Origin of the sequence: Cohnella suwonensis (genome assembly GCF_042655365.1) — a bacterium.
Lineage (GTDB): Bacteria > Bacillota > Bacilli > Paenibacillales > Paenibacillaceae > Cohnella > Cohnella suwonensis.
In genome coordinates, this window is sequence record NZ_JBHSMH010000020.1 from 1 (window position 1) to 55512 (window position 55512).

Consider the following 55512-nt stretch of genomic DNA (forward strand, 5'->3'; position numbering starts at 1 on the left):
CGCCGCTAACCTTCTCCCGAAGGAGAAGATCCGCTCGACTTGCATGTATTAGGCACGCCGCCAGCGTTCGTCCTGAGCCAGGATCAAACTCTCCATAATAAGCGCTTCGACGTTAGCGTCCCGAAGGGTCGCGTCAGTCGAAATCGCAGATATTACAGAGCCTTTTGAGGCTCATTCACTGCTGGTTTGTCTCCGCCGACCCGAAAGTCGACTTCGACGATTGTTTGTTTCTTACGCTCAATGTTCAGTTTTCAAAGAACAATTTGTGATTCGTTTTGTTTCGTTATTTCCTCGTCGTCTGCGTTAACAGCGACTTGAATAATATATCACAGCTTGTTAGTACTTTGCAACAGTTATTTTTTAATTTTTTCCGTTGCCATTTCATTACTTCGCTCGCTGCGGCCCGTTCTTACTGGGGCGAAAGATAATTTACCATAGAACGAATGCCTAAGTCAAGCCTTTTTGCACATCTTTATTAAGAAGCTTTATCCGATGTTTTATCTTTGCATGCGAAGCCCCGTCGCGTACCTGGACAACTCCCGCGGCGGCGCGATTCTGGCGTACATCCGGAAGATGATCTTGTATCGCTTCGAGATCGCTTCCTTCACGGGACCGTCCAAACGGCGGTCCCCCATGTCGAGAAGCATCTCGTCCATTTCTTTGCGCAACAAATAATCGAATTCCTTGCATTCCTTCTCCGTAAACATCATTCCGAGCATAGGATGCGGCTCCTTCCGTGAATAGGCGGCTTTTGTCCTACTGTTATGCTCTTCTTTCGCCGACTTTATGACAGAATCGACCGCACCCGCGAAACTTTAGTTCAATAACCAATTCGTGATCGTGCTCTCGACGCCAGCGCCGATAAGCAGCAACGCGAAAATCGCGATCAACGCGGGAACCGCGCCGGTAGCCGTGCTGACGAAGGGCTGCCAAGGGAGCTTCTTTCCAAACGCCGAGCCGAAGATCCCCTTCAATAGAGTGACGCCGAACCGCATGCCGAACGCGCACGCCAAGAAGACGGCCGTCAATTCGAATAGGCCATGCGGCAATAACCCCTTCAATACGAGTTCCCACGTGCTTTCTCCCGCTCCGGATACTCTTTGGATCAGGAAACCGACGACAAGGCCGTTCGTGACGAGCATGACGATCGGCATGATACCCGCGATCACGCCGAATCCCATCGCCAGCAGAGAAGCCGTGATGTTGTTTAGGAGCACGAGGAAGAACATCGTCCGCTCGGGATGATCGGAACGATTGACGTCTTCCGCGATCGAGGCCAAGCCCTTTATCTGTTCCTTCAAAAATTCCGTCGGCGCGTCGGGCGTCATTCCGATCACGACTCCCGCGAAAAACAGCATCGCCGCAAAAATGAAATAAGGGCGAATTTCCTTCCAAGTCTCTTTTAACCGCTTGCGTGCGAACATCGCCGTTCTCCCTTCGCATAGACATGCCTTATGAATATCTGTATGGGTCAAGCATACATTGGTAGTACAAGCGATTCGATCGTTCGTCCCCCCGCGGCGCGGACGCTATCTTCCATACCCGAAAGGAGTTCAAAGTCCCATGAATCATTTTTTCGTTTTCGACGGACGGCGCATCAAAAAGATCTTTTTCCTTACGGTAGCCGCCATTCTATCCATCGCGGTTATTTGGGTGGAAAAAAACAACCTCAGCGTGTTCGCGCCCCATCCTCCGGCCGCCGTATACAGCGTGCCGACGGAGCGCAAGGTCATCGCCTTGACGTTCGATATTAGTTGGGGCGACAAGCGCGCGGAGCCGATTCTCGACATCCTCAAGACGAAAGGCGTCAAGAACGTGACGTTCTTTCTCTCGTCCCCATGGAGCAAGACCCATCCCGACATCGTCAAGAAAATCACGGACGCGGGTTACGAAGTCGGAAGCCACGGCCACAAGCACGACAACTACAGCCAGTATAGCGACGAAGAAATCCGCAAGCAAATCACGACCGCCGACGGCATTTTAAGGGAAATGACGGGCAAGTCCCCGAACTTGATCCGGATGCCGAACGGAGATTTCGACAAGCGCGTGCTGCGTATCGCCGAAAGCCTGAACTATAAAGTCATCCAATGGGATACCGATTCCCTCGATTGGAAAAACCCGGGCGTAGACATCATCATTAACAAAGTCGTCGGCAAAGCTCACCCCGGAGACATCATCTTGTTGCATGCCAGCGATTCATGCAAGCAAACGCACGAGGCGTTACCGACCATCATCGATCAGCTTCGGGCCAAAGGCTATGAATTCGTCACCGTATCGCAAATGATCAACCAGACGGAAACGAACGGCAAAACGGTCGAGGACCGCTCCGCTTGGAACGAGCTGGCTTCCCCTTATTTTACTTAGTAGCCGCCGCGACCGGCGCCGCTGCGGGCTCCGAAGCGAGTATCCGGTGCAATCTCATGATTTGGTAAGCGTTACAGACGAACAGCGGGATCATTTGGTACATCAGCGACGAGATATTCCCTAACTTAAATACGGGTATAGACTCCAACGTCGTGATCGCGATCAGGAAGAAGATCGTCGGCACCCATGCTCCCGCGCTCGTCTGGCCCGTCTTCATCCAACCGACGAGCAAAGAACCGACCAAGAGGCCTAGAGGCACGGCCCAATACGTTTGTTCCGGGAAGTTCGTGTCGTACGTCCAGTAGCCGATCTCGAATAGAATGAAAGCCGTGATGAAGCCTTGGATGGTCACCCAAGTCATGGGCCGTTTGAAAATGCTTCTGGCGATGTAATTCAACATCATATAGGCAAAGAAGCCCATATGGGAAAACGCTCCGAACGTCATTCCGATCAAAGCCATCATGAGAATATAGGAAAGCCATCCTCCCGCTTCCACGTCTCTAAAATCGGGATTGGCCAACTGTATGCACACGCTTCCGACTACGGTCACGAGAGCGCCGATCAGTATGGTGGCACCGAATAATCTCATCCATTTGCGTAAATTCAAAGCACAGTTACCTCCTCTGCATAATCATCATCATTTTACCATGAACAGACCAAAAAGCCATGTAAAGCCCCTAATATTCACAAGGTTGTCGAAGCATACTACAGCCATCACCCTACTGAAGGAAAGGGAGCTGTGCGGTATGCTTCTTCGTTTGCGCTTGCTCGTACTGCTGTCCGTCATGTCGTTGCTGCTTGCCTCCTGCGGTGCCGAATCCGGCGGAAGCAGCGGCGGCCAGATGAGCTATAAAGAAGTGAAATCGATGGTCATCGACATACTCGGCTCGGAAGAAGCCCAGAAGGCGATGGAGAAAGCTTCCACCGCCCAATACGGCGAAAGCACGCTACAGATGAAAAGCCTGACGCCTTCCGACCAAGCCCAAGTCCGTTTAGTCGTCAAAGACGTGCTGACTTCTCCGGATTACTCGACCGTTCTCGAGAAAATCATGAAAGACCCGAAGTTCGCGGGCGAGTTCGCCAAAGCGGTCAGCAAGGACAACAAGCAGATTCACAAAGATCTCATGAAAGACCCGATGTATCAGAAAGAACTCGTCGATATGTTCAAGTCGCCCGAGATGCTTAAGATCATGACGGATTCGATGAAAACGACGGATGTGCGCAAGCTGATCATGAGTTCGGTAACGGAATCGATGGAAAATCCGCTATTCAAGCTTGAAATCATGAAACTGCTGCAAAGCGTGGTCAAGGAAGAACTTACGCCGAGCACGGAGAAGAAAGACGAGAAAAAAGGCGAGCAAGGCGGCGGTAGCGAGGGCGGCGGAGACAGCGGAGGCGGAGATGGCGGCGGAGATGGCGGCGGTTGATCCCGTCGTCGTAATCGCGACGAAAAAAAGCGGTTGGACGATGATTCGTCCAACCGCTTTTCGTTTATTTGCCGCAACGCTCGATGACCGAGCGGGCGAGGTTCAAATATTCTTGCCCGATTGCCGAGTCCGCCTTGTATACAGACGGGGAGAAATCGGGTTCCGCCGGATGATTGTCCGGCGCGCCGAGAGGGAATTGCGCCAATAGCTCCGTATTCAGCGTCTCCGCAAGGCGTCCGCCCCCTCCTCTGCCGAACACGTACTCCCTATTGCCTGTTTCTTTGCTCTCGAAGTAGGACATATTCTCGACGACGCCCAGAATCTCATGCTCGGTGCGGATCGCCATCGCGCCCGCGCGGGCAGCGACGAACGCGGCCGTCGCGTGAGGCGTCGTGACGATGATCTCCTTGCTCTGCGGGATCATCTGATGGACGTCGAGGGCGACGTCCCCCGTCCCCGGCGGCAGATCGAGCAACAGGAAATCGAGTTCTCCCCAGCTCACTTCGGCGAAGAAGTTTCTCAGCATTTTACCGAGCATCGGTCCGCGCCAGACGATCGGGTTGTTGTCTTCGACGAAGAAGCCCATCGAGATGACTTTGACGCCGAATCTTTCGACGGGAATGATTTTATCCCCCGCTTGCTCGGGCCGCTCTTCGATCCCCATCATATCCGGCACGCTGAAGCCGTAGATGTCGCTGTCGATCAAACCGACGCGCTTGCCTAAGCGCGCCAGCGCCACGGCCAAGTTCACGGTGACGGTCGACTTGCCGACGCCGCCTTTGCCGCTTGCGATCGCGATGAATTCGACGCCGCTGTCCGGATGCAGAATCGTTCCGTTCTCGAGACCGGCTCCATGCCCTTTGATCGGAGCTTTCTTCTCTTGAGCAGCCTGTGCCTGGGCTTGCGGTTGCAGCTTTGCCGCCGTCTCCGCGATTTCCCGTTCCGACATCTGTCGTACGCGCAGATGAGGCGCCGGCGCGTTCGTCTTCGATAAGGCTTCCGCGATCGCGCGATCGACGTCCGCGGACCGTGCCATGCTATCGGGATGAAGAACGACGGACAACGATACCGACGTTTCCCGCACAACGATGTCGCGTACGAGCCCCAGACTCGCGATGCTTGTCTTGAGCGTAGGTTCTTGTATGGATTGCAATGCTTCGATAATGGATTCTCTGGTGACCAAGACGACGACCTCCAATCTCATTCTTACTGACGATAACCTTCACGCCTATTATAGCACAGGCTTTTCCGTTTCACCGTTCATGTAGCGCAAGATCCCCCTGTATATCGCCCCGGCCACCTTGCGTTGATATTGCTCGTCTGCGAGGAGCTCGGCTTCTTCCGGGTGGGAAAGAAAACCGACTTCGACGAGCGCCGTCGGCATCTTCAACGCCTTGAGCAAGTAAATCGTATCGGTCCTCTTGGCGATTCGCTGCGTGTTGCCCAGAACGCCGCGAAGCTCCGACTGGATCATCGTCGCCAGACGCCGGCTGTCCCCGTTGTTCAGCGAATAGAAGGTCTGGGCGCCCGACCAGCGCGGCGAGGGGATGCTGTTCATATGCACGCTGACGGCCAAGCTGGCCTCCAGCTTCGATACGCGGTCCGCTCGCTCCAGTAAATCCTCCGTCTTGCGCTTCGAATAGCCTTTCGTGTTCGGGGAAGCCAGGTCGTAATCCCCTTCCCGGGTCAATTGCACGACCGCTCCGGCTTGCTGCAAGTAATCCCGTAAATAGAGCACGATCGCCAAATTCAAGTCCTTCTCGATCACTCCGTCGCGGCTCTCCGCCCCTCCGTCGGGGCCGCCGTGCCCGGCATCCAGAGCGATGACTTTGCCCGACAACGGCAAGCTCCAGTGCGACCACGTCCGCGAAGACGGAATTTCGCTCAGTAACACCGCTACCGTTAGCAGCATTAAACAACCGACGATCGCAAGTCTGAGCATCGCCCTGCGGGTCATCAATACGATCAGGCGTCCGCGCGGGTACAACGGTCTTCTCCGGTGCCGGCCGTTTCTTTCCTTAAGCCCGTTAAACAATAAAATCCACCTCGTCCCAGGGAAAGCTCCCTACATCCTATGGGACAAGATGGATTTTTATGATTTTTAGATCGCGTACGTTTTGCTGGCTTCGGCCATGCCTTCGATCAAGATTTGCGCCACTTCCGGACGAGAAAATTCCGGAGGCGGGCAGATGCCGTCGCGCAGCAGCGCGCGCACTTTCGTGCCGGAAAGCGTCAGATGGTGCTCTTTGTCGTGCGGGCAAGTTTTGCTGGAGGCCATGTTGCCGCATTTCGTGCAGAAGAAGCTGTGTTCGAAGTACAGCGGCGTAATGCCGAGTTCTTCCGCCGCGAACGACTTCAGTAATTCTTGCGCTTCGTATGTGCCGTAGTAATCGCCGACGCCCGCGTGGTCGCGTCCGACGATGAAGTGCGTGCAACCGTAGTTCTTGCGGACGAGCGCGTGGAAGATCGCCTCGCGGGGACCCGCGTACCGCATCGCGGCCGGGAATACGCCCAAGAACGCGCGGTCTTTCGGATAATAGTTCTCCAGCAGCGCCAGGTAACTCTTCATCCGCACGTTAGCCGGCACGTCGTCCGATTTCGTCTCGCCGACTAGCGGATTCAGGAAGAGACCGTCGACGATTTCCATCGCCGCTTTTTGAATGTATTCGTGCGCCCTGTGAACAGGATTGCGGGTTTGGAACCCGACGACCGACTTCCAGCCTTTCTCCGCGAAAATGCGGCGCGTCTCGGCCGGGTCGAAATAAAACTCGTTGAATTTCTCCGGCACCGGACGGTTCAGCACTCGAACGGATCCGCCCACGTACGTGTTCGGACGGTCGAACAGCTTCACGACGCCCGGGTGCTCGAGATCATCCGTCTTGAACACTTTCACGGCTTCGTGTTTCTTGTTCGCCTGGTAAATGCTTTCCACGTCGATGATGCCGTATACGATGCCGTCGCTCTCTCCGACGAGAGCCGCTTGCTTGCCTACGGACAAAGCCGCCGCCTGGTCGGAAGTGACCGCCAGGGTGACCGGAATGCTCCAAAGCAAGCCGTTCGCGAGACGCATGTTATCGACAACGGAGACATAGTCGTCTTCGTTAAGGAAACCCGTCAGCGGGCTGAATGCGCCGACGCCGATTAAATCCAAGTCCGAGATTGCCCAAGCGTTAACGGGAATGACCGGCAAAGTCGCCGCTTTTGCCAGCAATTCGTCGCGTTCCTTGCCTTCGACGATCCGATTGATCAATTGTCCGCCATGCGGTTGAATTGCGCTCATGAGATGAGTAGCTCCTTTGAATCCATGTGGGGATTGTGGGTTATCTTACTTATGAAGTCCGCATTCCGTCTTCTCGTTGCCGGCCCAACGGCCCGAACGAGGATCTTCGCCCGGCATGACTTTTTTCGTGCAATATTCGCAGCCGATGCTCGGATAATTCTGGTCGTGAAGCGGATTGTAAATGATATCGTTGGCGCGAATGTAGTTCCATACGTCCTCGGACGTCCAGGAAGCGATCGGATTGAACTTTACGAGACCGAACTTCGTGTCGTATTCGACTTTCTTCGCGTTGGCGCGAGTCGGCGCTTGATCGCGGCGAATGCCCGTAATCCAGGCGTCGTATTGGGAAAGAATGCGCGTGAGCGGCTCGACTTTGCGAATGTTGCAGCATGCCGTCGGATCGGCTTTCCACAGCTCGTCGCCATGCTCGGCCGCTTGCTCTTCCGGCGTCAGCTTCGGTTTCACTTGGACGAACTTCAGGTTGTACTTATCCTCCATGCGATCGCGCGTCTCGTAAGTCTCCTTGAAGTGGAAATCCGTGTCCAAGTAAAAAATATCGGTAGACGGGCTGATTTTCTGGATCATGTCCACGAGCACGACGTCTTCCGCGCCGAAGCTACAAGCGAACGTTAGGTTCGGAAACGTCTCGATCGCCCATTTAATAACCGTCTCCGGCGACGCGTTTTCGAACTCTTCCGCTTTTTGGCGGATCAAGTTTTCTTTTTCAATCAGATTCATTCGAATGACCTCCGTTGAAATCCAAGTAATTTAGTATGAATACCACTTATTATACGCTCAACCGTTCGATTGTTCAATCTATACTTATCATAAATCCCACTCATTCCGGGAAACAAAAAATGCCTTTCCCGCCATCGGTTTCGCAATGGGAGAAAGGCATGTTGATGAAATGAATATTAACGCTTGGAGAATTGTGGAGCGCGACGAGCGGCTTTCAAGCCGTATTTCTTACGTTCTTTCATACGCGGATCGCGAGTCAGGAATCCGGCTTTCTTCAGCGCCGGACGAAGCTCCGGATCTGCTTTCAGAAGAGCGCGGGAGATACCGTGACGGATCGCGCCAGCTTGACCGGAAGTACCGCCGCCATGAGCAAGAACGATGATGTCGTATTTGCCGACCGTTTCGGTCAGGTTAAGCGGTTGTTTAACGATCAATTTCAACGTTTCGAGGTCGAAATACTCGTTGATTTCGCGTTTGTTGATAACGATGCGGCCTTCACCCGGCACGAGACGAACCCGCGCAACGGAGTGCTTGCGGCGACCCGTTCCTAAATATTGCACTTGAGCCATTCGAAAGTCCTCCTTTTTTATCCGCGAAGTTCGTAAACTTCAGGTTGTTGGGCTTGATGTGGATGTTCGGTTCCTGCGTACACTTTCAACTTGCCTTGAAGCTGGTGACCGAGCTTGTTTTTCGGCAACATGCCGTAGACAGCCAGTTCGATGATGCGAGCCGGTTTACGGTTGATCATCTCTTGAGCCGTCGTCGTTTTCAGACCGCCCGGATAGTGGGAGTGCGTGTAGTATTTCTTTTGTTGCAATTTTTTGCCGGTCAGAACGATTTTCTCCGCATTGATCACGATGACGAAATCTCCCGTGTCGATGTGAGGGGTGAATTCAGGCTTGTGCTTGCCGCGGATCAAAGCTGCAGCTTCGCTAGCGAGACGACCGAGCGTTTTGCCTTCGGCGTCGATGATATGCCATTTGCGCTCGACTTCAAGCGGCTTGGCCATGTAGGTTGTACGCATGAAAGATCCTCCTTCGGGTTAATTCCCTGCTTTGTATGGGAACGCATGACTTTCTCGTTCAAATCAATTGTCGGTTTGATGGATGGGTACAAGCGATCACTTCGTCGACCGGACTCGATTGAGAACCGAATGCGCGAAGCGCGCCAAAAAATGTGACCTCGCTACGCTGGGGCCGTGGGTAGCCACGCAGAAGGCACAAAATTTATTGTACATGAACCCATAGTGATTTGCAAGTAATTTTCCTTTAATCATCCATATTCATAGGCAGTTCCTCATAATCGACTCCCCAGAGAGAAAGCCCATGCGGGACGGACGTCGGTCCGGCCTTCGCCCGGTCTTTCGCCGCCAGTATATCGCCCATATCGGAAGCGGTTCTCTTTCCTTCGCCGACTTGAATTAACGTACCGGCAATAATGCGAACCATATTGTAGAGGAATCCCGTACCGGTAATGTACAACTGGATAACGCCTCTGCGTTTGGCTTCGCCGTACTTAGCATCCCACTTGGCCCAGTGATCCGAAACCGGATACTGATCGCGTATGTCGGAGCCATCTTCGAGGTCGAGCCTGGCACTTATAACCGTACGGATATGGTTAGGCTTCGTCGAAAGCGGAGACGTAAACGAAGAGAAATCATGCGTACCGATCAGATGGCCGAGTCCTTCGCGCATCGCCTGTAGATCGAGCGGAGTCGGATGATGGAATTCGTATCTCCGACGAAACAAGTCCGGTATACGATTACAGTTGATCGTGTAGCGATACGTTTTGCTTAACGCGCCATGGCGCGCATGGAAACGGTCGCTCCCCTCATAGACGCATTGTACGACGATATCGCTCGGCAGCCTGGAATTCAGAGCCAAAACCCATCGATCGATCGGAATGCGGGACGGCGTACGGAAGTTCGCGACTTGATATCTGGCGTGAACGCCGGCGTCCGTACGGCCTGAACCGACAAGATGGGATCTTTCTCCCGTCAGCTTTTCGATCGCGTCCTCCAGCTTATCCTGAATCGTGTTGCCGCCGGGCTGACTTTGGAAGCCGTAATAGTCCGTCCCGTCGTAACAGACGATCAAAACGAGATTTCTCATATCGGCACCTTCCTCACGTTAGCGGCCGAGGCCACAAAAAAAGGATGATCCGAATGCTTCCATTCGGCCCATCCTTCCCTGGTCGTCGACCTCCCGAGACTAGTCTCGGGATTGTCGACTGCTCGGGTATGCATCCTGCTTTGCACCGTTCTTACGCGCGATCTACGAGCTCGAGATACACCATAGGAGCCGAATCTCCGCGGCGTGGTCCCAGCTTCAGGATGCGAGTATATCCACCCGGACGTTCCGCGTAACGCGGAGCGAGCTCGGAGAACAGCTTCTGGATGGCGTCTTGGCTGCCGTCAAGGCTCTCGCGACGCACGAATGCAGCTACCTGACGACGAGCGTGCAGGTCTCCGCGCTTAGCAAGCGTAATCAACTTCTCGGCGATGGAGCGAACTTCTTTCGCTTTCGCTTCGGTCGTTTGAATGCGCTCGTACAGGAACAGGTCGGTCGTCAGATCGCGGAACAGAGCTTTCCGCGCGCTGGAGTCGCGACTCAGTTTTTGATAAGCCATTTGTTTTTCCTCCCCTCACTCGTGCAATGAAAGGCGTAACGCCCGCGGCGCTACGTTTCATTGTCACTTCTGCTTTAACGATGTTATTCCTCGAAACGCAGGCCCAATCCGAGTTCTTCGAGTTTCTCTTGTACTTCCTCCAAAGACTTGCGGCCCAAGTTGCGGACCTTCATCATGTCTTCTTCGGTTTTCGTGATCAACTCTTGAACGGTATTGATGCCGGCACGTTTGAGGCAGTTGTAGGAACGAACGGAAAGATCGAGCTCTTCGATAGTCATCTCGAGAACTTTCTCTTTCTTGTCCTCTTCCTTCTCCTTCATCGTCTCGGTATCTTTGGCCTCGTCCGTCAAACCGACGAATAAGGATAAGTGGTCCGTCAAGATTTTCGCGCCGAGGCTAACCGCTTCTTCGGGACGAATGCTGCCGTCGGTCCAAACTTCAAGCGTAAGCTTGTCATAGTTTGTGACTTGACCGACGCGCGTATTCTCGACCTGATAGTTCACGCGGGTAATCGGCGTATAGATCGAGTCGATCGGAATAACGCCGATCGGCTGATCTTCCTTCTTGTTTCGATCGGAAGGCACGTATCCGCGGCCCATTCTGGCGAAAATCCGCATGTGCAGACGCGCGCCGGAAGCCAGCGTCGCGATGTGCAAATCCGGATTAAGGATTTCCACATCGCTGTCCGCGCGAATATCGCCGGCAGTGATGATGCCGTCGCCTTCCGCGTCGATCTCGAGCACTTTTTCCTCGTCGGAATGAATCTTAAGCGAAAGCCGCTTCAGATTGAGGATGATTTGCGTAACATCCTCGATAACACCCGGAATCGTGGAGAATTCATGAAGCACGCCGTCGATTTGCACCGATACGACCGCCGCGCCCGGAAGGGACGACAGCAGAATGCGGCGAAGAGAGTTGCCGAGCGTCATGCCGTAGCCGCGTTCAAGCGGCTCGACGACGAAACGTCCGTATCTCTTGTCATCATGAAGCTCCACGGAATCGATCTTCGGTTTCTCGATCACAATCACAACCAAAACCTCCTTCAAAACGTCGCTGACGTTGCGCATTGCCTGTCGTTCACCCAAGCATAGGGTTCAGCCTTTAACAAGGAGAAATGTTTATGGGGTAAACCATGTAGTATGCCTAACCGTTACAACCATTATTCTCAAGTTGTTCTTGTTTGATACCACACATGCAACGATGTTATACGCGGCGGCGTTTTGGAGGACGGCATCCGTTATGCGGGATCGGAGTGACGTCTCTGATCATGCTGACTTCAAGGCCAGCGGCTTGCAACGAACGGATAGCAGCCTCGCGGCCGGCGCCAGGTCCTTTAACGGAAACTTCAACCAAACGCATGCCGTGTTCCATTGCAGCGCGTGCGGCGGATTCAGCCGCCATTTGTGCTGCGTATGGCGTGCTCTTACGGGAGCCCTTGAAGCCAAGGTTACCGGAGCTAGCCCAGGAAACCGCATTACCGTGCGGATCCGTAATCGTCACGATTGTATTGTTAAACGTAGAGCGGATATGCGCTACGCCAGAATCGATATTTTTCCGATCACGACGCTTGGTACGTACGACTTTCTTGCCCTTTTGTGCCATGTTTGTTATCCCCCCTTCTTACTTCTTCTTGTTCGCTACAGTACGACGTGGACCTTTACGCGTGCGCGCGTTGGTCTTAGAACGTTGTCCGCGAACCGGAAGACCGCGGCGGTGACGGAGGCCTCGATAAGAACCGATCTCGATCAGGCGCTTGATGTTTAGTGCAATTTCGCGACGCAAGTCGCCCTCAACCTTGAGTTCTTTGTCGATCGTCTCGCGAAGGCGAGCCAGCTCGTCTTCCGTCAGATCGCGAACTCGAGTGTTGGGATTGACGCCCGTCGACGCGAGGATCTTTTGGGAAGTGGACTTGCCGATTCCGAAGATGTACGTCAGAGCGATTTCCACGCGCTTGTCGCGCGGGAGGTCAACACCAGAAATACGTGCCATTAGGGGGCACCTCCTTTTACGTTAGCCTTGTTTTTGTTTATGTTTCGGGTTCTCGCAGATAACCATCACGTTGCCTTTGCGGCGAATGACTTTGCATTTCTCGCAAATCGGCTTGACCGAAGGTCTCACCTTCATGATAATACCCTCCTTAATTGTGCGGCCGAATGTTAGCTTCCGCCAGCAGCCGGCGGGTTTTGAATCTGAATTATTTCCGGTAAGTAATGCGTCCTCTGGTCAGATCGTACGGCGACAACTGGATAACCACTTTGTCCCCCGTCAGAATCCGAATGAAGTGCATGCGCAGCTTGCCGGAAACATGCGCAAGAATTTGATGTCCGTTCTCGAGTTCCACTTTGAACATGGCGTTCGGTAGCGGTTCGATTACCGTTCCTTCTACCTCAATGACGTCCTCTTTGGCCAACCGTCATTCTCCTTTCTCTTCAGCATGCGCTTCGAGCCGTTGTTCGATTACGCCGATCGCGTAACGAAGCTTCGCGTTCGTCACGCGTCCGGTGTCGCGAAGGTTGTTCGCGACTTCGTCGCTTCGTTCCCCAATCGATTCGAGATGCAGCACGTTTTTGCGTTTGGGCCGATCGAACCGGCGTTTGTCGCCGTCGGCCACGAGCGCGAATCGCTCATCGACGAGGGCGACCACGATGGCCAATTGCCCTTCGTCTTTTCCACGCCGGCTTCTCACGATATCTCCGGGTTCCAACTTCACGTTTACCGTCATATGATCACCTAGCTTACGCACGGGTTAAGATTTCGTACCCGTCTTCGGTTACGGCAACCGTATGCTCGAAATGCGCGCACAGCGAACCGTCGACTGTGACGACCGTCCAGTTGTCGGATAAAGTCTTCACGTAACGCTCTCCCACGTTGACCATCGGTTCGATCGCCAGCGTCATTCCCGGTTTGAGCCGCGGACCGCGGTCGGGAATGCCGTAGTTCGGAATCTGCGGCTCCTCGTGAAGTTCAGCGCCTACGCCGTGACCGACGTATTCCCTGACGACCGAAAAGCCCGCGTCTTCGATAACCTTCTGTATCGCATGGGATACGGTGAAAAGCCTGACGTCCGGACGAATCAACTCAAGGCCCGCATAGAGCGAAGCCTCGGTAACGTCTAACAAACGCTGCGCTTCGCCGGAAATGCTCCCGACGCCGTAGGTCCAAGCGGAATCACCGTGATAGCCTTTGTACTGTGCGCCGATATCGATACTGATGATGTCGCCTTCTACAAGCTTCCGCGGACCGGGAAACCCGTGAACGAGTTCCTCGTTCGTGGAAGCGCATATGCTGGCCGGGAATCCGTTATAGCCTTTGAACGATGGAACGGCTCCTTGACTGCGAATGAACGAGTCCGCGATCCGATCCAACTCGGCGGTGCTCACGCCGGGAACGACCGCTTGTTTCATCAAGCGATGCGTTTCCGCGACGATTCTTCCCGCCTCGCGCATGAGGTTTAGTTCTTTCTCGGACTTGATTACGATCATAGCCGGTTACCCTCTAAGAAGGGATGCGATGTCGGCCGTAACCTCGTCGATATCCTTCTCCCCGTCAACTTCGCGGAGCGATCCTTTAGCGCCGTAATACGCAAGAAGAGGTGCCGTCTTGGACGTATACTCGTCAAGGCGGGTAGCCACTTTATCTTCCGTATCGTCGGGACGCTGGTACAGCTCTCCCCCATCCTTATCGCAGATGCCTTCCTGCTTCGGAGGGTTGTTAACTACGTGATACGCCGCACCGCAAGTTCTGCAGATCAATCTTCCCGTAATGCGGGCCAGCAAGAAGCCGGGGTCCACTTTCAGGTTAATGACATGGTCGATCTTGCGATCCATCTCGGCGAGCATGCCGTCGAGCGCTTCGGCTTGAGCGATCGTCCGCGGGAATCCGTCCAACAGAAATCCGTTGGCGCAATCGGGTTCCGCGATACGCTCGCGTACAATGCCGTTCGTCACTTCGTCCGGTACAAGAAGGCCTTGGTCGATGTACTCCTTGGCTTTCTTTCCGATCGGCGTGCCTTGCTTAATGGCTAAACGAAACGCATCACCGGTAGAGATATGCGGAATGCCGAATTGATCGACGATCCGCTCTGCCTGCGTGCCCTTACCGGCGCCAGGAGGCCCCATAAACAAGATGTTCATCGCTGTTCCTCCTGCCCGTTCGGTAGGTTACTTATTGATAAACCCTTTGTAGTGACGTTTGATCAGCTGGCTTTCGATCTGCTTCATCGTCTCGAGCGCAACGCCGATGACGATGAGAAGGGACGTGCCGCCAAGCTGTACCGATTTCGGCAAGTCCGCCAACGATCCGAAGAACACCGGAAGAACCGAGATCAGCGCCAGGAAGATCGCTCCGGCCAGCGTAATGCGCGTGATAACCCGCATCAGGAATCCGGCCGTCGGCTTGCCCGGGCGAATGCCTGGGATGTAGCCGCCGTTCTTCTTCATGTTGTCCGCGAGTTGCTGCGGATTGAATTGAACGAAGGTGTAGAAGAAGGTAAAGCCGATGATCAACAAGATGTACAGCGTCATGCCGAGCGGCTTGTCGTAATACATATGGTTGATGATCCAGCGCGCCCAATCGTGATTCGACCAGAAGTTGGCGATCGTAATCGGGAACATGAGCAGCGATACCGCGAAGATGACGGGAATAACGCCGGCGCCATTCACTTTAAGAGGAATGTGCGTCGATTGGCCGCCGTACATTTTCTGTCCGACAACCCGTTTTGCGTATTGAACCGGAATCTTGCGAACGCCTTGTTGGATGAAGATAACCCCTGCGATAATCAGGACGATTACGAGCAGGATGATGATTACCTTCACGATGCTCATGAACACTTGGCTCGAATCCGTGAAAAAGGTGGAGTAAATGTCGCGAGCGTGTTTCGGAATCGAGGCGACGATCGCCGCGAAGATCAGGATCGAGATCCCGTTTCCGATACCCTTCTCGTTGATCTGCTCGCCCAGCCACATCAGGAACGCGGTGCCCGCCGTCAAAACGATAGCGATCGTCAAGTACGTTGCCGTGCTCGGATCGAGTACCATTTCGTAGCTGTACATCCGGTTAAAGCCGATAGCGGTAGCGAAAGCTTGGATCAAGCCCAGAACGATCGTGCCGTAACGGGTGATTTGGGCCAGCTTACGCTTGCCGTTCTCGCCTTCCTTCTGCCATTCCGAGAACTTCGGAATGACGTCCATGGAAAGGAGTTGAACGATGATCGAAGCCGTAATGTACGGCGTAATCCCCAACGCGAAGATGGAGAAGTTGAACAGCGCACCGCCGGAGAACGTGTTGAGAAGGCCGAAGAGGTCTGCACCCGCGGAACCGGACTGCTCAAGAACGTCCTTATTAATGTTCGGAACCGGAATAAAGGAACCGACACGGTAGACGAACAGGATGAAAAGAGTGAAGAGGATCCTCGAACGAAGGTCCCCAACTTTCCAAATGTTTGTGACGGTCGCGAACATTAGATCACCTCGGTTTTACCGCCGGCGGCTTGAATTTTTTCTGCAGCGGATTGGGAGAACTTGTGTGCTTTAACGGTAAGCCCAACTTTCAGTTCGCCATTGCCCAGAACTTTAATTCCGTCTTTCGGATTTTTCAGAATGCCCTCTTCGAGAAGCAATTCCGGAGTAACTTCCGTGCCGGCCGCAAAGCGGTTCAGCTGATCAAGATTAATGATCGCGAAAACCGTCGCGAAACGATCGTTGTTAAATCCGCGTTTCGGTACCCGACGGTACAACGGGTTTTGGCCGCCCTCGAAACCGGGACGAACTCCGCCGCCGGAACGAGCGTTTTGCCCTTTGTGACCGCGACCGGACGTTTTGCCGAGACCGCTACCCGCGCCGCGTCCAACGCGTTTACGGGTGAACTTCGAACCTTCGTTCGGAGATAGCTCATGCAATTTCATCGTACGTCGCACCTCCTTGAGAAATAATCGTTTTGTGCTTAAACTTCTTTAACTTCGATCAAGTGGCTTACCGCGTTGATCATGCCGCGAGTCGCGACATTGTCTTCTCTAACGACGGTCGTGTGCAGTTTGCCGAGTCCGAGAGATTTCACCGTTTGGCGTTGATTCTCCGGACGGCCGATCAAGCTGCGTACGAGGGTGATTTGAAGCTGTGCCATCTGTTTCCCCTCCTTAACGGAATAGCTCTGCTACGGTTTTGCCGCGCAGTTTCGCTACGTCTTCGGCGCGTTTCAGTCGGGAAAGACCTTCCAACGTCGCATTGACCATGTTAATGGAGTTGGAGGATCCCAGCGATTTCGTCAAAATATCGCCGACTCCAGCCAGTTCGAGCACAGCGCGGACAGGACCGCCCGCGATTACGCCCGTACCTTCGGAAGCTGGTTTCAGCAACACTTTGCCGGCGCCGAACTGTCCCGTAACGGCGTGCGGAATGGTTGTTTTAACGAGTGGTACGAACACGAGATTTTTCTTGGCGTCATCGACGCCTTTACGGATTGCATCTTGGACTTCGGAAGCTTTGCCGATTCCGGCGCCAACCCAGCCTTTTCCGTCGCCGACAACGACGAGGGCGCTGAAACTAAAGCGACGTCCGCCTTTGACGACTTTGGAAACGCGGTTGATTTGAACCATTTTTTCCGTAAGTTCCAATGTATTCGGATCTACACGCAAGTCGTTTACCTCCTTGTTTCGAAAGTGAATTAAAACTGCAAGCCGGCTTCGCGAGCTGCGTCAGCCAGTGCTTGAATACGTCCGTGATAGAGGTAACCGCCGCGGTCGAACACGACGTTCTCATACCCTTTGCTTTTCGCGCGTTGAGCGATCAACGTTCCGACTTTAGCCGCGGATTCCACGCTGCCGCCGTTTCCTGCTTCCGTAAGCTCTTTGTCGATTGTCGACGCGCTTGCCAGCGTAACGCCTTGAACGTCGTCGATCAATTGAGCGTAGATGTGCTTGGAAGAGCGGAACACGGACAGACGCGGACGCTCGTTAGTCCCGGTGATTTTCTTGCGCACCCGAAGGTGGCGCTTCAAACGGGCTTTATTTTTATCGCCTTTAGTTATCATCCGAAAGGACACTCCCTTCTCGTTGTTGCATCTAGGCAGCTCTTAACCACCCGCAACGGATTTCTTTATTTCTTCTTGCCTGCTTTACCTTCTTTGCGAAGGATGCGTTCGCCTTCGTACTTGATGCCTTTGCCTTTGTAAGGCTCTGGAGGACGAACGGCGCGGATCTTAGCAGCAGTCTCGCCGACTGCTTCTTTATCGATCCCTTTAACGATGATTTTGTTTTGTGCCGGAACGTCGAATTCGATGCCGTTAGCAGGCACGATTTCAACCGGGTGGGAGTAACCAACGTTCAGTACCAGCTTATCGCCGGACTTGCTCGCGCGGTAACCCACACCTACCAGCTCAAGGTTTCTGACATAACCGTCGGTTACGCCGTTAACCATGTTAGCTACGATGCTGCGCGTCGTTCCGTGCAACGAGCGGTGAAGCTTGTTGTCGGAAGGACGTTCAACTGTAATGACATCAGACTCGTAAGAGACTTTCATATCGCCGTGCAGGGCACGGGACAAAGATCCTTTAGGACCTTTAATCGTAATGACGTTGTTGTCCAGGTTCACGTTCACGCCGTTAGGCACCTGGATCGGTTTGCGTCCAATACGGGACATAGGTACACCTCCAATCGTATGACGGTTAAATTACCAAACGTAGCAGAGCACTTCGCCGCCGGATTTGCCTTGACGAGCTTCCTTGTCGGTTACGATGCCTTTGGATGTAGAAATGATCGCGATGCCGAGGCCACCCAGCACACGCGGAACTTCAGTGGATTTCGTGTAAACACGCAATCCGGGTTTGCTAATACGTTTCAAGCCAGTAATAACGCGCTCGTTATTCGGTCCGTACTTCAAGAAGATACGGATCAGGCCTTGTTTGTTGTCCTCGACGTACTCGGCGTCGCGGATGAAGCCTTCGCGTTTCAGGATTTCAGCAATTTGCTTCTTCACCGTAGACGCAGGCAGTTCCACAGATTCATGACGCACCAGATTCGCGTTGCGAATGCGCGTCAGCATATCTGCAATTGGATCAGACATAACCATGGGGTAAACCTCCTTCCCGAACTAGGCTGATTACCAGCTCGCTTTTTTAACGCCAGGAATCTGGCCTTTATATGCCAACTCTCGGAAACAGATCCGGCAGATCTTGAACTTTTGCAAAACGGAATGCGGACGACCGCAACGTTCGCAACGCGTGTAAGCTTGGACCTTAAACTTCGGCGCACGCTGTTGCTTGATTTTCATCGACGTTTTTGCCACTTGCTTTCACACCTCCATTAGGTAACCTTTTGCTCATTGACAGGGGTTATCGTCACTTCGCAAACGGCATACCCAATTGGGTGAGCAGCTCACGCGCCTCTTCGTCCGATTGTGCAGTCGTTACGATGACGATGTCCATCCCGCGAACTTTATCGATCTTGTCATACTCGATTTCCGGGAAGATCAATTGTTCTTTCAAGCCCAGCGTGTAGTTTCCGCGGCCGTCGAACGATTTCGTCGACACGCCATGGAAGTCGCGTACGCGCGGGAGAGAGATGTTGAACAATTTATCCAGGAAGTAGTACATCCGCTCGCCGCGAAGCGTTACTTTAACGCCGATCGGCAAGTTCTCGCGCAGGCGGAAGCCCGCGATCGATTTTTTCGAGCGAGTGACGACCGGTTTTTGACCGGCTATCTTTTGCATGTCTTCAACTGCGAAATCGATGATTTTGGAGTTGGAAACCGCTTCGCCGACACCCATGTTGATGACGACTTTTTCGATCTTCGGCACTTGCATGACGGATTTGTAGCTAAACTTCTGCATCAGAGCAGGAGTAATTTCATTCAGGTAACGTTCCTTCATTCTTGCTGCCATGAGTCACAGTGACCTCCTTTCCGTTCTAATCGCGATTAGTCGATCATTTCTCCGGAGCGTTTCGCTACCCGGACTTTCGTGCCGTTATCGAGCGTTTTGTTGCCGACGCGGGTCGGCTTGCCGCTTTTCGGATCGATATGCATCACGTTCGATACGTGAATCGGCGCTTCGCGCTCGATGATACCGCCTTGCGGGTTCGTCGGGTTCGGACGAGTATGGCGCTTGACCATATTTACGCCTTCCACCAGGACGCGGTTCTCGCGCGGATAAGCGGCGATAATGCGACCTTTCTTACCTTTGTCTTTGCCGGAGATGACGATAACGTTATCGTCCTTCTTCACGTGCAATTTATTGTTGTGCGATTCAAGCACTTTTTTCAGACGGGGCATGGGTACACCTCCTTGAGTGTTTCTCCATCGGTGCGTACCGGAGCATTAAATAACTTCCGGTGCCAGGGAAATGATTTTCATGAAGTCACGTTCGCGAAGCTCACGGGCAACTGGTCCGAAGATCCGAGTGCCGCGCGGACTCTTGTCTTCTTTAACGATAACCGCAGCGTTCTCGTCGAACGCGATATAGGATCCGTCTTTACGGCGTACCGAACGCTTCGTGCGAACGATAACGCATTTGACTACGTCGCCTTTTTTGACAACGCCGCCTGGTGTTGCTTGTTTAACGGAGCATACGATCATATCACCGATATGTCCGACGCGGCGTCCAGTACCGCCAAGCACGCGGATGCACATCAATTCTTTAGCGCCGGAGTTGTCGGCAACTGCCAAACGCGTAAACGGTTGAATCATCGCAAGGTCCTCCTTTCAATCCACAAGTGAGAATGCTGACGATCTTAACGGCTGAATCTCAGCCTTGATACGCTCGCAGCGGGTTAGGCCAGTACGGCTTTCTCGACGATTTCGACCATACGCCACGTTTTGTCTTTCGACAGCGGGCGGGTCTCCATGATTTTAACGGTATCGCCGATTTGCGCTTGATTGCTTTCGTCATGCGCTTTGAATTTCTTCGTGTATTTGATCCGTTTGTGGTAGAGACTGTGTTTTTTGTACGTTTCGACAGCTACCACAATCGTTTTGTCCATCTTATCGCTGACAACTTTACCAATCTGCACTTTACGATTGTTGTTGCGATCGCTCATGGTAATCCTCCTTCCTGAAATCGATCTTCAGGGCTTGTTTCGGGTATTAGCCGATGCCGAGTTCACGCTCGCGCAAAATGGTTTTAGCCCGGGCAATTTCTCTCCGCAAGTCGCCGAGGCGATGCGGGTTATCCAGTTGGCCAGTAGCCAGTTGGAAGCGGAGGTTGAACAGCTCATCCTTGAAGCCGGCGATCTTCTGTTCCAATTCCGCCGAAGTCAGGTTGCGAAATTCACTGGCTTTCATTTGCTTCACCACCCAGTTCTTCACGTTTCACAAACTTCGTCTTGATCGGCAGTTTGTGTGCCGCAAGGCGCATTGCTTCCCGTGCGATCTCCTCGGATACCCCTGCGAGTTCGAACAATACTTTGCCCGGTTTCACAACGGCAACCCAAGCTTCTACGTTACCTTTACCGCTACCCATCCGAACCTCGAGAGGCTTTTGGGTGATCGGTTTCGAAGGGAAAATTTTGATCCAAACTTTACCGCCCCGTTTGATGTAGCGAGTCATCGCGATACGAGCAGCCTCGATCTGACGATTCGTTACCCAAGAAGGCTCCATCGCTTGCAGGCCGTATTCGCCGAAGTGTACTTCAGCGCCGCCTTTAGCGTTACCTCTCATTTTACCGCGGTGTACTTTGCGGTGTTTGACGCGTTTAGGGACCAACATGATTAGTTGCCTCCTTCCTCAGCAGCTCTTTTCTTCGTCGGAAGGACTTCGCCACGGTAGATCCATACTTTAACGCCGATGCGGCCGTAAGTGGTATGTGCTTCCGCAGTACCGTAATCGATATCGGCGCGCAGCGTGTGCAATGGCACCGTGCCTTCGCTGTATCCTTCTTGACGAGCAATTTCCGCTCCGCCCAGACGACCGCTAACCGACGTTTTGATTCCTTTTGCGCCGGCGCGTTGCGTGCGTTGCATCGCTTGTTTCATTGCGCGGCGGAAGGAAACGCGGCGTTCCAGTTGTTGCGCGATGCTCTCGGCAACGAGGATAGCGTCCAGTTCCGGGTTTTTGATCTCGGAAATGTTGATGTGCACTTTTTTGCCGTTCGTCAGTTTCGTCAGTTGGCCGCGAAGCACTTCGACTTCGGAGCCGCCTTTACCGATAACGATACCCGGCTTAGCGGTATGAATCGTAACGTTAACGCGGTTAGCCGCGCGTTCGATTTCGATTTTGGAAACCGCAGCTTCTTTGAGTTTCTTTTTAAGGAATTCGCGGATTTTGACATCTTCGATAAGAAGGGTGCCGAAATCTTTGTCAGCATACCATTTGGATTCCCAATCACGGATAATGCCGATGCGAAGACCGACGGGATTTACTTTTTGACCCACACGTTGTCCCTCCTTATTTCTCGGATACGACCAGCGTAATATGGCTGGAACGCTTTAAGATGCTGAATGCGCGACCTTGGGAACGAGGTTGGAATCGTTTCATCGTAGCTCCTTCGTTCACGAAGGCCTCGGACACGACCAATTTGTTCACGTCGAGCTGGAAGTTATGCTCTGCGTTCGCGATTGCGGAGTTCAGCAGTTTCTCCACTACCGGAGATGCCGAACGAGGCGTATGGCGCAGAATCGCGATCGCGTCGCCGACTTTCTTGCCGCGGATCAGGTCTACGACCAAGCGGACTTTGCGAGCCGGGATGCGAATGTTATTCACGACGGCTTTCGATTGCTGAGACATCGGTGTACCTCCTCCCTTACGTTACGTTCGTGCGGTCGCGCCGCGGCCTCAAGCCGCCGTGCCGACCCCACTTCGTAGGGTTAAATTATCTTTTGCCGGTTTTCTTGTCGTCGTCCGTGTGGCCTTTGAACGTGCGCGTAGGCGCGAACTCGCCAAGCTTGTGACCGACCATGTCTTCCGATACGTACACTGGAACGTGTTTGCGTCCGTCGTATACAGCGAACGTTTGACCCACGAATTGCGGGAAAATCGTCGAGCGACGGGACCAAGTTTTAATGACGACCTTCTTGTTCGAACCGGACAGTTCTTCCACTTTCTTCAGAAGATATCCATCCACGAAAGGTCCTTTTTTCAAACTGCGACCCATGGAATGCTCCTCCCTTCAACGCGGCTTGAGAAGTTGCCGTTCACGCCGCTAGACAGTTTGTTACTTGCTGCGGCGACGAACGATGTATTTGCTCGAAGCTTTTTTCTTCTTGCGAGTTTTGTAACCGAGCGTAGGCTGACCCCAAGGAGACAGCGGGGATTTGCGTCCGATCGGAGCGCGGCCTTCGCCACCGCCGTGCGGGTGATCGTTCGGGTTCATGACGACGCCGCGGACGGTAGGGCGCTTGCCCAACCAACGGGTACGTCCTGCTTTACCTACGTTGATCAACTCGTGATCCTGGTTGCCTACCGTACCGATCGTGGCGCGGCAAGTTTTGAGGATGCGACGAATCTCGCCGGAAGTCAAGCGGATCGTGACGTAAGTTTCTTCTTTGCCGAGCAGTTGAGCGCTCGTGCCGGCTGCGCGAACCAATTGGCCGCCTTTGCCCGGCTTCAATTCGATGTTGTGGATAACCGTACCGACCGGAATGTTCTCCAGCGCGAGCGCGTTGCCGATCTTGATGTCGGCCGTTGGACCGGACATAATCTCGTCGCCTACTTTAAGGCCTTTTGGAGCGATAATGTAAGCTTTCTCGCCGTCCGCGTAGTTGATCAGGGCGATGTAAGACGTACGGTTAGGATCGTATTCGATCGTAGCCACGCGGCCGGGAATGCCGTCCTTCGTGCGCTTGAAATCGATAATCCGGTATTTACGCTTATGTCCGCCGCCGTGGTGACGAACCGTAATTTTACCTTGGTTGTTGCGGCCTGCGCGTTTGAATAGCGGCGCGAGCAAAGATTTCTCCGGCTCGGTTGCCGTGATTTCTTCGAACGTCGCGATCGTCATTTGACGACGGCTGGCCGTAATCGGATTAAACTTTTTGACTGGCAAGTGGATTCCCTCCTTACTCTAGAGACTTATTATACGGAAGCTTCGAAGAACTCGAGCGGTTTGCTGTCTGCGGAAAGCTGCACGATGGCTTTTTTCCATTCGGACGTATAACCGCTGTGTCTGCCGTAGCGCTTAGGCTTAGCAGGCATTCTGAGCGTATTGACGCCGGTGACCTTCACTTTGAAGATCGACTCGATCGCTTGTTTGATCTCGGTTTTGTTAGCTTTAAGATCGACTTCGAACACGTATTTGCGTTGTTCGATGAACTCGCTCGTACGTTCGGTAATGACCGGCCGTTTGATCAGATCGCGAGGATTTTTCATTACGCGAACACCTCCTCGACTTTAGCGACCGCGTCTTTCGTGATGATCAGTTGATCATGCTTCATCACGTCGAGTACGTTGATTCCTTCTGCGGAAACGAATTTCACGCCAGGAATGTTACGCGCGGACAGGGCCACATTGTTGTCAAAATCAGCCGTAACGACGAGCGCTTTGCGGGAGATTTTGAGGTTGTTCAGGATCTTCGCGATGTCCTTCGTTTTAGGCGCGGACAAGCTCAGTTGATCGAGAACGATAAGCTGGTTGCCTTGCACTTTGCTCGACAACGCGGATTTGATCGCCAAGCGGCGAACTTTGCGCGGCAACTTGAAGCCGTAGCTGCGAGGCGTTGGTCCGAATACGATACCGCCGCCTTTCCATTGCGGCGAACGAATGGAACCTTGACGAGCGCGGCCCGTTCCTTTTTGTTTCCACGGCTTGCGTCCGCCCCCGCGAACTTCCGAACGACCTTTCGTGTCGTGCGTGCCCGAGCGAAGCGAAGCTTGTTGGAGCAATACGGCGCTGTGCAGAACGTGAACGTTCGGAGCAAGTCCGAAAATCCCTTCCGCCAGATCCAATTGTCCGACTTCCTTGCCTTCTACGTTAAATACCGATACTTTCGGCATGAGGTGGTCCTCCTTTCCTGAAACCTTCGTTAATTATTTCTTCACCGACGAGCGGATTTTGAGATAACTATTGCGAGCGCCCGGTACGGAACCTTTGATCAGCAATACGTTACGCTCTGCATCGACTTTAACGATTTCGAGGTTTTGTACCGTGATCGTTTCGCTACCCATGCGACCGTGCATTTTTTTGCCTTTCGGTACGCGGTTTGCGTCGCGAATCGTCGCGAGCGAGCCGTTACCGCGGTGGTATTTGGAACCGTGCGTCATCTTGCCGCGTTGGAAGCCCCAACGTTTGATGGCGCCTTGCGTTCCTTTACCTTTGGATACTCCCGTTACGTCAACAACATCGCCAGCGGAGAATTGGTCAACTTTAAGCTCTTGTCCAACTTCCGTGCTAGCAGCATCGATGCCGCTAACCTCGCGAATGAAGCGCTTGGGTGCCGTGCCGGCCTTTTTCGCGTGGCCGATGGCTGGTTTAGTCGCTTGCTTCTCGCGTTTGTCCGCGAAACCAAGCTGAACTGCTTCGTATCCATCGTTATCCACAGTTTTCTTTTGCAATACTACGTTCGGAGTCGCTTCTACGACGGTAACAGGCACTACGTTGCCGTCAGCCGTGAAGAATTGCGTCATCCCGATTTTACGTCCCAAGATTCCTGACATGTTGACACCTCTTTTCTTGATCAATCTCAATGATGGTAAAGCTTAAGATTACAGCTTGATTTCGATATCAACGCCGGACGGCAGGTCCAAACGCATCAGAGCGTCGACCGTTTGCGGCGTAGGATTGACGATATCAATCAGACGCTTATGCGTACGCATTTCGAACTGCTCACGCGAATCTTTGTACTTGTGCACCGCGCGCAGGATCGTGATGATCTGCTTCTCGGTCGGCAACGGGATCGGTCCAGAAACACCTGCACCAGTACGTTTTGCCGTTTCTACGATTTTCTCCGCGGATTGATCCAGGATACGGTGGTCGTAGGCTTTCAAACGGATACGGATTTTTTGCTTAGCCATAGAATTCCCTCCTTCATTCGCCCAATTTTGGAATCGGACATACTCCGCGAGAATAACCCGACAATCACCTGTTGGCATCCTTTATGGCAAAGGGGCCGGGTGTGTCGGCAACCTCTCACATCAACGCACAGTCACAGACCAACATTCACTATTATAGCGATCTGCCCAGTCGATTGCAACATAAAGTTAATTATTATTCGTCTGTCAGTGTTGTCCATTCCTCGCGGTCCGTTTCGATCTCACGTACATCAACTTTCGAGGCTTTGGGGAAACTGATTCGGTGATCGTCGGAACTCACTTTGGCGGAGGGATCCAGATGCCCGATTGGTTAGAAGTTACGCTGCGCACGTTGATGGCGGTACTGATCTTGTTTATCCTCACCCGGGTACTCGGCAAAAGGCAAATATCGCAATTATCGTTGTTCGAATACATCACGGGTATCTCCATCGGGAACATGGCCGCGTACCTATCGCTGGATACGGATTCGGAATGGGGTCTCGGCATCATCGCGATCGTCGTATGGACAGCCATCTCCCTTGGCATCGAGTTCCTTCAATTAAAAAGCAAAAAAGCACGCAATCTTCTCGACGGGACTCCCACCGTCATCATTCAGAACGGAAAGATTCTCGAAAAGAACATGCGTAAGGAACGAATCACCTCGGACGAATTAATGGAGATGCTACGGATGAAGGACGTTTACAACATCGCGACGGTCGAATTCGCCATCATGGACACGAGCGGGGAACTAAACGTCATGCTCAAGAAAGAACATCAACCGCTTACCCCCGCCGATCTTCAGCTGCAGGTCAATGCGGAGAAACCGAGCATGGCCGTCATCATGGATGGCAAAGTACTTGAGGACTCCCTCCGTAAAATCGGTCTCAACGAAAATTGGCTCTACGCGAAATTGCATTCGCTCGGAACGAAACCGGAAAAGATCTATTTCGCGCAAGTAGATTCGCAGAATAAGCTTTACTTGGATCCTTACGAGGATTCCATCCGAACGGCTCACTAACGACCGATCGCCCAACGATTTCCATTCTCCAGTTCAATCCTTGTCCGTTCTTACATATAGATAAGACAGGCTGGTTGAGGGGAATGGTCATCGGATGCATTTGATCAATAAAATAATGGGCATCGGAATCGGATGCCTATTGATCGCTATGGGCATTAATTTCTTCTTGATGCCGAACAAGGTGTTGGACGGGGGATTCATCGGACTGGCCCTCATCCTTAACTACGTGCTCGGCGTTAAAGTCAGCATCGTCCTGCTGGTCTTCAGCGCCCCCGTCTTCCTATATGCATGGTTTAAGGATAAGACGATCTTCCTGTACAGTCTCCTTGGCATGATCTCCCTCTCCTGCTTCACCGACCTTTTCTCATCGATACGGCCTTGGAGCCGATACGTCACGAGCCATCCCTTCGATGCTTCCGTCGCGGCCGGCCTCTGCATCGGAGTCGGATTCGGCATCTTATTAAGATACGACGCAAGCTCCGGAGGAATGGACCTTCTCGCCAAACTGCTCGCTCCGAGAATGAGAATGAACGTCGGTATCCTCATATTACTCATGGACGTTCTCGTCATTTCCTTGGGGGGACTGCTGTTGCCGCCGGAAAAAATATTTCTATCGGTCGCGACGATATCGAGCGGTGGCGTAGCTACGATCCTATGCACGCTGAAGATATTCGATTTCTGAGGGTCTCCGCCTTTATCACAAAAAGGCTGTCCCGGCATAATGCCGAGACAGCCTTTTTCGACTCGAAGGTCGCTTATTTTTGGATGGAAGCTACTGCGCCTGCACCAACGGTACGGCCGCCTTCGCGGATAGCGAAGCGAGTTCCTTCTTCGATAGCGATCGGGGAGATCAGTTGAACGGTTACCGTGATGTTGTCACCAGGCATAACCATTTCAGTTCCTTCTGGCAGGTTGATGATGCCAGTTACGTCCGTCGTACGGAAGTAGAACTGTGGACGGTATCCCGTGAAGAAAGGCTTGTGACGGCCACCTTCGCCGGAAGTCAGAACGTAGATTTGAGCCGTGAACTCAGTGTGCGGTTTAACCGAACCTGGTTTCGCGAGAACTTGGCCACGCTCGATGTCTTTACGGTCAACGCCGCGAAGCAATGCGCCGATGTTGTCGCCAGCTTGCGCTTGGTCGAGCAATTTGCGGAACATTTCAACGCCCGTTACGACGGATTTGCGAGTTTCTTCTTGCAGACCGATGATTTCAGCCTCATCGCCTACTTTGATGATACCGCGCTCAACGCGACCCGTAGCAACCGTACCGCGACCTGTGATCGTGAACACGTCCTCAACCGGCATCAAGAATGGCTTGTCGGTTGCGCGCTCAGGAGTCGGGATGTAGCTGTCGATAGCTTCGAACAGCTCGATGATTTTGTCAGCCCAAGGGCCTTCTGGGTTAGCAAGTGCTTCACGAGCAGCGCCGCGGATGATTGGAGTGTCATCGCCCGGGAACTCGTACTCGTTGAGCAAGTCGCGAACTTCCATTTCAACCAGCTCAAGAAGTTCTTCGTCTTCAACCATGTCGCATTTGTTCAAGAATACGACGATGTAAGGAACGCCTACTTGGCGGGAGAGCAGGATGTGCTCGCGCGTTTGCGGCATAGGGCCGTCAGCAGCGGATACGACCAGGATAGCGCCGTCCATTTGAGCAGCGCCCGTGATCATGTTTTTAACGTAGTCGGCGTGTCCAGGGCAGTCAACGTGAGCGTAGTGACGGTTAGGAGTCTCGTACTCAACGTGAGCCGTGGAGATCGTGATGCCGCGCTCGCGCTCTTCTGGAGCTTTGTCGATTTGGTCAAACGCAACAGCAGCGCCGCTGCCGTATTTTTTGTTCAATACGGAAGTGATAGCAGCCGTAGTCGTTGTTTTGCCGTGGTCGACGTGACCGATCGTACCGATGTTAACGTGGGGTTTATTACGTTCGAATTTAGCCTTTGCCATTGATACTTTTCCTCCTTAATAATTACAAGTTTATATAGGTGGCGGGCCGGGAATCGCGCGTTGGCGTTCCCGGTCCCGTCCGCTTGCTACCGATTTACGCGCCTTTGTGTTTAGAGATGATCTCTTCCGAGATCGACTTAGGCACTTCTTCGTAGTGGGAAAGTTCCATCGAGAATACGCCGCGGCCTTGCGTACCGGAGCGAAGCGTCGTGGAGTAACCGAACATCTCGGCGAGAGGCACCTTCGCACGGACGATTTGTGCGCCGAAACGCATATCCGATCCTTCGATGCGTCCGCGACGGGAGCTCAACATTCCCATAACATCGCCGAAGTACTCTTCCGGAACCGTTACTTCAACCTTCATGATTGGCTCGAGCAAGCAAGGATTACATTTGTCCTTCGCTGCTTTAAGCGCCATCGATCCGGCGATTTTGAACGCCATCTCCGAGGAGTCGACGTCATGGTACGATCCGTCGAAGATCGTCGCTTTGATATCGACGAGCGGGAAGCCGGCGAGAACGCCGTTCTTCATCGACTCTTCGATACCGGCTTGTACCGGCGCGATAAATTCGCGAGGTACGACGCCGCCGACGACTTTGTTCTCGAACAAGAAGCCTTCGCCAGGTTCGCGAGGTTCGAATTCGATCCAGCAATGGCCGTATTGACCGCGTCCGCCGGATTGGCGAACGAACTTGCCTTCGACTTTCGCGGCTTGACGGAACGTCTCGCGGTAAGCGACTTGCGGTTTACCGACGTTCGTCTCGACCTTGAATTCGCGAAGCATGCGGTCAACGAGAATCTCCAAGTGGAGCTCGCCCATACCGGAGATGATCGTTTGTCCCGTTTCTTCGTCTGTGTGGGCACGGAACGTAGGATCCTCTTCCGCGAGCTTCTGCAGAGCGATACCCATTTTATCTTGGTCGGCTTTCGTTTTCGGTTCGACCGCGAGTTGGATAACCGGCTCCGGGAAGTTCATCGATTCGAGGATGACGGGATGTTTCTCGTCGCAAAGCGTGTCGCCCGTCGTCGTATCTTTCAATCCGACGGCAGCGGCGATATCGCCCGCGTACACTTGATCGATCTCTTGACGGCTGTTCGCGTGCATTTGCAGAATACGGCCGACGCGTTCGCGTTTGCCCTTCGTCGCGTTGACGACATAAGAGCCTGCGCTCAGTACGCCGGAGTAAACGCGGAAGAAGGTCAGACGACCAACGTAAGGATCGGTCATGATCTTGAATGCGAGCGCCGCGAACGGCTCGGTGTCGGAAGATTTACGAACCGTTTCCGTACCGTCGTCCAGGATACCTTTGATGTCCGGAACGTCGACGGGAGCAGGAAGGAAATCGATGACCGCGTCCAGCATAGGCTGTACGCCTTTGTTGCGGTAAGAAGAACCGCAGACGACCGGGAAGATTTTCACTTCGCAGACGCCTTTGCGAAGGGCCGCTTTGATTTCGGCAATGGAAAGCTCTTCGCCTTCCAAATACTTCATCGTCAGCTCTTCGTCCAGCTCGGCGACCTTCTCGACCAGAACCGCGCGAAGTTCTTCGACTTGCGCTTCATACTCGGAAGGAATCGCTACCGTTTCCGGTTCTTTGCCGAGATCGTCTTTATAGATGTAAGCAACCCGTTCGATCAGGTCGATCATGCCTTTAAAGTCGTTCTCCGCGCCGATCGGCAATTGAATTGCTACCGCGTTAGCGTTCAGGCGTTCTCCCATGTCTTTAACGACGTTGAGGAAGTCCGCGCCGATGATATCCATTTTGTTGACGTACGCGATACGCGGTACGCCGTAACGGTCGGCTTGGCGCCATACCGTCTCGGATTGCGGTTCTACACCTTCTTTGGCGCTGAATACGCCAACGGCTCCATCCAATACGCGAAGGGAGCGCTCGACCTCTACCGTAAAGTCAACGTGACCCGGAGTGTCGATAATATTGATGCGGTGACCTTTCCATTGAGCGGTCGTCGCGGCAGACGTGATCGTGATGCCGCGCTCTTGCTCTTGTTCCATCCAGTCCATCGTAGCGGCGCCTTCGTGCACTTCGCCGATTTTATGAACGCGTCCGGTGTAGAACAAAATCCGTTCAGTGGTCGTGGTTTTACCAGCGTCAATATGCGCCATAATCCCGATATTGCGCGTATTTTGCAAGGAGAACTCTCTAGCCATGTTACAGTCTCCCTTCGATTGTCTTGCGCTAAACGAATCCTACCAGCGGTAGTGAGCGAATGCTTTGTTCGCTTCCGCCATTTTGTGAGTGTCTTCACGCTTCTTGACGGCTGCACCCGTGTTGTTGGATGCATCCAGAATTTCGGCAGCCAGACGCTCTTCCATCGTTTTCTCGCCGCGGTTGCGGGAGTAGTTAACGAGCCAGCGCAGTCCAAGGGACGTGCGACGCTCAGGCTTAACTTCGATAGGCACTTGGTAGTTCGCGCCGCCTACGCGGCGTGCTTTAACTTCCAGCACCGGCATGATGTTCTTGATCGCAGCTTCGAAGACCTCCATTGGATCTTTGCCGGAACGATCTTTAATCAATTCGAATGCATCGTACAGAAGTTGTTGAGCTACGCCTTTCTTACCGTCGATCATGATACGGTTGACGAGGCGAGTGACTAGTTTGCTGTTGTACAGCGGATCCGGGAGTACATCCCGTTTCGGAACCGGTCCTTTACGTGGCATCGGAGTTCCTCCTTTCTCGGTTGTGTGCGCTTCATGCGGCGTAACCGCCGCTTATGCGCTTATTAGGATTTTTTGACTTTCGGTCTTTTCGTACCGTATTTGGAACGAGCTTGCTTACGGTTGTTAACGCCCGCAGTGTCAAGCGCGCCGCGAACGATATGGTAACGAACCCCTGGCAAGTCTTTAACCCGGCCACCGCGTACGAGTACGACGCTGTGCTCTTGCAAGTTGTGACCGATACCGCCGATGTAGGCAGTAACCTCAACGCGGTTCGTCAGACGAACCCTTGCGTATTTACGAAGCGCGGAGTTCGGTTTTTTCGGAGTCATTGTTCCTACGCGAGTGCACACGCCGCGTTTTTGCGGAGCGCTCAAGTCGGTTTCTACGCGTTTCAACGCGTTGAAGCCTCTTTGAAGAGCAGGCGATTTGGATTTCGTGACCTTCGATTGACGGCCCTTGCGAACGAGCTGGTTAATTGTTGGCATGTTGCCACCCCCTTCCCCTTGTCGATATAAAAATGATGAGTAAACGACTTAACCGATATCGGCTTGCGAAGCCCACAGATCCAGGTGGTTCATTTTGAGAGACGAGAAAGGGCCCGACCGACAACTCATGAGAGAATTTCTCTTCTGCTTCGCCGCATCAAACCCGGTAGTCTTATTCCTCAACGAAAGCTTCGGCAGGGCCGTCCGCTTCCGTAGCAATGTCGCACTTTGCCTTGGATCGCGCCGTATCGATGTACGTCATAACGACGCACGTCTGGCACACACTAGGATATATTATCACTTCGAATTGGGTGTGTCAAGAACATCGACCAGCGTAAAATAAGGAGATTTCAAATAGAGAAGAGGACGCCCTCGCGGGCGTCCTCTATCGTTTTCAAGCCATCCTATTACTCCACGCCCACCGGTTCGAGTTCCGCGGATTCATCGGTCGGTTCGTCAAATGGCGACACGACGCGAATATTGCGGTAACGCGCCATCCCCGTACCCGCAGGGATGAGTTTCCCGATAATGACGTTCTCCTTGAGGCCGAGCAAGCGGTCGACTTTGCCTTTGATCGCGGCATCGGTCAATACGCGGGTCGTCTCTTGGAAAGACGCGGCCGAGAGGAACGAATCGGTCTCGAGCGACGCTTTCGTAATCCCGAGCAGCACCGGACGGGCGACCGCCGGTTCTTTGTCGGACAGGATCGCGTCGCGGTTCGCGGACTCGTATTCGTGAAGATCCACGAACGCACCCGGGAGCAGCACCGTATCGCCCGGATCGACGATGCGGATTTTACGAAGCATTTGCTTAATCATGACTTCGATGTGCTTGTCGTTGATTTCTACGCCTTGGTTCCGGTATACGCGTTGTACTTCTTGCAGAATGTAGTTCTGCACGCCGCGAATGCCTTTGATCCGAAGCATTTCTTTCGGGTCGATCGATCCGTCCGTAAGCTCGTCGCCGGCTTCGACCTGTTGGCCTTCGGTAACGCGAATACGGGAACCGTAGCTGACCGGATACACTTTGGACTCCGCTCCGCCTTGGATTTCGATCTCGCGACGGTCTTTCGTCTCGCGGATTTCCTTGACGACGCCGTCCATCTCGGAAATGATCGCTTGACCTTTCGGATTGCGCGCTTCGAAGAGCTCTTGAATACGCGGCAAACCTTGCGTGATATCGTCTCCGGCTACGCCGCCGGTATGGAACGTACGCATCGTGAGCTGCGTTCCCGGCTCGCCGATCGATTGGGCGGCGATGATGCCGACCGCTTCGCCGATTTCGACTTTCTTGCCTGTCGCCAGGTTGCGTCCGTAGCAGAGCTTACATACGCCGTGGCGGGCACGGCAGCTAAGCACCGAACGGATCTGCACGCTCTTGATGCCCGAGCGGATGATTTCTTCCGCTTTAGGCGTGTCGAGCAAATCGTTGCGGTTGGCGATAATTTCGCGAGTCTCCGGATTGCGGATCGTTTCGAAAGCGTAACGGCCTTCGATACGGTCGAACAGATCCTCGATAACCTCTTTGCCGTCCTCGATGCGGGATACGGTAATCCCTTTATCGGTACCGCAATCGTCTTCGCGGACGATGACGTCTTGAGCGACGTCGACGAGACGACGGGTCAAGTAACCGGAGTCGGCCGTACGGAGAGCCGTATCGGCAAGACCTTTACGGGCACCGTGCGTCGAGATGAAGTACTCGAGTACGGTCAGACCTTCGCGGAAGTTCGATTTGATCGGCAACTCGATGATTCGACCGGACGGGTTGGCCATCAGACCCCGCATACCGCCCAATTGGGTGATTTGCGATTTGTTGCCCCGCGCTTTGGAGTCTACCATCAACATGATGTTGTTGTAGCGATCCATGGACTTCATCAGGATTTCGGTAATTTCGTCCTTCGTTTTGCTCCAGATCTCGATAACGCGGTCGCGGCGCTCTTCGTTCGTGATCAAACCGCGGCGGTATTGGGTCGCGACGACGGATACGCGTTCTTCGGACTTCTTGAGAATGTCTTTCTTCTCTTGAGGAACGATAACGTCCGCCACGCCGATCGTGATGCCCGCGCGCGTCGAGTACGTGAAGCCGAGCTGTTTGATGCTGTCCAAGATCATGGACGTCTTAGTCGTGTGGTAAATGCGGAAGCATTCGCCGATGATGTTACCCAGATATTCTTTGCCTACGGCTCCCGGAATCGCGGGATCTTCGATAAATGCGTCGAGATTCGCGCCTTTGTCGTAGATAAAGTATTTGTCCGGCGTACCCTTCACCAAGTTCGCTTTGGTCGCTTCGTTGATGTACGGGAACGTGTCCGGGAAAATTTCGTTGAAGATGATTTTGCCGATCGTCGTCACGATCAACGCTTCTTGCTGTTCCGGCGTGAACGTCTTCTTTTTCAGTTCTTTGACCGGAATGATGACGCGGGCATGCAAGGAGATGCCTTCCGTACCGCGTTGGTACGCGGATACCGCTTCGTTGACGTTCGCGAAGCGAAGACCCGTGCCGTACGATTTGTTGTTGTCCATGGTCAAGTAGAAGCAACCGAGAACCATATCCTGGGACGGCGTAACGACAGGCTTGCCGTCTTTAGGGTTCAAGATGTTGCCCGACGCGAGCATAAGCAAACGGGCTTCCGCTTGGGCTTCCGCGGACAACGGCACGTGAACTGCCATTTGGTCGCCGTCGAAGTCGGCGTTGTATGCCGTACAGACGAGCGGGTGAAGCTTGATCGCGCGTCCTTCGACGAGGATCGGTTCGAACGCTTGAATACCGAGTCTGTGAAGCGTAGGCGCGCGGTTCAGAAGCACCGGATGCTCCTTGATGACTTCCTCGAGCACGTCCCATACTTCCGGACTTACGCGTTCGACTTTGCGTTTCGCGCTCTTGATATTGTGAGCAAGGCCTTTCAGCACGAGCTCCTTCATCACGAACGGTTTGAACAGCTCGAGCGCCATTTCCTTCGGAAGACCGCATTGGTACATCTTCAGGCTAGGACCTACGACGATAACGGAACGGCCGGAATAGTCGACCCGTTTACCGAGCAAGTTCTGACGGAAACGCCCTTGTTTACCCTTCAGCATGTGGCTGAGGGATTTCAGAGGACGGTTGCCGGGACCCGTTACCGGGCGGCCGCGGCGGCCGTTGTCGATCAAGGCGTCGACCGCTTCTTGGAGCATCCGCTTCTCGTTCTGTACGATAATGTCCGGTGCGCCCAGGTCAAGAAGGCGCTTCAGACGGTTGTTCCGGTTGATGACCCGGCGATAGAGATCGTTCAAGTCGCTCGTCGCGAAACGTCCGCCGTCCAATTGAACCATCGGACGCAATTCCGGAGGAATGACCGGCAGCACGTCGAGAATCATCCAGTCCGGCAGGTTGCCGGAGTTGCGGAACGATTCGACGACTTCCAGACGCTTGATCGCGCGGTTGCGGCGTTGGCCTTGCGCCGTGCGAAGCTCTTCCTTCAGCATTTCGAGTTCGCGGTCGAGGTCGATATCCTGCAAGAGGCGTTTGACCGCTTCCGCGCCCATGCCGGCATGAAACGCGTAACCGTACTTATCGCGATAGCTGCGGTATTCCTTCTCGGAAAGAAGCTGCTTCTTCTCGAGAGGCGTATCGCCCGGATCCGTAACGACGTAGGAAGCGAAGTAGATAATCTCTTCCAACGAACGCGGGGACATGTCTAGCGCGAGACCCATGCGGCTCGGGATGCCTTTGAAGTACCAGATATGGGATACCGGAGCGGCAAGCTCGATATGTCCCATCCGTTCGCGGCGTACTTTCGCGCGGGTGACTTCGACGCCGCAACGATCGCAGACGACGCCTTTGTAACGAACGCGCTTGTACTTGCCGCAATGGCACTCCCAGTCTTTCGTCGGTCCGAAGATTTTCTCGCAGAAGAGCCCTTCCTTCTCCGGCTTCAGCGTGCGATAGTTTATCGTTTCCGGTTTTTTGACTTCGCCTCTCGACCAAGACCGGATTTTATCTGGGGAAGCCAAACCGATTTTCATGAACTCAAAGTTATTGACGTCTAACAAGGAGCAAGCCCTCCTTCATCGTTGCTAAGATTTCGGATCTTTACGCGACGGCCCCGAAGGCCCGGCGTGAAATTGCTTTATTCAACGCCGACTTCGGAACCTTCGAGATTCAGATTGAGCTTATCTCCAGCGGTATCGTCCTCGTCGTCCATTTCCTTCATCTCGATCTCCTGCTCGTCGCCGGACAAGATCTTCACGTCCATGCCCAAGCTTTGGAGTTCTTTGATCAATACCTTGAACGACTCCGGTACGCCCGGTTCCGGTACGTTCTCGCCTTTTACGATCGACTCGTACGTTTTTACGCGTCCAACGACGTCATCCGATTTGACGGTGAGAATTTCTTGGAGCGTATAAGCGGCGCCGTATGCTTCGAGCGCCCATACTTCCATCTCCCCGAAACGTTGTCCGCCGAATTGCGCTTTACCGCCGAGCGGTTGTTGCGTAACGAGCGAGTAAGGACCGGTCGAACGGGCATGGATTTTGTCGTCGACCATGTGCGCCAGCTTGATCATGTACATGACGCCGACGGTGACTTCGCGTTCGAACAGTTCGCCCGAACGTCCGTCGCGCAGAAGCCATTTGCCGTTGCGCTGCATGCCGGCTTCTTCGAGCGTATCGAAGACGTCGTGCTCCGTCGCGCCGTCGAATACCGGCGTAGCGGCGTGGATGCCAAGGAGCTTGCACGCCATGCCCAAGTGAACTTCGAGCACTTGGCCGATATTCATCCGGGAAGGTACGCCCAGCGGATTCAGAACGACTTGTACAGGCGTTCCGTCCGGCAGGAAAGGCATATCTTCTTCCGGCAGGATGCGGGCGATAACCCCTTTGTTGCCGTGGCGTCCGGCCATTTTATCGCCTTCGGAGATTTTCCGCTTCTGGGCGATATAAGCGCGAACCAATTGATTGACGCCAGGAGGAAGCTCGTCGCCGTTCTCCCGCGTGAACACTTTCACGTCGACGACGATGCCGTCCGTACCGTGCGGAACGCGGAGCGAGGTGTCGCGGACTTCGCGAGCCTTCTCCCCGAAGATCGCGTGCAGAAGGCGCTCTTCGGCCGTCAGCTCCGTCACGCCCTTAGGCGTAACTTTGCCCACGAGAATGTCGCCCGCGCTGATTTCCGCGCCCACGCGGATGATGCCGCGCTCGTCGAGGTTGCGAAGCGCGTCCTCGCCGACGTTCGGGATGTCGCGGGTGATCTCTTCAGGCCCGAGCTTCGTGTCGCGCGCTTCGGACTCGTACTCCTCGATGTGGATCGAAGTGTAGACGTCTTCGCGGACGAGCTTCTCGGAAAGAAGGATCGCATCCTCGTAGTTGTAACCTTCCCACGTCATGAACGCAACGACGACGTTACGGCCGAGAGCGAGCTCGCCGGTTTCCGTGGAAGGACCGTCCGCCATGATATCGCCCTTCTTGATGATATCTCCGCGGCGTACCAAAGGACGTTGGTTGATGCACGTGCCTTGGTTGGAACGCATGAATTTTTGAAGCTTGTATTTAACGATGTCGCCTTTGACTTCTTTGCCTTCGATGATCTCGACGCGGCGCAATTGGATTTCATTGGCGGAAACGCGTTCGATATAACCGTCGTATTTGGATACAATACATACCCCGGAGTCCTTCGCCGACTTATGCTCCATGCCGGTGCCGACGAACGGCGCTTCCGGAATGAGCAAAGGCACGGCTTGACGTTGCATGTTCGATCCCATGAGCGCGCGGTTCGAGTCATCGTTCTCGAGGAACGGAATCATCGCCGTCGCGACGGAAACGACTTGCTTCGGAGAGACGTCCATGTAATCCACGCGGTCGCTCGGCATCGTGAGAATGTTGTCCGTTTGCTTGTTGTACCGGACGATGATGTTCTCTTCGACGAAGGAGCCGTCGGGATTCAGGAGCGCGTTCGCTTGCGCGATGATGTAGTTATCTTCTTCGTCCGCCGTCATGTAGACGATCTCGTCCGTCACTTGGTTCGTGTTCGGATTGACTTTGCGGTACGGCGCTTCGATAAAGCCGTATTCGTTAATGCGCGCGAACGTGGACAAGGAGTTGATCAGACCGATGTTCGGTCCCTCCGGCGTCTCGATCGGGCACATCCGGCCGTAATGGGAGTGGTGAACGTCCCGGACTTCGAAGCCCGCGCGTTCGCGCGTCAGACCGCCGGGTCCGAGCGCGGACAGACGGCGCTTGTGCGTCAATTCCGCGAGCGGGTTCGTCTGGTCCATGAACTGCGACAGCTGGGAAGATCCGAAGAACTCCTTGATCGCGGCGATGACCGGACGAATGTTGATCAGCGCTTGCGGCGTGATCGCGTTCTGGTCTTGAATCGACATCCGTTCGCGAACGACCCGTTCCATACGGGACAAGCCGATACGGAATTGGTTCTGCAGCAATTCGCCTACGGAACGCAGACGACGGTTGCCCAAGTGGTCGATGTCGTCGGTGTTGCCGATCGATTGCAGCAAGTTCATGAAGTAGTTAATCGAAGAAATGATATCCGCCGGCGTGATGTTCTTCACCGATTTGTCGATGATGCCGTTGGAAATGATTTTCACGATTCTGCCGTCTTCGATCGGAGAGAATACGCTTATCGCTTGCAGAGGGATGTCCTCCGCTTCGTAGACGCCGCCGGTAACGCGATACGTCTTGAAGCCGACGTTCTTCTCGAGGGCCGGGAGGATTTGGTCCAGCAGCCTGCGGTCGATCATTTGTCCGGCTTCGGCGATGATTTCGCCCGTCGACGGATCGACGAGCGTTTCGGCCAAGCGTTGGTTGAAAAGACGGTTCTTAATGTGAAGCTTTTTGTTTACTTTATAACGACCGACGTTCGCGAGATCGTAACGCTTCGGATCGAAGAAACGCGCGATCAGCAAGCTGCGTGCGTTCTCGAGCGTCGGCGGCTCGCCCGGACGAAGACGCTCGTAAATCTCGATCAGCGCTTTCTCCGTGGAATCGGTATTGTCTTTCTCTAGCGTGTTGCGGATGAAGTCGTCTTGTCCGAGCAAATCCAAAATCTCGGCGTCCGTTCCGAAACCCAAAGCCCGGAGCAGTACCGTTACGGGGATTTTGCGCGTACGGTCGATCCGCACGTAAATGATATCTTTCGCGTCCGTCTCGAGCTCGAGCCAAGCTCCGCGGTTCGGAATGACGGTCGCGGTATAGTTTTTCTTGCCGTTCTTATCGACTTTCGTACTGAAATAGACGCTTGGGGAGCGCACCAATTGGCTGACGATGACGCGTTCCGCACCATTGATGATGAAAGTACCCGTTTCGGTCATGAGCGGAAAATCGCCCATGAATACTTCTTGCTCCTTAACCTCGCCCGTTTCCTTGTTAAGTAACCGCACCTTCACGCGAAGCGGAGCCGCAAACGTGACATCGCGCTCCTTCGATTCGTCCACCGAATACTTCGGCTCGCCGAGGCTGTAGTCGATAAACTCCAACACGAGATTGCCGGTAAAATCCGAAATTGGCGAAATGTCCTGAAAAATCTCCCGCAACCCCTCGTCCAAAAACTTCTGGTACGATTGTTGCTGGATCTCGATCAGGTTCGGGACTTCCAACACTTCATTAATGCGGGCGTAGCTGCGCCGTGCACGGCGGCCATACTGAACAAGATGTCCTGCCAACTTAACCTCACCCCTTAAGTCTGCTTCAACACACAAATAAAGAAAAGCCCTTATGCGCCGGTAGGCGGCACAATGGCAAACGCTCCTGCCTTCACCCCAAAACAAACCCATTATACGCCATCGAACTCGGTTTTATTCCGTGGAAAGGCGCGGGCTAAACACTTTTTACTACTAAAGACAAATAGCCCATCTTAATACTGACATTTCTTTATAATACCACAGCGAAAATGTCAAGTCAAATTATTTTAATTCTATGTTCTCTTGCAACGAATGATTCTGTACCCCTTGTCCTTGCCGACTTCTTCGACCGCGTCTTCCCCGTAAATTTCCTCGAGCTTCGCTCTCGCGGAAGGCGCGCCTTGTTTCTTCTGGATGACGATCCAGAACGTCCCGCCCGGATTGAGCCGGTCGAACGATTCCGCGAACAACCGGTGCACGACTGCCTTGCCCGCGCGGATCGGCGGATTGGAGAGAATGACGTCGAAGGTCCTATTCACGACGGCGGAATACAGATCGCTTTGGGCGATGATTACGTTCTCGATCCCGTTCGCCTTGGCGTTCGCCGTCGCGAGCCCTACCGCGCGCTCGTTGATGTCGATCAGCGTCGCATGTCCTTGCGGCGCAAGGCGGGCGGCGATCAAACCGATCGGACCGTAGCCGCAACCCACGTCTAAGACGCTAGCTTGTTGCGGAATGTCCATATGCTCGATGAGCACCCGGCTTCCGTAGTCCACCCCGTCCCGCGAAAACACGCCCGCATCCGACGTCAACTTCAGCTTATGACCTCGCAATGTCGCTTCGATCACTTGCTTGTCGCTTGCCGACTTCGGCTGACTCGAATAGTAATGATCGTTCACCGCAGTTCCTCCAACGTCGCGCCTAGGCGGCATCTTTACTCATCATAAACCATTTTTCGCATGAACAAACCCCTCGAAGAAAATCTTCAAGGGGTTTGATGATTCCGCTTCTTATTTTACTTCTACTTTAGCGCCAGCTTCTTCAAGCTTAGCTTTAACGGTGTCGGCTTCTTCTTTAGCCACTTTTTCTTTAACTGCTTTTGGAGCGTTGTCTACGAGGTCTTTCGCTTCTTTCAAGCCAAGGCCCGTGATTTCGCGAACCGCTTTGATAACGTTGATTTTGGAAGCGCCAGCGTCAACCAGAACAACGTCGAATTCGGATTGCTCTTCTACTTCGGCAACAGCGACAGCGCCGCCTGCTGCAACCGGAGCCGCAGCCGTTACGCCGAATTCTTCTTCGATTGCTTTAACCAGGTCGTTCAGTTCGAGAACAGTCATCGTTTTGATGGCTTCCAAGATTTGCTCTTTGCTCATTTGTATACCCTCCATAGTGTAAGATCGCTTGGATCTTTTGTTTTTTTGTTAGACCGCCTTCGGCGGAATGGCCTTACGCGCTTGCTTCGTTCTTCTCGGAGACCGCTTTGACGGCGAGCGCGAAGTTGCGAACCGGAGCTTGGAGAACGCTAAGCAACATGGACAGCAAGCCTTCGCGGGAAGGCAAGTCGGCCAGCGCTTTCACTTGAGCCGCGTCGACGAAACGTCCTTCGACGATACCGCCTTTGACTTGAAGAGCATCGTTTTTCTTCGCGAAATCGCTAAGGATTTTCGCGGGAGCGACAATGTCTTTACCGAACGCGATAGCGGTAGGACCCGTCAAAACCGCATCAAGGTCGCTCAGTTCAGCGCTTGCCGCCGCACGGCTGACCAAAGAGTTTTTCAACACTTGGAATTCGATGCCGGCTTCGCGCAATTGCTTACGAAGCAAAGTCACTTGCGCCACGTTCAGACCGCGGTAATCCGCTACGATCGTGGAGCTGCTTTCGCGCAATTTCGTTGCGATCGCGTTGACTTCCTGTTGCTTGGCTTCGATGATTTTTGCATTTGCCATTGTGTACACCTCCTATGAGATTCGGTTTACCGTATATTCATCCCGAGCGTCCCGGAGACATAAGAAATGCCCCCGCGGACTCACGGAGGCATGACATGATCTTGTGCCCGAGCCCGGACGCCGAAACGCCCGGTCAAGGGAAGAAGCTCTATCCACACACCTCGGTAGGAAATTAAGCGGCACGACGATCGAACGGCAGCTAGGCTGTCCCGTTAAACGCTCGCGTGTAGCACCTACGGTCTACGGTATCCATATTCGTTTATCAGCTACATCAGCTTATCACCGGGGACAACCGATGTCAAAGGACAAATTTTACCGAGCTTCGCTTGGCCTAGGGCCAGTCGATTAACGGTAAACCGCAGCGTTAACGCGTGCGCCTGGTCCCATCGTCGAAGAGATCGAGATGTTTTTCAGGTATACGCCTTTGGACGATGCAGGCTTAGCGCGGTTCAGCGCGTCGATCAGAGCTTTCAGGTTCTCGTCGAGTTTAGTCGAGTCGAACGATGCTTTACCGATCGGAGCGTGAATTTGTCCGGCTTTGTCCAGACGGTATTCGATTTTACCGGCTTTGATCTCGTTGATGGCTTTCGTAACGTCGTTCGTTACGGTGCCCGCTTTAGGGTTCGGCATCAAGCCTTTGCCCCCGAGAATACGGCCCAGTTTACCAACCTCGCCCATCATGTCCGGAGTCGCGACGCAGACGTCGAACTCGAACCAACCCTGTTGGATTTTAGCGATGAGGTCAGCATCCCCTACGTAATCCGCTCCAGCCGCTTCGGCTTCTTTCAGCTTGTCGCCTTTCGCGAATACGAGGACGCGTTGCGTTTTGCCGGTGCCGTGAGGCAGGACGACTACGCCGCGCACTGCTTGGTCTTGCTTTCTCGGATCGACGCCGAGACGGACAGCCGCTTCGACGGTTTCGTCGAATTTAGCCGTTGCCGCTTTCTTCACGAGCTCGATTGCTTCCAACGATTCGTAAGTCGCATCGCGGTCGATCAGCTTAGCGGATTCTACGTATTTCTTACCGTGTTTAGCCAAGTTGTTCTCCTCCTTTTGTGGTTTTAACGGAAGTTTCCTCCCACAAGCGGTCGCAAGCGACCGCGTTACGCATGCGCCCCGTCGCCGAGGCAACAGGCGATTAGTCTTCGATCACGACGCCCATGCTGCGAGCCGTACCTTCGACCATACGCATTGCCGCTTCGACGGAAGCAGCGTTCAAGTCTTGCATTTTTTGCTCCGCGATTTCGCGTACTTTCGCGCGTTTTACGGTAGCGACTTTCTTTTTGTTCGGTTCGCCGGATCCTTTAGGAATACCAGCAGCTACGCGCAGCAATACTGCAGCCGGCGGAGTTTTCGTCTCGAACGTAAAGGAACGGTCCTCGTATACGGAAATGACAACCGGAATAATCAATCCCGCTTGATCGGCCGTGCGAGCGTTGAACTCTTTACAGAAAGCCATGATGTTAACGCCGGCTTGACCGAGCGCAGGACCGATTGGCGGCGCAGGGTTAGCTTTACCCGCGTTAACTTGCAGCTTTACCATCTTGATGACCTTTTTTGCCATGTTGCACACCTCCCTGACCCGTAATGCGGTTTAACGAAGCTTTCGCCCCTCCCGCTCTTTCAAGAAACCCTGAACCCGAAGGTTCTATATTTTTTCCACTTGAGTGAATTCCAACTCAACCGGGGTTTCCCTGCCAAACATGTTGACGTGCACCTTAAGCTTGCTCTTGTCGGCGAGAATTTCTTCTACGGAACCGACGAAGTTCGCGAAAGGCCCGACCTTCACTCGGACGTTCTCCTTCAACTCGAATTCGATGACCGGCTTCGGCTCGTCCATACCCATGTGACGCAGAATTCCTTCTACTTCCTCGGGGAGGAGCGCCGTCGGTTTCGAACCCGACCCCGTGGAACCGACGAAGCCGGTAACCCCGGGCGTATTGCGGACAACGTACCACGAATCGTCCGTCTGGATCATTTCGACGAGAACGTAGCCGGGATATACTTTACGCATAACCGTCTTTTTCTTGCCGTCCTTGTTGACGATTTCTTCTTCCATCGGTACGAGCACACGGAAGATCTTGTCCTGCATACCCATAGATTCCACGCGTTTCTCCAAGTTCGCCTTAACCTTGTTCTCGTAACCGGAGTACGTGTGCACTACATACCATCTTTTCTCCATGGAAAAGCCACCTTTGGTTCCTGCGTCAGATGATCAGATCGACGAGGGATGAAATACCGATGTCCAGACCCCAGAAGTAGATCGTTACCAGCAGTATTGTCACAATAACGATGACCGTGTAGCTGACGAGCTCTTTCCGGTTGGGCCAGCGGACTTTCTTTAATTCGTTCCAACTGTCGGCGAAGAACGAAAAAAATGACCCAAAGCTTTGTTTCATTTTGGCCAGGAAAGTCACGTTCATTCCTCCTAGGAGTTAGCGCGTTTCGCGATGAGGAGTATGTTCGTTGCAAAATTTGCAGAACTTCTTCAACTCGATGCGATCGGCGTGAGTCCGTTTGTTCTTGCTCGACGTGTAGTTACGTTGCTTGCAGCTCGTGCAAGCGAGAGTGATGATTACACGCATCCCTTCCACCTCCTGGGATCATAACTTCATAAAAATACAACCATTCAGCGGAAACTCGGCTTGGCGAACCAAGGCCGCGTGAGGAACTGGGCCGATGCGAAAGGCATCAAGACAACAATTCCTGGTGTTTCGCCGATGATTCAGAGCCAGCGCATAAGAAACCACGTTAAGGTTACTAAAATAATTTAGCACAGGCGCTTATGCGATGTCAACGAAAACTGTCGGTTATGGTGGATTGGCAATTATGAGCAACCGCGGAGAAACCTCATGCCGGGGTCTAGCATCCTCGTTCTATTCTTCCAACTTCGGGCCCGCCTTAACCCTCTTAAGCGAAAAAAGATAGCGATTGGTAGCCGTGCGGGCGTTAACGGGCATGAAAAAAGCAGCCCGTTGACGCTCGGCTGCCGCTTAAGTAAGTAGGAGTGCGGTAAACGTAACGATTATGTCCGCGTCAGTGGGCGAGGTCACGAACCTCGAGATACTTCTCGAGCTTTCGCTTGACCCGTTGCAGCGCGTTATCGATCGACTTCACGTGCCGGTCGAGATCGACCGCGATTTCCTGATAGGATCGTCCGTCCAAGTAAAGCATGAGCACCTTCCGCTCGAGATCGCTCAAGATTTCCGACATCTTGTCCTCGAGGCCGTAGAACTCCTCTTGGTTGATGATCATTTCTTCGGGATCGCATACGCGGGAGCCGCAGATGACGTCGAGCAGCGTCCGGTCGGAATCTTCGTCGTAAATCGGCTTATCGAGGGAAACGTAGGAATTGAGAGGAATATGCTTCTGCCGGGTGGCGGTCTTGATGGCGGTAATGATCTGTCGGGTAATGCAAAGCTCAGCGAAAGCCTTGAACGACGCCAGCTTGTCCCCTCTGAAATCGCGGATCGCCTTGTACAGGCCGATCATGCCTTCCTGCACGATGTCTTCCCGTTCCGCCCCAATCAGAAAGTAAGAGCGCGCTTTCGCCCGCACGAAATTTCGATATTTATGAATCAAATATTCCAAAGCTTCGCTATCTCCGAAGCGAACGGACTCCACGAGATCCTCGTCGGCCTTGAAGTCATACTCGCGCGTGTCCAGCCTCTCCAAGTCGACGCTCACGAAATCCCCTCCGGTCTGCATTGGGCGTACTGGAACCTCCGAAACTACCAAACTAAATCCAATATACTTGAAATTCCGCATAGCGTCAATGGATTCGGGCGTTTTTCGGCGCGTCGTGCCGGTGGCAAAATTGTAAATAAAAGTAACGGAAATGAGGAGAGTTCAAAAAGACCGGTTTTCAGCACCGAGAAAGTTGAAAGAAGCTAGGGAATGAGGATCGGAGCGTAGGCAAACCTACGTGAGAACCGGAAGTCCCCGCTGAATTCAAGATTCGATGTCGAATAAACTTCCTGAATCGCTTCGTGATCAAAATCGGGATTTTTGAACAACCTCTTCCGATTACCCTTCCCCGAGCCCCCGCCTCATCCGTTCGAGCCTGCCTAGCACGTCGTCGGGAAGCGAGCCTCCGAGGGGGTTCTTTTTCAGTTGCACGGTTTTGTCGAGTTCCGTCCGAATTTCGGTCGCGCTCTGCCGCACGGAGATTCTAAGCTCGCGCGCGGGCACCCGAAGGGCGCCCTTGCCGAAGGCGACGTGCTGCTCGACGAGGTCAGACGTCGCGACGTAGACGTTCCGCCGGACGGACGTCCATTCGCCGACGAGCCTCTCGATGCACTCGTCCGCCGTCTCCCGCTCCCGCGTGTAGACGACCCGGAACTTCTTCCGGAGACGGTATTGCTTGCCCGAGCCGGGCACGCGGAACGCGTCGAACACGACGATGACGACGAGTCCCGCATACCCTTGGTAATTGGACAGCATGTCGATCAGCATGTCCCTGGCGTCCTCGAGCTTGTCGTTCTTCATCGCCGCGAGCTCCGGCCAGGCTCCGATCATGTTGTACCCGTCGACGAGAAGGACGTCTTCCCTTTGGAATTTCCGTTGTTCAGCCATTTCCCTTGGCCGATTTCGCTTGCCGCTGGCGTACGACCTCGTACAGAATAACGCCGGTCGCGACCGAGGCGTTCAAGGAATTGATCTTGCCGACCATCGGCAGCGAAAGAATGAAGTCGCAACGTTCCTTCACGAGGCGCGACAGTCCTTGGCCTTCGTTGCCGATGACGATCGCGAGCGGCCCGGTCAAGTTCGTCTCGTAGAAGCCTTGCTTCGCGCCTACGTCGGCTCCGGCGATCCAGAGGCCCGCTTCCTTCAGCTTCTCCATCGTCTGGGTCAAATTCGCGACGCGCGCCACGGGCACGTATTCGACGGCGCCCGCCGACGTCTTCGCGACGACCGGGGTCAATCCCGCGCTGCGGCGCTTCGGCACGATCACGCCGTGAACGCCGGTGCAATCCGCCGTCCGCAGGATGGAGCCCAGATTATGAGGATCTTCGACTTCGTCGAGAAGGACGATGAGCGGCGGTTCGCCGCGTTCGGCGGCGCGGGCAAGCAGCTCGTCCACTTCGTAGTAAGCCGCGGCCGCGACTTGCGCGACGACGCCTTGGTGCTGCACGTCGGGAACGAGCCTGTCCAGCTTCGGCTTATCGACCTGCTGCACGACGATGCCGCGCGCTTTCGCTTCTTCCATGATCGGCTGTACCAGATGGCGCTGCGCTTGGCTGGATACGAAGATTTTATTGATCGCGCGCCCGGCTTTCAGCGCCTCCAGCACGGGATGTTTCCCTGCCAAGTATTCCTCGTCGCCCTTCAGCGCGCTGTCCGCGGTCCATTGCTCCGCGTCCGCCGCCGATTCCTTGGCGACCGGATGCGAAGGGCGCCGATCGTCCCGGCGAGGACCGCGTTCTCCGGCGACGGAGCCGTTCCATCCGCCCTTGCGTTCGCCTTGAGAGCGTGGCGGGAACGGCTTGCCGTCCTCCGTCCGGCGCCCTCCGGACATCCTCGGATAATCTTTGTTGCTGCTCATTGCTCATCTTCCTTTATCGGTTATTCCGGCTCGCTATCGCCGGCAAGGTCATTGATCTTATCCTCGGTCTCGAATGCCATCCCGACCAACCGTTCCAGTCGCTCTCCGGCTCCTTGGTAATACAAGTATCCGACGAGACATTCCAGAGCCGTGGCGTGACGGTAATCGCCCGGGTCCGCGTTCTTGGGCGGCTGGCCGGACTTGGCGTTGCGGCCGCGTCTGACGATGTCGGCCTCTTCTTCGGACAGGGTAGGCATCCAGCGTTGAAGCAGCTTCGCCTGCGCGGCCGCGGACACGAAGCCGGTCGTCGCGCGGTGCAGCTCGTGGGGCTTGCGGCTCGCGCCCGCCACGAGTTTCTGACGAATGTAAATCTCGAATACGGCATCGCCGACGTACGCGAGCACGACCGGCGACAGCAGGTTCACGGGTACGTCGGAGGGAACGACGGGAGCAACGACGGGAGGCAAGGTCTTGCCGCTCGCGCGATCCGTCATTTGCGCTTCCAACGGATCCCTTGCGGCGTATCCTCCAGCGCGATGCCCCTGCCCGCCAGCAAATCCCGGATTTCGTCCGCGCGCTTGAAATTCCGGTTCGCGCGGGCGGCCGTGCGCTCGGCGATCAGCGCGTCGACTTCTTCGTCCAGCAATCCGCCGTCGTCCGCTTGAGCCGGCAACAGGCCAAGAACGGCGTCCATCTCGCCTATTCTCTCCAGAAGGAGCAGAAGATCGGATTCGCTGACCGCTTCCTTCTTCAAGTACGCGTTCGCTTCCGTGACGAGCCCGAACCACGCGGTAATCGCGTCCGGCGTGCTGAAGTCGTCATCCATCCGTTCGCGGAAGCTCGTTCGCAGCTCGTCGAGCCGCGCGCGAAGCGCTTCATCCCCCGGAAGCGCCAAGCTTCCTTGCGCGACGGTGGACAGCCTGTGCTTCACGTTGTCGCGGGAATTCGTCAGCCGTTCGACGCTGCTTTCCGCTTGGCGGATCGTCTCGTCGCTGAAGTTCAGCGGGCTCCGGTAATGCGTGGCGAGCATCAAGTAACGAATCGCGTAGCGGCTCGTTTTCTTCAGCAGCTGGCGGACGTTAACGCCGTTGCCGAGCGACTTCGACATCTTCTCGTTGTTGATGTTGACGAATCCGTTGTGCATCCAATAACGCGATAGCGGCTCTCCGGTCAACGATTCGGATTGCGCGATCTCGCACTCATGGTGCGGGAACTGCAGGTCGTGGCCGCCGCCGTGAATGTCGAGCGTGTCCCCGGCGAATTTCTGCACCATCGCCGAGCACTCGATGTGCCAGCCCGGACGGCCGTCTCCCCACGGGCTCGGCCAATGGATTTCCCCCGGCTTGGCGGCTTTCCACAGCACGAAGTCCTGCGGGTTCTCTTTGCGTTCGTCGACGTCGATCCGGATGCCGTACTGAAGCTCGTCGAGGTTTTTGTGCGACAGCTTGCCGTAATCCGGGAACGAGCCGGTGCGGAAGTACACGTCGCCCCCGTTCTCGTACGCGGCCCCCTTGTCGACGAGCCCTTGGATGAAGGCCACGATTTCCGGAATCGTCTCCGTTACGCGAGGAGCGACGGTCGGACGTCTCGCGCCGAGACCGTCGCGATCTTCGTTGAACGCCGCGATGAATTTCTCCGCCAGCTCGGGCACCGTAATGCCGAGCTCGTTCGCCTTGCGGATCATTTTATCGTCGACGTCGGTGAAGTTCACGATGTAATTCACTTGCAGGCCGATCGATTCGAGATAACGGCGCACGACGTCGAAGAAAATGACCGGACGCGCGTTCCCGATATGGATGTAGTCGTATACGGTCGGTCCGCACACGTACATGTTCACTTTGCCCGGCTCCCGCGGTTCGAAAGGGACCGCTTCCCTCGCCATGCTATCGTATATTTTCAAGTTCACTTTTGGTTGGCTCCTTTTCCTCGGGACTAGCGTTCCCATTCTGGCCGCCGGCTTTCAGGCGTTCGACTTCTTGCTTCAATTCGTTGATTTCCTTCTGCATGAACCGGAACGTCTCGATGAGCGGATCGGGCAGGTTCGTATGGTCGAGCCGGTCTCCGATCTTCTTCCCGTCGCGCTTGACGATGCGGCCGGGTATGCCGACGACTGTGCTGTTCGGCGGAACTTCGCGAAGGACGACGGAGTTCGCCCCGATGTTCGAATGGTCGCCCACCTTAAACGAGCCGAGCACTTTCGCCCCCGACGCGATGACGACGCGATTGCCGATCGTCGGATGCCGCTTGCCCTTCTCCTTGCCCGTGCCGCCGAGCGTGACGCCCTGATAAATGACGACCTCGTCCCCGATCTCGCACGTTTCCCCGATGACGACGCCCATGCCGTGGTCGATGAACAGCTTCTTGCCGATCCGCGCGCCCGGATGGATCTCGATGCCCGTGAAGAAGCGGCTGATCTGCGAGATCATGCGGGCGATCGTGAACAGCTTCCGGCGAAAAAAGAAATGGGCGACGCGATGCGCCCATATGGCATGCAAGCCCGCGTACGTAAACGCGACCTCGAACCAGTTGCGGGCGGCGGGGTCGTTCTCGAACACCGCCTCGATATCGGACTTGATCGTTCTCCATGCTCCCATGACGATCCCCCCTAAAACTCTCTGATGATTCCCAGAATAGAACCGCGACACCGGTTCCCGATTGGAAAGGAAGACGGATGAGCCCAATTTTTTCCGGCTACTCGGCTAAATCGGGCCAGTAGCGGCGGATTAGCAACACAGCATTGGTGCAATAACTGCTATTCTCCAACTATTTCAATCATCCGTCGCAAAATAGCGCATCGATGTTATTTCGCTCGAATCCGAGAGGCGTGATTGACTCCGGACGTTGATGCTGCGAACAAGCAAAAACGCCTTCGGCGTCCTACGGACGTCGGAGTAGCTTTGCGTAGGGATCAGATCAGTATAAGGAAGTCGAAACTTATACTTTCTGATCCATTAAAAAAAGTCCCCGCAGCGTAATCGCTGCAGAGACGTCGTGACGTGGTTCCACTCTGCTTGAGCCGTCGCCGACCCTTGCGGGGTAGTCGATCGCTCCTTCATGGTTGTTAACGGGTTCCACCCGGCTCCGCCTACCCGAGACGTTCCGGCGAAACGGCGATGCGACGCATCGCGTTACCTTCGGAAGTCCGATCGGCGGCGCGGCTCCCAGGCGCATTCGGTTTCGCGGGAATGAGGCGGCTCCCAGCCAAGTCCGCCCTCTCTGGGCATTCCTTCAGCGAAACGTACTTTCCTGATCTTCGCGCATGTTCGATATTAGCTCAAGTATAATGCAACGCCCGGCGGGTGACAAGAGACCCGGGACGGCGGCCTACAGGCGATCCCGCAGACGCGCGACGACGCGGTCGCGGCCGAGCAGCCAGATCGTGCCGTTCAAATCCGGTCCGTGCGTCTGGCCGGTAAGCGCGACGCGGATCGGCATGAACAGCCCTTTGCCCTTGACGCCCGTCGTCGTCTGCACGGACTTGATGAGCGACTTCATGTTCTCGATCGTGAAGCCGGCTTCCCCCGCTTCCTCTACCGCGGCGAGGAAACCGCCCAATACGGCGGGAACGGTCTCTTCCGCGAGCACGGCGCTCGCTTCGTCGTCGAACGAGAGCTTATCCTGGAAGAACAAATCGGACAACGGAGCGATCTCCGCGCCGAACCGCAGATGGTCGCGGAACAACGCCACGAGCGCGGTCGCCCATTCCGTCTCGGACGCGGCAGGATCGGCGCCGAGCCTGCCGGCCGCCTTCAAGTGCGGCAGGCACAGCTCGAGCGCGCGCTCCGACGTCGCTTGTTTCATGTAATGCTGATTCAGGTGATTGAGCTTGGCGGTGTCGAACACGGCCGGGCTCTTCGAAAGTCGCTTCTCGTCGAAGATGCCGATCAATTGCTCGCGCCCGAAAATCTCATCTTCCCCTTCAGGAGACCAACCGAGCAGCGTAATGAAATTGAACAGCGATTCCGGCAAGTAGCCGAGATCGTCGTATTGCGAGATGAACTGGATGATCGACTCGTCCCGCTTCGACAGCTTCTTGCGCTGGTCGTTGACGATGAGCGTCATATGACCGAATTCGGGCGGCGTCCAACCGAACGCCTCGTACACCATGAGCTGGCGAGGCGTATTCGTAATATGGTCTTCGCCCCGAAGAACGTGGGAGATCTCCATCAGGTGATCGTCCACCGCTACCGCGTAGTTATACGTCGGAATGCCGTCCTTCTTCACGATGACGAAATCGCCGAAGTCGTCGGAACGGAACGAGATTTCGCCTTTGACCGTATCGTTGAACGTATACGTCCGGTCTGTCGGAACGGTGAAGCGGACGCTAGGCACGCGTCCTTCGGCGGCGAACGCCGCGCGATCGGTCTCTCCGAGATGACGGCAACGGCCCGAATACTTCGGCGTTTCGCCTCGGGCGGATTGCTCTTCGCGCTCCCGCTCCAGCTCTTCCTCCATGCAGTAACAAGGATAGGCGATGCCTCGCTCCAGCAATTGGGCCGTATGAGCGCTATAGAGATCGAGCCGTTCCGTCTGCCGGTACGGACCGTATTTGCCGGGGCGGTCGACGCTTTCGTCCCAATCGACGCCGAGCCATTTCAAATACTTCAGTTGGCTTTCTTCTCCGCCCGCGACGTTGCGCTTCACGTCCGTGTCCTCGATGCGGATGATAAATTCGCCGCCGTGATGGCGCGCGAACAAGTAGTTGAAAATCGCCGTTCTCGCGTTGCCGATGTGCAGATGCCCCGTCGGGCTTGGCGCGTAGCGTACGCGTACTGGTGTGGTCATTGTCGTTCCTCCCATGCTTTCCATGCGATATGAGGTTGTTCAAAAAGCCCGATTTTGATCACGAAGTGAATCAAGAAGTTTATTCGACATCGAATCTTGAATTCAGCCGGGACTTCCGGTTCTCACGTAGGTTTGCCTACGCTCCGATCCTCATTCCCTAGCTTCTTTCAACCTTCTCGGTGCTGAAAATCGGTCTTTTTGAACAAGTACTATGTAGATTCCGCCCGCTTACTCTTTGACGAGCAGCACGACGGCTTGCGAAGCGATGCCTTCGCCGCGTCCCGCGAATCCGAGCCATTCCGTCGTCGTCGCCTTGACGTTCACTTGCGATTCCTCGCCTTCGAGCGCGCGCGCGATGACGGCGACCATGGCCGGGATGTGAGGCGCCATCTTCGGCGCTTGGGCGATGATCGTCGCGTCGACGTTGCCGAGCTTGTAGCCCCGCTCCTTCGCGAGCGCCCATACGCGCTCCAGCAGCTTTACGCTGTCCGCGTCCTTGAAAGCGGGATCCGTATCCGGAAAATGCTTGCCGATGTCGCCCAGCGCAAGCGCCCCCAGTACGGCATCGCTGATCGTGTGCAGCAGAACGTCCGCGTCGGAGTGGCCGAGAAGCCCTTTCACGTGCGGTATATTAACGCCTCCGATCATGCAAGGCCGGCCTTCGACCAATTGGTGTACGTCGAACCCTTGTCCGATTCTGATCATGTCGCGCTCTCCCTTTCCCGGCGTCTCGCGAGCAACAGCTCCGCGATCGGCAAATCCTCGGGCGTCGTGATTTTGATATTCGCGTAATCGCCTTCGACGATCGCGACCTTCTTGCCGAGCCGCTCGAGCAGCATCGCGTCGTCCGTCGCGGCGGCGCCTTCTTCGCTCGCCTGCCGGTGGGCGGCCATCAGCTCCCCGCGAGAGAACGCTTGGGGCGTCTGCACGCCCCATAGCAAGCCGCGCTCGGGCGTCGCCACGATAAATCCGTTCCCGTCCGACACTTTGATCGTATCCTTCACGCGGACGGCAAGCGCCGAAGCGCCGTGTTCCTCCGCCGCCCGAATGCACGCTTCGATCTGCTCCGGCGTCACGAGCGGCCTCGCCGCGTCGTGCACGAGAACGCCGTCGGTCGACAACGCGCCGAGCCCCTCGTATACGCTTTGCTGCCTTTCCGCGCCGCCCGGAACGATCATCGCCACTTTGCGGAAGCCTTCCTCGCCGACGATTTCCGCCGCCTTCTTCCTCTCTCCCGCCGAGACGACGAGAACGACGGAAGACACCGCTTCGCACCGTTCGAAAGCTTCCAGCGACCGCGCAAGCAGGCTTCGTCCGCCCAGCTCCAAAAATACTTTATTGTCCGCCGCGCCCATCCGCGTTCCCCGTCCGGCCGCGACGATGACGGCTCCCCATTCCATCCGCACATTCCCCTTATAGCGGTGATGAATTATCAATTATACAAAAAGAAAGACGGGACACAAGAGCGCGTCCCGCCCGTATTTCTATTATCATACCTTGTTAGAGCGCTTTTTCCAATAGCTTCGGCTTGGCGAAGATCATCCGTCCCGCCGAAGTTTGCAGCACGCTCGTCACGAGCACTTCCATCGTCGTTCCGATGAAGTCCCTGCCGCCTTCCACGACGATCATCGTGCCGTCGTCCAAATAAGCGACGCCTTGGCCATGCTCCTTGCCGTCCTTGATTACCTGGACGACGATCTCTTCGCCCGGCAACACGACCGGTTTCACCGCGTTCGCCAAGTCGTTGATGTTCAATACCGATACTCCTTGCAGCTCGCACACTTTGTTCAGGTTGAAATCGTTAGTGACCACTTTGCCCTTCATCGCCTTCGCGAGCTTGACGAGTTTGCTGTCGACTTCTCCCGGTTCTTCGTTCGCGTCCTCGTAGATGAGCACCCGCACGTCGAGCTCTTTTTGGATTTTGTTCAAAATATCAAGCCCTCTGCGTCCTCTGTTCCGCTTTAGCAGATCGGAAGAATCGGCGATATGCTGCAGCTCTTCGAGAACAAATTCCGGAATGACCAGCGTCCCTTCGATAAATCCCGTCTTGCAAATATCCGCGATGCGGCCGTCGATAATGACGCTCGTATCGAGAATCTTGTGCTCTTCGTACCGAGGTCCGTCGCTCTTCGGCGCTTCCGCCGTTCCCCGCGTTTTGAACCACGCTCCGAGCTCGTCCTTCTTCATCGTGCCGACGCGCGCGCCCGCGTAACCGAGCGTCAGCGCCGCGCCCGCCGCCACGACTTGCCCGACGTGCGGAATATCCGTCAAATAGGGGTATGCGAACGACGATAGCGCAAGTCCGAACGTCAAACCGACGAGGCCGGACAACAATTCCGCGATCGGATAACCGGATAACCTGTCGATTCCTCTTTGCAAGGCGCGGGATACCGGCGAAGCCACGGACGTCGCGACGAGAAACCCGGCGCCGGCGCCGACGACCGCGCTGAAAGTGCCTCCCGCGCCGCCGGACGTGCCGAGCAAAGTTCCCATCCAAGGCGAGTCGGGCGACGATTGCAAGCGGATCAATTGTTCCCCGAGCAGCGCTCCGAGCAGCAGCCCGAGCGTTTGAATCACTCTTCTTATCATCATGTCTTTCACTTCCTTTCGGATCATAAGTCAAAACTACCGTTACTAGTATGTTCCATTTTTACGAAACCTAATCGCGCTCCGGAAGCTGTCTTAAAGTTTCCTCAAAAACGCGAACTTCCTTTGAATTCCGCGGAACCTTGCTCTATAATGAGTTCAAAGACAATTAAAGGTAACCGAGGTGGAACGGATGAACGCGCCTACGCTCAGCGAGTTTCAGAGTCAGGTGTCGGAATTGTTGCTCCGTCATCGCAGTCTGCTCGACGTCGTCACGAAGTACAGCCAGTCGAACGCCTCCGTCAACCGCTCCGTCACCAAGTCGATCACCGAATGCGGTTGCATCGCCCTGAACGCCCGGAATCAAGGCTTCTCCGAAGGGATGAAGCTGGATCAGGCGAACCGGCAGTCCAAGTCCCATATGGAAGGCGCCTTGTGCGAGAATTGCCGGGAAGCGATTCGCGGCGAAATGGGCAAAAACTTGTTTTACCTGTCGGCCATGTGCAATCTGCTGGACATTAGCCTCCAAGACGTCGTCGCCAAGGAAGCGGACAAATGCTCCACGCTCGGATGGTTTAATCTCACTTGATTTTCGAGTAAACGAAAAGCAGCCCTCGCGGGCTGCTTTTTTTCTTGCGCATGATTAACGACGTTACGCCTACTCCAGCGTATCCTTAGCGATCGCGACGATGATGTCGTTCATCGAGAACAGCGCGCACGCCAATGGAAAAAAGCACCGGAAGCTCCCTTGCGGTCGGGGAAACTACCGATGCTTTCGGCATGGCGTTCGGTTCGGAAGAGGAGCGACTATGCGCTATGCTTCGACTGCTCATCATCTTCCTCCGCTTTCAATCGCTTCGCGCGACGGCGAGCGGAGGGGAACAAGCCATCAACGTTTTTTTTTAAGCCCCAAAGCGCGTACAGAAGAAGCAGCGCCAGAATGACTTTCGGAATCGCTTGTTGGAACATATACGCCAAAACGGCCGCGGCGACGACGACGAGCGGAATGGCCCATATCGCTTTCTTCGGCAAGCCTAGCTTCTTGAAATTCGGATACTTCATATTGCTAATCATCAAGAACGACAAAGCAACGGTGCTAATGAGCAGAAGCGAGTAATGCAGCTCGTGGTGGAACAGCGCGAGCGTTGCCAAGACGCCGCCGGCGGCCGGAATCGGCAATCCGATGAAATAGCCCGGGATGCCGTCGATGACGTTGAATCTCGCCAATCTCAAAGCTCCGCATATCGGGAACAGCGCCGTGACGATCCATGCCATCGCCGAATTGACTTCTTCGTGGAATCCGGCTTGGTACATGATGAACGCCGGAGCGACGCCGAAGGAGATGACGTCGGACAGTGAATCCAGTTCCTTGCCGAATTCGCTCTGCGCGTTCAGCGCGCGGGCGACCCGTCCGTCCAGCCCATCGAGAAGCATCGCGATAATGACGAGAAGCGCCGCCGTATTCGCATCGTCGTTAAACGCCAAAATAATGGAGATGACGCCTAACGTCAAATTCCCAATGGTGAACAGGTTCGGTA

Annotated in this window: 71 protein-coding genes, 1 rRNA gene and 1 other annotated feature (1 of these 73 only partly in view); of the genes, 5 read left to right on the plus strand and 67 right to left on the minus strand. The window is 54.6% G+C overall.

Annotation, left to right across the window (positions count from 1 at the left end):
- The 3 genes from ACFPPD_RS08310 to ACFPPD_RS08320 form a co-directional block, all read right to left on the minus strand.
- Positions 1-99 (minus strand): 16S ribosomal RNA (locus ACFPPD_RS08310); the annotation flags it as partial.
- 398 nt (positions 100-497) lie between these two features.
- Positions 498-719 (minus strand): hypothetical protein, encoded by a 222-nt coding sequence (locus ACFPPD_RS08315; protein ID WP_209750058.1) that lies wholly within the window; start codon positions 717-719, stop codon positions 498-500.
- A 96-nt stretch (positions 720-815) separates the two neighbouring features.
- Positions 816-1424, minus strand: coding sequence for a stage II sporulation protein M (locus ACFPPD_RS08320; RefSeq protein ID WP_209750059.1), 609 nt, complete (start codon positions 1422-1424; stop codon positions 816-818).
- Positions 1425-1563: 139 nt separating this feature from the next.
- On the opposite strand from ACFPPD_RS08320, the gene pdaB reads away from it, so the two are divergent.
- Positions 1564-2364, plus strand: a complete 801-nt coding sequence (pdaB, locus tag ACFPPD_RS08325; RefSeq protein WP_209750060.1) for a polysaccharide deacetylase family sporulation protein PdaB — start codon at positions 1564-1566, stop codon at positions 2362-2364.
- Here the strand turns inward: pdaB and ACFPPD_RS08330 are convergent.
- On the minus strand, positions 2357-2971 hold the full coding sequence (locus ACFPPD_RS08330; protein ID WP_209750061.1) for a KinB-signaling pathway activation protein: 615 nt from the start codon (positions 2969-2971) through the stop codon (positions 2357-2359). The genes pdaB and ACFPPD_RS08330 overlap by 8 nt on opposite strands.
- Positions 2972-3110: 139 nt before the next feature.
- Between ACFPPD_RS08330 and gerD the strand changes: the two genes are divergently transcribed.
- The gene (gene gerD, locus ACFPPD_RS08335; RefSeq protein WP_209750062.1) at positions 3111-3791 is read left to right on the plus strand and encodes a spore germination lipoprotein GerD; all 681 of its coding nucleotides are present in this window, start codon (positions 3111-3113) and stop codon (positions 3789-3791) included.
- A 64-nt stretch (positions 3792-3855) separates the two neighbouring features.
- On the opposite strand, the gene ACFPPD_RS08340 is transcribed toward gerD, so the two are convergent.
- The 38 genes from ACFPPD_RS08340 to rpsJ all read right to left on the minus strand — a co-directional run bounded on the left by ACFPPD_RS08340 (position 3856) and on the right by rpsJ (position 25370).
- Positions 3856-4974: a P-loop NTPase gene (locus ACFPPD_RS08340; RefSeq protein ID WP_378081839.1), complete on the minus strand. Its 1119-nt coding sequence runs from the start codon at positions 4972-4974 to the stop codon at positions 3856-3858.
- Between the two features lie 48 nt (positions 4975-5022).
- Entirely contained in the window at positions 5023-5748 is a 726-nt protein-coding gene (gene cwlD / locus ACFPPD_RS08345) for an N-acetylmuramoyl-L-alanine amidase CwlD (protein WP_209750123.1), read from the minus strand.
- A gap of 144 nt (positions 5749-5892) precedes the next feature.
- Positions 5893-7071 carry a sulfate adenylyltransferase gene (sat, locus tag ACFPPD_RS08350; protein WP_209750064.1) on the minus strand — a complete coding sequence of 393 codons (1179 nt, stop codon included), beginning with the start codon at positions 7069-7071 and terminating at the stop codon, positions 5893-5895.
- Between the two features lie 45 nt (positions 7072-7116).
- Complete coding sequence (locus ACFPPD_RS08355) at positions 7117-7809, minus strand: phosphoadenylyl-sulfate reductase (RefSeq protein ID WP_209750065.1); 693 nt, start codon at positions 7807-7809, stop codon at positions 7117-7119.
- Between the two features lie 176 nt (positions 7810-7985).
- Positions 7986-8378, minus strand: a complete 393-nt coding sequence (rpsI, locus tag ACFPPD_RS08360) for a 30S ribosomal protein S9 (RefSeq protein WP_209750066.1) — start codon at positions 8376-8378, stop codon at positions 7986-7988.
- Positions 8379-8395: 17 nt separating this feature from the next.
- Positions 8396-8833: a 50S ribosomal protein L13 gene (rplM, locus tag ACFPPD_RS08365; RefSeq protein ID WP_209750067.1), complete on the minus strand. Its 438-nt coding sequence runs from the start codon at positions 8831-8833 to the stop codon at positions 8396-8398.
- 244 nt (positions 8834-9077) lie between these two features.
- Positions 9078-9920, minus strand: coding sequence for a tRNA pseudouridine(38-40) synthase TruA (gene truA / locus ACFPPD_RS08370; RefSeq protein ID WP_209750068.1), 843 nt, complete (start codon positions 9918-9920; stop codon positions 9078-9080).
- Between the two features lie 151 nt (positions 9921-10071).
- Positions 10072-10437 carry a 50S ribosomal protein L17 gene (gene rplQ / locus ACFPPD_RS08375; protein WP_209750069.1) on the minus strand — a complete coding sequence of 122 codons (366 nt, stop codon included), beginning with the start codon at positions 10435-10437 and terminating at the stop codon, positions 10072-10074.
- An 83-nt stretch (positions 10438-10520) separates the two neighbouring features.
- Positions 10521-11465, minus strand: coding sequence for a DNA-directed RNA polymerase subunit alpha (locus ACFPPD_RS08380; RefSeq protein WP_209750070.1), 945 nt, complete (start codon positions 11463-11465; stop codon positions 10521-10523).
- A gap of 175 nt (positions 11466-11640) precedes the next feature.
- The gene (gene rpsK, locus ACFPPD_RS08385; protein WP_120979980.1) at positions 11641-12039 is read right to left on the minus strand and encodes a 30S ribosomal protein S11; all 399 of its coding nucleotides are present in this window, start codon (positions 12037-12039) and stop codon (positions 11641-11643) included.
- Between the two features lie 18 nt (positions 12040-12057).
- The gene (gene rpsM, locus ACFPPD_RS08390) at positions 12058-12426 is read right to left on the minus strand and encodes a 30S ribosomal protein S13 (RefSeq protein WP_209750071.1); all 369 of its coding nucleotides are present in this window, start codon (positions 12424-12426) and stop codon (positions 12058-12060) included.
- 21 nt (positions 12427-12447) lie between these two features.
- On the minus strand, positions 12448-12561 hold the full coding sequence (rpmJ, locus tag ACFPPD_RS08395) for a 50S ribosomal protein L36 (protein WP_003333770.1): 114 nt from the start codon (positions 12559-12561) through the stop codon (positions 12448-12450).
- A 70-nt stretch (positions 12562-12631) separates the two neighbouring features.
- Entirely contained in the window at positions 12632-12847 is a 216-nt protein-coding gene (gene infA, locus ACFPPD_RS08400) for a translation initiation factor IF-1 (RefSeq protein WP_035121186.1), read from the minus strand.
- A 3-nt stretch (positions 12848-12850) separates the two neighbouring features.
- Positions 12851-13159: a KOW domain-containing RNA-binding protein gene (locus tag ACFPPD_RS08405; protein WP_209750072.1), complete on the minus strand. Its 309-nt coding sequence runs from the start codon at positions 13157-13159 to the stop codon at positions 12851-12853.
- A gap of 13 nt (positions 13160-13172) precedes the next feature.
- Positions 13173-13919, minus strand: a complete 747-nt coding sequence (map, locus tag ACFPPD_RS08410; RefSeq protein ID WP_209750073.1) for a type I methionyl aminopeptidase — start codon at positions 13917-13919, stop codon at positions 13173-13175.
- 6 nt (positions 13920-13925) lie between these two features.
- On the minus strand, positions 13926-14570 hold the full coding sequence (locus tag ACFPPD_RS08415; RefSeq protein ID WP_209750074.1) for an adenylate kinase: 645 nt from the start codon (positions 14568-14570) through the stop codon (positions 13926-13928).
- Between the two features lie 27 nt (positions 14571-14597).
- Positions 14598-15896: a preprotein translocase subunit SecY gene (secY, locus tag ACFPPD_RS08420; protein WP_209750075.1), complete on the minus strand. Its 1299-nt coding sequence runs from the start codon at positions 15894-15896 to the stop codon at positions 14598-14600.
- Positions 15896-16339, minus strand: a complete 444-nt coding sequence (rplO, locus tag ACFPPD_RS08425; RefSeq protein ID WP_209750076.1) for a 50S ribosomal protein L15 — start codon at positions 16337-16339, stop codon at positions 15896-15898. The genes secY and rplO overlap by 1 nt, the downstream gene beginning before the upstream one ends.
- Before the next feature lie 38 nt (positions 16340-16377).
- The gene (gene rpmD, locus ACFPPD_RS08430; protein ID WP_209750077.1) at positions 16378-16557 is read right to left on the minus strand and encodes a 50S ribosomal protein L30; all 180 of its coding nucleotides are present in this window, start codon (positions 16555-16557) and stop codon (positions 16378-16380) included.
- 13 nt (positions 16558-16570) lie between these two features.
- Positions 16571-17068 (minus strand): 30S ribosomal protein S5, encoded by a 498-nt coding sequence (gene rpsE / locus ACFPPD_RS08435; RefSeq protein WP_209750078.1) that lies wholly within the window; start codon positions 17066-17068, stop codon positions 16571-16573.
- A gap of 29 nt (positions 17069-17097) precedes the next feature.
- Positions 17098-17463, minus strand: a complete 366-nt coding sequence (gene rplR, locus ACFPPD_RS08440; RefSeq protein ID WP_209750079.1) for a 50S ribosomal protein L18 — start codon at positions 17461-17463, stop codon at positions 17098-17100.
- 65 nt (positions 17464-17528) lie between these two features.
- Positions 17529-18071 carry a 50S ribosomal protein L6 gene (gene rplF / locus ACFPPD_RS08445; RefSeq protein ID WP_209750080.1) on the minus strand — a complete coding sequence of 181 codons (543 nt, stop codon included), beginning with the start codon at positions 18069-18071 and terminating at the stop codon, positions 17529-17531.
- 30 nt (positions 18072-18101) lie between these two features.
- A complete protein-coding gene (rpsH, locus tag ACFPPD_RS08450) occupies positions 18102-18500 on the minus strand; it encodes a 30S ribosomal protein S8 (protein ID WP_094050615.1) in 399 nt (132 codons plus the stop codon).
- Positions 18501-18530: 30 nt separating this feature from the next.
- The gene (locus tag ACFPPD_RS08455) at positions 18531-18716 is read right to left on the minus strand and encodes a type Z 30S ribosomal protein S14 (RefSeq protein WP_027087364.1); all 186 of its coding nucleotides are present in this window, start codon (positions 18714-18716) and stop codon (positions 18531-18533) included.
- Between the two features lie 52 nt (positions 18717-18768).
- Positions 18769-19311: a 50S ribosomal protein L5 gene (gene rplE, locus ACFPPD_RS08460; RefSeq protein ID WP_209750081.1), complete on the minus strand. Its 543-nt coding sequence runs from the start codon at positions 19309-19311 to the stop codon at positions 18769-18771.
- A 35-nt stretch (positions 19312-19346) separates the two neighbouring features.
- Positions 19347-19700 carry a 50S ribosomal protein L24 gene (rplX, locus tag ACFPPD_RS08465; protein ID WP_209750082.1) on the minus strand — a complete coding sequence of 118 codons (354 nt, stop codon included), beginning with the start codon at positions 19698-19700 and terminating at the stop codon, positions 19347-19349.
- A 45-nt stretch (positions 19701-19745) separates the two neighbouring features.
- Positions 19746-20114, minus strand: coding sequence for a 50S ribosomal protein L14 (gene rplN, locus ACFPPD_RS08470; protein WP_041066914.1), 369 nt, complete (start codon positions 20112-20114; stop codon positions 19746-19748).
- A gap of 83 nt (positions 20115-20197) precedes the next feature.
- Positions 20198-20464 (minus strand): 30S ribosomal protein S17, encoded by a 267-nt coding sequence (gene rpsQ / locus ACFPPD_RS08475; RefSeq protein ID WP_209750083.1) that lies wholly within the window; start codon positions 20462-20464, stop codon positions 20198-20200.
- A 46-nt stretch (positions 20465-20510) separates the two neighbouring features.
- Positions 20511-20708, minus strand: a complete 198-nt coding sequence (gene rpmC / locus ACFPPD_RS08480) for a 50S ribosomal protein L29 (RefSeq protein WP_209750084.1) — start codon at positions 20706-20708, stop codon at positions 20511-20513.
- Complete coding sequence (gene rplP, locus ACFPPD_RS08485) at positions 20695-21132, minus strand: 50S ribosomal protein L16 (RefSeq protein ID WP_120979965.1); 438 nt, start codon at positions 21130-21132, stop codon at positions 20695-20697. The genes rpmC and rplP overlap by 14 nt, the downstream gene beginning before the upstream one ends.
- Before the next feature lie 2 nt (positions 21133-21134).
- Positions 21135-21797 (minus strand): 30S ribosomal protein S3, encoded by a 663-nt coding sequence (gene rpsC / locus ACFPPD_RS08490; protein WP_209750085.1) that lies wholly within the window; start codon positions 21795-21797, stop codon positions 21135-21137.
- 13 nt (positions 21798-21810) lie between these two features.
- On the minus strand, positions 21811-22149 hold the full coding sequence (gene rplV / locus ACFPPD_RS08495; protein WP_209750086.1) for a 50S ribosomal protein L22: 339 nt from the start codon (positions 22147-22149) through the stop codon (positions 21811-21813).
- 85 nt (positions 22150-22234) lie between these two features.
- Positions 22235-22516, minus strand: a complete 282-nt coding sequence (gene rpsS / locus ACFPPD_RS08500) for a 30S ribosomal protein S19 (protein WP_135153599.1) — start codon at positions 22514-22516, stop codon at positions 22235-22237.
- A 60-nt stretch (positions 22517-22576) separates the two neighbouring features.
- The gene (gene rplB / locus ACFPPD_RS08505) at positions 22577-23407 is read right to left on the minus strand and encodes a 50S ribosomal protein L2 (protein WP_209750087.1); all 831 of its coding nucleotides are present in this window, start codon (positions 23405-23407) and stop codon (positions 22577-22579) included.
- Positions 23408-23436: 29 nt separating this feature from the next.
- Complete coding sequence (rplW, locus tag ACFPPD_RS08510; RefSeq protein WP_209750088.1) at positions 23437-23730, minus strand: 50S ribosomal protein L23; 294 nt, start codon at positions 23728-23730, stop codon at positions 23437-23439.
- Positions 23730-24353 (minus strand): 50S ribosomal protein L4, encoded by a 624-nt coding sequence (rplD, locus tag ACFPPD_RS08515; protein WP_209750089.1) that lies wholly within the window; start codon positions 24351-24353, stop codon positions 23730-23732. Before rplD ends, rplW begins: the two co-directional genes overlap by 1 nt.
- 33 nt (positions 24354-24386) lie before the next feature.
- On the minus strand, positions 24387-25013 hold the full coding sequence (gene rplC / locus ACFPPD_RS08520; RefSeq protein ID WP_209750090.1) for a 50S ribosomal protein L3: 627 nt from the start codon (positions 25011-25013) through the stop codon (positions 24387-24389).
- A gap of 48 nt (positions 25014-25061) precedes the next feature.
- Complete coding sequence (gene rpsJ / locus ACFPPD_RS08525; protein ID WP_027087350.1) at positions 25062-25370, minus strand: 30S ribosomal protein S10; 309 nt, start codon at positions 25368-25370, stop codon at positions 25062-25064.
- Between the two features lie 316 nt (positions 25371-25686).
- Between rpsJ and ACFPPD_RS08530 the strand changes: the two genes are divergently transcribed.
- Positions 25687-26385: a DUF421 domain-containing protein gene (locus tag ACFPPD_RS08530; RefSeq protein WP_209750091.1), complete on the plus strand. Its 699-nt coding sequence runs from the start codon at positions 25687-25689 to the stop codon at positions 26383-26385.
- A gap of 94 nt (positions 26386-26479) precedes the next feature.
- Positions 26480-27067 (plus strand): YitT family protein, encoded by a 588-nt coding sequence (locus ACFPPD_RS08535; RefSeq protein WP_209750092.1) that lies wholly within the window; start codon positions 26480-26482, stop codon positions 27065-27067.
- A gap of 73 nt (positions 27068-27140) precedes the next feature.
- On the opposite strand, the gene tuf is transcribed toward ACFPPD_RS08535, so the two are convergent.
- From tuf to ACFPPD_RS08655, 24 genes are all read right to left on the minus strand, one after another.
- Positions 27141-28334 carry an elongation factor Tu gene (gene tuf, locus ACFPPD_RS08540; RefSeq protein ID WP_209750093.1) on the minus strand — a complete coding sequence of 398 codons (1194 nt, stop codon included), beginning with the start codon at positions 28332-28334 and terminating at the stop codon, positions 27141-27143.
- A 94-nt stretch (positions 28335-28428) separates the two neighbouring features.
- Positions 28429-30504, minus strand: coding sequence for an elongation factor G (gene fusA / locus ACFPPD_RS08545; RefSeq protein ID WP_209750094.1), 2076 nt, complete (start codon positions 30502-30504; stop codon positions 28429-28431).
- A gap of 39 nt (positions 30505-30543) precedes the next feature.
- The gene (gene rpsG, locus ACFPPD_RS08550; protein ID WP_209750095.1) at positions 30544-31014 is read right to left on the minus strand and encodes a 30S ribosomal protein S7; all 471 of its coding nucleotides are present in this window, start codon (positions 31012-31014) and stop codon (positions 30544-30546) included.
- Positions 31015-31076: 62 nt separating this feature from the next.
- Positions 31077-31499: a 30S ribosomal protein S12 gene (gene rpsL / locus ACFPPD_RS08555; protein ID WP_209750096.1), complete on the minus strand. Its 423-nt coding sequence runs from the start codon at positions 31497-31499 to the stop codon at positions 31077-31079.
- Positions 31500-31906: 407 nt separating this feature from the next.
- Complete coding sequence (gene rpoC, locus ACFPPD_RS08560; protein ID WP_209750097.1) at positions 31907-35530, minus strand: DNA-directed RNA polymerase subunit beta'; 3624 nt, start codon at positions 35528-35530, stop codon at positions 31907-31909.
- Positions 35531-35607: 77 nt separating this feature from the next.
- Entirely contained in the window at positions 35608-39153 is a 3546-nt protein-coding gene (gene rpoB / locus ACFPPD_RS08565) for a DNA-directed RNA polymerase subunit beta (protein WP_209750098.1), read from the minus strand.
- A gap of 251 nt (positions 39154-39404) precedes the next feature.
- Positions 39405-40010 (minus strand): class I SAM-dependent methyltransferase, encoded by a 606-nt coding sequence (locus ACFPPD_RS08570; protein WP_209750099.1) that lies wholly within the window; start codon positions 40008-40010, stop codon positions 39405-39407.
- Between the two features lie 111 nt (positions 40011-40121).
- On the minus strand, positions 40122-40484 hold the full coding sequence (rplL, locus tag ACFPPD_RS08575) for a 50S ribosomal protein L7/L12 (RefSeq protein ID WP_209750100.1): 363 nt from the start codon (positions 40482-40484) through the stop codon (positions 40122-40124).
- Between the two features lie 73 nt (positions 40485-40557).
- The gene (gene rplJ, locus ACFPPD_RS08580) at positions 40558-41058 is read right to left on the minus strand and encodes a 50S ribosomal protein L10 (protein WP_209750101.1); all 501 of its coding nucleotides are present in this window, start codon (positions 41056-41058) and stop codon (positions 40558-40560) included.
- A 53-nt stretch (positions 41059-41111) separates the two neighbouring features.
- Positions 41112-41322 (minus strand) — a sequence feature (ribosomal protein L10 leader region).
- An 81-nt stretch (positions 41323-41403) separates the two neighbouring features.
- Positions 41404-42096, minus strand: a complete 693-nt coding sequence (gene rplA, locus ACFPPD_RS08585; protein ID WP_209750102.1) for a 50S ribosomal protein L1 — start codon at positions 42094-42096, stop codon at positions 41404-41406.
- 100 nt (positions 42097-42196) lie between these two features.
- Entirely contained in the window at positions 42197-42622 is a 426-nt protein-coding gene (gene rplK / locus ACFPPD_RS08590) for a 50S ribosomal protein L11 (RefSeq protein WP_209750103.1), read from the minus strand.
- Between the two features lie 84 nt (positions 42623-42706).
- Entirely contained in the window at positions 42707-43240 is a 534-nt protein-coding gene (gene nusG, locus ACFPPD_RS08595; protein WP_209750104.1) for a transcription termination/antitermination protein NusG, read from the minus strand.
- 25 nt (positions 43241-43265) lie between these two features.
- Complete coding sequence (gene secE / locus ACFPPD_RS08600; protein ID WP_209750124.1) at positions 43266-43475, minus strand: preprotein translocase subunit SecE; 210 nt, start codon at positions 43473-43475, stop codon at positions 43266-43268.
- An 18-nt stretch (positions 43476-43493) separates the two neighbouring features.
- Positions 43494-43643 carry a 50S ribosomal protein L33 gene (gene rpmG, locus ACFPPD_RS08605; RefSeq protein WP_094050645.1) on the minus strand — a complete coding sequence of 50 codons (150 nt, stop codon included), beginning with the start codon at positions 43641-43643 and terminating at the stop codon, positions 43494-43496.
- Positions 43644-44094: 451 nt separating this feature from the next.
- A complete protein-coding gene (gene sigH / locus ACFPPD_RS08610; protein ID WP_209750105.1) occupies positions 44095-44745 on the minus strand; it encodes an RNA polymerase sporulation sigma factor SigH in 651 nt (216 codons plus the stop codon).
- Between the two features lie 339 nt (positions 44746-45084).
- Positions 45085-45633, minus strand: coding sequence for an NYN domain-containing protein (locus ACFPPD_RS08615; protein ID WP_209750106.1), 549 nt, complete (start codon positions 45631-45633; stop codon positions 45085-45087).
- Complete coding sequence (gene rlmB / locus ACFPPD_RS08620; protein WP_378081877.1) at positions 45626-46390, minus strand: 23S rRNA (guanosine(2251)-2'-O)-methyltransferase RlmB; 765 nt, start codon at positions 46388-46390, stop codon at positions 45626-45628. The genes ACFPPD_RS08615 and rlmB overlap by 8 nt, the downstream gene beginning before the upstream one ends.
- Before the next feature lie 233 nt (positions 46391-46623).
- Complete coding sequence (locus ACFPPD_RS08625; protein WP_209750107.1) at positions 46624-47097, minus strand: Mini-ribonuclease 3; 474 nt, start codon at positions 47095-47097, stop codon at positions 46624-46626.
- A complete protein-coding gene (cysS, locus tag ACFPPD_RS08630) occupies positions 47094-48509 on the minus strand; it encodes a cysteine--tRNA ligase (protein WP_209750108.1) in 1416 nt (471 codons plus the stop codon). The genes ACFPPD_RS08625 and cysS overlap by 4 nt, the downstream gene beginning before the upstream one ends.
- Positions 48487-49197: a serine O-acetyltransferase gene (gene cysE / locus ACFPPD_RS08635; RefSeq protein WP_209750109.1), complete on the minus strand. Its 711-nt coding sequence runs from the start codon at positions 49195-49197 to the stop codon at positions 48487-48489. Before cysE ends, cysS begins: the two co-directional genes overlap by 23 nt.
- A gap of 730 nt (positions 49198-49927) precedes the next feature.
- On the minus strand, positions 49928-51388 hold the full coding sequence (gltX, locus tag ACFPPD_RS08640) for a glutamate--tRNA ligase (protein WP_209750110.1): 1461 nt from the start codon (positions 51386-51388) through the stop codon (positions 49928-49930).
- A 228-nt stretch (positions 51389-51616) separates the two neighbouring features.
- The gene (ispF, locus tag ACFPPD_RS08645) at positions 51617-52093 is read right to left on the minus strand and encodes a 2-C-methyl-D-erythritol 2,4-cyclodiphosphate synthase (protein ID WP_209750111.1); all 477 of its coding nucleotides are present in this window, start codon (positions 52091-52093) and stop codon (positions 51617-51619) included.
- Entirely contained in the window at positions 52090-52788 is a 699-nt protein-coding gene (ispD, locus tag ACFPPD_RS08650; RefSeq protein ID WP_209750112.1) for a 2-C-methyl-D-erythritol 4-phosphate cytidylyltransferase, read from the minus strand. The genes ispF and ispD overlap by 4 nt, the downstream gene beginning before the upstream one ends.
- Before the next feature lie 100 nt (positions 52789-52888).
- Positions 52889-53977: a PIN/TRAM domain-containing protein gene (locus tag ACFPPD_RS08655; RefSeq protein WP_378081879.1), complete on the minus strand. Its 1089-nt coding sequence runs from the start codon at positions 53975-53977 to the stop codon at positions 52889-52891.
- Between the two features lie 190 nt (positions 53978-54167).
- Here ACFPPD_RS08655 and ACFPPD_RS08660 point away from each other — a divergent pair, with 190 nt between their 5' ends.
- Positions 54168-54563: a nucleoside triphosphate pyrophosphohydrolase family protein gene (locus ACFPPD_RS08660; RefSeq protein ID WP_209750114.1), complete on the plus strand. Its 396-nt coding sequence runs from the start codon at positions 54168-54170 to the stop codon at positions 54561-54563.
- Positions 54564-54781: 218 nt separating this feature from the next.
- On the opposite strand, the gene pssA is transcribed toward ACFPPD_RS08660, so the two are convergent.
- Positions 54782-55512 carry the 3' portion of a CDP-diacylglycerol--serine O-phosphatidyltransferase gene (gene pssA / locus ACFPPD_RS08665; RefSeq protein WP_209750115.1) on the minus strand. It continues 16 nt past the right edge of the window, so 731 of the gene's 747 nt are visible here — the last part of the coding sequence; its start codon lies beyond the right edge, outside the window — the gene reads right to left on this strand; the stop codon is at positions 54782-54784.

Coding starts and splice junctions, on each gene's coding strand:
- ACFPPD_RS08315 (WP_209750058.1), bottom strand. CDS start 719: ATGCTCGGAATGATGTTTACGGAGAAGGAATGCAAGGAATTCGATTAT.
- ACFPPD_RS08320 (WP_209750059.1), bottom strand. CDS start 1,424: ATGTTCGCACGCAAGCGGTTAAAAGAGACTTGGAAGGAAATTCGCCCT.
- pdaB (WP_209750060.1), top strand. CDS start 1,564: ATGAATCATTTTTTCGTTTTCGACGGACGGCGCATCAAAAAGATCTTT.
- gerD (WP_209750062.1), top strand. CDS start 3,111: ATGCTTCTTCGTTTGCGCTTGCTCGTACTGCTGTCCGTCATGTCGTTG.
- cwlD (WP_209750123.1), bottom strand. CDS start 5,748: ATGACCCGCAGGGCGATGCTCAGACTTGCGATCGTCGGTTGTTTAATG.
- sat (WP_209750064.1), bottom strand. CDS start 7,071: ATGAGCGCAATTCAACCGCATGGCGGACAATTGATCAATCGGATCGTC.
- ACFPPD_RS08355 (WP_209750065.1), bottom strand. CDS start 7,809: ATGAATCTGATTGAAAAAGAAAACTTGATCCGCCAAAAAGCGGAAGAG.
- rpsI (WP_209750066.1), bottom strand. CDS start 8,378: ATGGCTCAAGTGCAATATTTAGGAACGGGTCGCCGCAAGCACTCCGTT.
- rplM (WP_209750067.1), bottom strand. CDS start 8,833: ATGCGTACAACCTACATGGCCAAGCCGCTTGAAGTCGAGCGCAAATGG.
- truA (WP_209750068.1), bottom strand. CDS start 9,920: ATGAGAAATCTCGTTTTGATCGTCTGTTACGACGGGACGGACTATTAC.
- rplQ (WP_209750069.1), bottom strand. CDS start 10,437: ATGGCTTATCAAAAACTGAGTCGCGACTCCAGCGCGCGGAAAGCTCTG.
- rpsK (WP_120979980.1), bottom strand. CDS start 12,039: ATGGCACAAAAGGGCAAGAAAGTCGTACGTACCAAGCGTCGTGATCGG.
- rpsM (WP_209750071.1), bottom strand. CDS start 12,426: ATGGCACGTATTTCTGGTGTTGACCTCCCGCGCGACAAGCGCGTGGAA.
- rpmJ (WP_003333770.1), bottom strand. CDS start 12,561: ATGAAGGTGAGACCTTCGGTCAAGCCGATTTGCGAGAAATGCAAAGTC.
- ACFPPD_RS08405 (WP_209750072.1), bottom strand. CDS start 13,159: ATGACGGTAAACGTGAAGTTGGAACCCGGAGATATCGTGAGAAGCCGG.
- map (WP_209750073.1), bottom strand. CDS start 13,919: ATGATCGTAATCAAGTCCGAGAAAGAACTAAACCTCATGCGCGAGGCG.
- ACFPPD_RS08415 (WP_209750074.1), bottom strand. CDS start 14,570: ATGAACATCTTGTTTATGGGGCCTCCTGGCGCCGGTAAGGGCACGCAG.
- secY (WP_209750075.1), bottom strand. CDS start 15,896: ATGTTCGCGACCGTCACAAACATTTGGAAAGTTGGGGACCTTCGTTCG.
- rplO (WP_209750076.1), bottom strand. CDS start 16,339: ATGAAATTGCATGAGCTATCTCCGAACGAAGGTTCGAAGTTCACCCGT.
- rpmD (WP_209750077.1), bottom strand. CDS start 16,557: ATGGCACAGCTTCAAATCACCCTCGTACGCAGCTTGATCGGCCGTCCG.
- rplR (WP_209750079.1), bottom strand. CDS start 17,463: ATGATAACTAAAGGCGATAAAAATAAAGCCCGTTTGAAGCGCCACCTT.
- rplF (WP_209750080.1), bottom strand. CDS start 18,071: ATGTCCCGTATTGGACGCAAACCGATCCAGGTGCCTAACGGCGTGAAC.
- rpsH (WP_094050615.1), bottom strand. CDS start 18,500: ATGGTTATGTCTGATCCAATTGCAGATATGCTGACGCGCATTCGCAAC.
- rplE (WP_209750081.1), bottom strand. CDS start 19,311: ATGGCAGCAAGAATGAAGGAACGTTACCTGAATGAAATTACTCCTGCT.
- rplX (WP_209750082.1), bottom strand. CDS start 19,700: ATGCCCCGTCTGAAAAAAGTGCTTGAATCGCACAACAATAAATTGCAC.
- rplN (WP_041066914.1), bottom strand. CDS start 20,114: ATGATTCAACCGTTTACGCGTTTGGCAGTTGCCGACAACTCCGGCGCT.
- rpsQ (WP_209750083.1), bottom strand. CDS start 20,464: ATGAGCGATCGCAACAACAATCGTAAAGTGCAGATTGGTAAAGTTGTC.
- rpmC (WP_209750084.1), bottom strand. CDS start 20,708: ATGAAAGCCAGTGAATTTCGCAACCTGACTTCGGCGGAATTGGAACAG.
- rplP (WP_120979965.1), bottom strand. CDS start 21,132: ATGTTGGTCCCTAAACGCGTCAAACACCGCAAAGTACACCGCGGTAAA.
- rplV (WP_209750086.1), bottom strand. CDS start 22,149: ATGTCTCAGCAATCGAAAGCCGTCGTGAATAACATTCGCATCCCGGCT.
- rpsS (WP_135153599.1), bottom strand. CDS start 22,516: ATGGGTCGCAGTTTGAAAAAAGGACCTTTCGTGGATGGATATCTTCTG.
- rplW (WP_209750088.1), bottom strand. CDS start 23,730: ATGAAAAATCCTCGCGATCTGATCAAACGGCCGGTCATTACCGAACGT.
- rplD (WP_209750089.1), bottom strand. CDS start 24,353: ATGCCGAAAGTATCGGTATTTAACGTAGAAGGCAAGGAAGTCGGACAA.
- rplC (WP_209750090.1), bottom strand. CDS start 25,013: ATGTCAGGAATCTTGGGACGTAAAATCGGGATGACGCAATTCTTCACG.
- rpsJ (WP_027087350.1), bottom strand. CDS start 25,370: ATGGCTAAGCAAAAAATCCGTATCCGTTTGAAAGCCTACGACCACCGT.
- ACFPPD_RS08530 (WP_209750091.1), top strand. CDS start 25,687: ATGCCCGATTGGTTAGAAGTTACGCTGCGCACGTTGATGGCGGTACTG.
- ACFPPD_RS08535 (WP_209750092.1), top strand. CDS start 26,480: ATGCATTTGATCAATAAAATAATGGGCATCGGAATCGGATGCCTATTG.
- tuf (WP_209750093.1), bottom strand. CDS start 28,334: ATGGCAAAGGCTAAATTCGAACGTAATAAACCCCACGTTAACATCGGT.
- fusA (WP_209750094.1), bottom strand. CDS start 30,504: ATGGCTAGAGAGTTCTCCTTGCAAAATACGCGCAATATCGGGATTATG.
- rpsG (WP_209750095.1), bottom strand. CDS start 31,014: ATGCCACGTAAAGGACCGGTTCCGAAACGGGATGTACTCCCGGATCCG.
- rpsL (WP_209750096.1), bottom strand. CDS start 31,499: ATGCCAACAATTAACCAGCTCGTTCGCAAGGGCCGTCAATCGAAGGTC.
- rplL (WP_209750100.1), bottom strand. CDS start 40,484: ATGAGCAAAGAGCAAATCTTGGAAGCCATCAAAACGATGACTGTTCTC.
- rplJ (WP_209750101.1), bottom strand. CDS start 41,058: ATGGCAAATGCAAAAATCATCGAAGCCAAGCAACAGGAAGTCAACGCG.
- rplK (WP_209750103.1), bottom strand. CDS start 42,622: ATGGCAAAAAAGGTCATCAAGATGGTAAAGCTGCAAGTTAACGCGGGT.
- nusG (WP_209750104.1), bottom strand. CDS start 43,240: ATGGAGAAAAGATGGTATGTAGTGCACACGTACTCCGGTTACGAGAAC.
- rpmG (WP_094050645.1), bottom strand. CDS start 43,643: ATGCGTGTAATCATCACTCTCGCTTGCACGAGCTGCAAGCAACGTAAC.
- ACFPPD_RS08615 (WP_209750106.1), bottom strand. CDS start 45,633: ATGGCTGAACAACGGAAATTCCAAAGGGAAGACGTCCTTCTCGTCGAC.
- ACFPPD_RS08625 (WP_209750107.1), bottom strand. CDS start 47,097: ATGACGGATCGCGCGAGCGGCAAGACCTTGCCTCCCGTCGTTGCTCCC.
- cysE (WP_209750109.1), bottom strand. CDS start 49,197: ATGGGAGCATGGAGAACGATCAAGTCCGATATCGAGGCGGTGTTCGAG.
- gltX (WP_209750110.1), bottom strand. CDS start 51,388: ATGACCACACCAGTACGCGTACGCTACGCGCCAAGCCCGACGGGGCAT.
- ispF (WP_209750111.1), bottom strand. CDS start 52,093: ATGATCAGAATCGGACAAGGGTTCGACGTACACCAATTGGTCGAAGGC.
- ispD (WP_209750112.1), bottom strand. CDS start 52,788: ATGGAATGGGGAGCCGTCATCGTCGCGGCCGGACGGGGAACGCGGATG.
- ACFPPD_RS08655 (WP_378081879.1), bottom strand. CDS start 53,977: ATGATAAGAAGAGTGATTCAAACGCTCGGGCTGCTGCTCGGAGCGCTG.
- ACFPPD_RS08660 (WP_209750114.1), top strand. CDS start 54,168: ATGAACGCGCCTACGCTCAGCGAGTTTCAGAGTCAGGTGTCGGAATTG.